Source organism: Brevundimonas sp. FG8 (assembly GCF_057808845.1).
On the sequence record NZ_JBMDIU010000003.1, the window covers coordinates 446,789 to 499,008 of the forward strand.

66 protein-coding genes and 1 tRNA gene (2 of these 67 running past the window's edge) are annotated in these 52,220 nt (G+C 67.7%); 17 read left to right on the top strand and 50 right to left on the bottom strand.

Annotated features, from left to right (window positions below):
- A protein-coding gene (locus ACODRV_RS08470) for a DMT family protein (RefSeq protein ID WP_141626320.1) crosses the window boundary here: on the bottom strand, positions 1-332 show its 5' portion. The gene continues 22 nt to the left of window position 1, outside the view; 332 of the gene's 354 nt are visible here — the first part of the coding sequence; the start codon lies at positions 330-332; its stop codon lies beyond the left edge, outside the window.
- Between the two features lie 61 nt (positions 333-393).
- Here ACODRV_RS08470 and ACODRV_RS08475 point away from each other — a divergent pair.
- Positions 394-468 (top strand) — tRNA-Thr (locus tag ACODRV_RS08475).
- A gap of 13 nt (positions 469-481) precedes the next feature.
- Here the strand turns inward: ACODRV_RS08475 and ACODRV_RS08480 are convergent.
- The 3 genes from ACODRV_RS08480 to ACODRV_RS08490 are packed head-to-tail and all read right to left on the bottom strand — an operon-like array spanning position 482 to position 3,181.
- Positions 482-973, bottom strand: a complete 492-nt coding sequence (locus tag ACODRV_RS08480) for a hypothetical protein (RefSeq protein WP_488908027.1) — start codon at positions 971-973, stop codon at positions 482-484.
- Between the two features lie 58 nt (positions 974-1,031).
- Positions 1,032-2,915, bottom strand: coding sequence for a ferrous iron transporter B (feoB, locus tag ACODRV_RS08485; protein ID WP_141626318.1), 1,884 nt, complete (start codon positions 2,913-2,915; stop codon positions 1,032-1,034).
- Positions 2,915-3,181 (bottom strand): FeoA family protein, encoded by a 267-nt coding sequence (locus ACODRV_RS08490; RefSeq protein WP_141626317.1) that lies wholly within the window; start codon positions 3,179-3,181, stop codon positions 2,915-2,917. The genes feoB and ACODRV_RS08490 overlap by 1 nt, the downstream gene beginning before the upstream one ends.
- Before the next feature lie 155 nt (positions 3,182-3,336).
- Between ACODRV_RS08490 and ACODRV_RS08495 the strand changes: the two genes are divergently transcribed.
- From ACODRV_RS08495 to ACODRV_RS08505, 3 genes are all read left to right on the top strand, one after another.
- On the top strand, positions 3,337-3,870 hold the full coding sequence (locus tag ACODRV_RS08495) for a c-type cytochrome (protein WP_488908028.1): 534 nt from the start codon (positions 3,337-3,339) through the stop codon (positions 3,868-3,870).
- Between the two features lie 176 nt (positions 3,871-4,046).
- Positions 4,047-4,874: a hypothetical protein gene (locus tag ACODRV_RS08500; RefSeq protein WP_488908029.1), complete on the top strand. Its 828-nt coding sequence runs from the start codon at positions 4,047-4,049 to the stop codon at positions 4,872-4,874.
- A gap of 243 nt (positions 4,875-5,117) precedes the next feature.
- Positions 5,118-5,486, top strand: a complete 369-nt coding sequence (locus tag ACODRV_RS08505; protein ID WP_488908030.1) for an endonuclease domain-containing protein — start codon at positions 5,118-5,120, stop codon at positions 5,484-5,486.
- A gap of 127 nt (positions 5,487-5,613) precedes the next feature.
- On the opposite strand, the gene ACODRV_RS08510 is transcribed toward ACODRV_RS08505, so the two are convergent.
- From ACODRV_RS08510 to ACODRV_RS08525, 4 genes are all read right to left on the bottom strand, one after another.
- Positions 5,614-8,838 (bottom strand): efflux RND transporter permease subunit, encoded by a 3,225-nt coding sequence (locus tag ACODRV_RS08510; RefSeq protein ID WP_488908073.1) that lies wholly within the window; start codon positions 8,836-8,838, stop codon positions 5,614-5,616.
- Positions 8,838-9,950, bottom strand: a complete 1,113-nt coding sequence (locus ACODRV_RS08515) for an efflux RND transporter periplasmic adaptor subunit (protein WP_488908031.1) — start codon at positions 9,948-9,950, stop codon at positions 8,838-8,840. Before ACODRV_RS08515 ends, ACODRV_RS08510 begins: the two co-directional genes overlap by 1 nt.
- A 124-nt stretch (positions 9,951-10,074) precedes the next feature.
- On the bottom strand, positions 10,075-10,857 hold the full coding sequence (locus ACODRV_RS08520; RefSeq protein ID WP_488908032.1) for a hypothetical protein: 783 nt from the start codon (positions 10,855-10,857) through the stop codon (positions 10,075-10,077).
- On the bottom strand, positions 10,854-11,618 hold the full coding sequence (locus ACODRV_RS08525; RefSeq protein ID WP_488908033.1) for a class II aldolase/adducin family protein: 765 nt from the start codon (positions 11,616-11,618) through the stop codon (positions 10,854-10,856). Before ACODRV_RS08525 ends, ACODRV_RS08520 begins: the two co-directional genes overlap by 4 nt.
- 162 nt (positions 11,619-11,780) lie before the next feature.
- Between ACODRV_RS08525 and ACODRV_RS08530 the strand changes: the two genes are divergently transcribed.
- The 3 genes from ACODRV_RS08530 (at position 11,781) to ACODRV_RS08540 (ending at position 14,293) form a co-directional block, all read left to right on the top strand.
- A complete protein-coding gene (locus ACODRV_RS08530) occupies positions 11,781-12,923 on the top strand; it encodes a DUF2336 domain-containing protein (protein ID WP_488908034.1) in 1,143 nt (380 codons plus the stop codon).
- Between the two features lie 31 nt (positions 12,924-12,954).
- Positions 12,955-13,737, top strand: coding sequence for an NAD kinase (locus tag ACODRV_RS08535; protein WP_141626310.1), 783 nt, complete (start codon positions 12,955-12,957; stop codon positions 13,735-13,737).
- A 79-nt stretch (positions 13,738-13,816) separates the two neighbouring features.
- On the top strand, positions 13,817-14,293 hold the full coding sequence (locus ACODRV_RS08540; protein WP_168196800.1) for an Hpt domain-containing protein: 477 nt from the start codon (positions 13,817-13,819) through the stop codon (positions 14,291-14,293).
- 176 nt (positions 14,294-14,469) lie between these two features.
- Here ACODRV_RS08540 and spbR read toward each other — a convergent pair whose 3' ends face one another.
- Positions 14,470-15,612, bottom strand: a complete 1,143-nt coding sequence (gene spbR / locus ACODRV_RS08545) for a SpbR family protein (protein ID WP_141626308.1) — start codon at positions 15,610-15,612, stop codon at positions 14,470-14,472.
- Between the two features lie 78 nt (positions 15,613-15,690).
- Complete coding sequence (locus ACODRV_RS08550; RefSeq protein ID WP_141626307.1) at positions 15,691-16,491, bottom strand: transglycosylase SLT domain-containing protein; 801 nt, start codon at positions 16,489-16,491, stop codon at positions 15,691-15,693.
- A 168-nt stretch (positions 16,492-16,659) separates the two neighbouring features.
- Here ACODRV_RS08550 and ACODRV_RS08555 point away from each other — a divergent pair, with 168 nt between their 5' ends.
- Positions 16,660-17,406 (top strand): TonB family protein, encoded by a 747-nt coding sequence (locus tag ACODRV_RS08555; protein ID WP_488908035.1) that lies wholly within the window; start codon positions 16,660-16,662, stop codon positions 17,404-17,406.
- Here ACODRV_RS08555 and ACODRV_RS08560 read toward each other — a convergent pair.
- Both ACODRV_RS08560 and ACODRV_RS08565 read right to left on the bottom strand, forming a co-directional pair.
- On the bottom strand, positions 17,375-18,412 hold the full coding sequence (locus ACODRV_RS08560; RefSeq protein ID WP_488908036.1) for an NAD(P)/FAD-dependent oxidoreductase: 1,038 nt from the start codon (positions 18,410-18,412) through the stop codon (positions 17,375-17,377). The two genes, ACODRV_RS08555 and ACODRV_RS08560, sit on opposite strands and share 32 nt — an antisense overlap.
- Positions 18,413-18,554: 142 nt before the next feature.
- On the bottom strand, positions 18,555-20,399 hold the full coding sequence (locus tag ACODRV_RS08565) for a phosphoenolpyruvate carboxykinase (GTP) (RefSeq protein ID WP_141626305.1): 1,845 nt from the start codon (positions 20,397-20,399) through the stop codon (positions 18,555-18,557).
- 210 nt (positions 20,400-20,609) lie between these two features.
- Here ACODRV_RS08565 and ACODRV_RS08570 point away from each other — a divergent pair, with 210 nt between their 5' ends.
- Both ACODRV_RS08570 and ACODRV_RS08575 read left to right on the top strand, forming a co-directional pair.
- Positions 20,610-21,245, top strand: a complete 636-nt coding sequence (locus ACODRV_RS08570) for a DUF938 domain-containing protein (RefSeq protein WP_488908037.1) — start codon at positions 20,610-20,612, stop codon at positions 21,243-21,245.
- A 1-nt stretch (position 21,246) separates the two neighbouring features.
- Entirely contained in the window at positions 21,247-22,017 is a 771-nt protein-coding gene (locus tag ACODRV_RS08575) for a pseudouridine synthase (protein WP_488908038.1), read from the top strand.
- Here ACODRV_RS08575 and ACODRV_RS08580 read toward each other — a convergent pair.
- Both ACODRV_RS08580 and ACODRV_RS08585 read right to left on the bottom strand, forming a co-directional pair.
- Positions 22,002-22,532, bottom strand: coding sequence for a dihydrofolate reductase family protein (locus ACODRV_RS08580; protein WP_141626302.1), 531 nt, complete (start codon positions 22,530-22,532; stop codon positions 22,002-22,004). The two genes, ACODRV_RS08575 and ACODRV_RS08580, sit on opposite strands and share 16 nt — an antisense overlap.
- A 1-nt stretch (position 22,533) precedes the next feature.
- Positions 22,534-23,211: a glutathione S-transferase family protein gene (locus ACODRV_RS08585; RefSeq protein WP_488908039.1), complete on the bottom strand. Its 678-nt coding sequence runs from the start codon at positions 23,209-23,211 to the stop codon at positions 22,534-22,536.
- Between the two features lie 85 nt (positions 23,212-23,296).
- Between ACODRV_RS08585 and ACODRV_RS08590 the strand changes: the two genes are divergently transcribed.
- Positions 23,297-23,737, top strand: a complete 441-nt coding sequence (locus ACODRV_RS08590; protein ID WP_488908040.1) for a MarR family winged helix-turn-helix transcriptional regulator — start codon at positions 23,297-23,299, stop codon at positions 23,735-23,737.
- Here the strand turns inward: ACODRV_RS08590 and ACODRV_RS08595 are convergent, their stop codons facing one another.
- Complete coding sequence (locus tag ACODRV_RS08595) at positions 23,738-23,980, bottom strand: hypothetical protein (protein WP_488908041.1); 243 nt, start codon at positions 23,978-23,980, stop codon at positions 23,738-23,740. It abuts the gene before it with no gap.
- Between the two features lie 156 nt (positions 23,981-24,136).
- Here ACODRV_RS08595 and ACODRV_RS08600 point away from each other — a divergent pair, with 156 nt between their 5' ends.
- Positions 24,137-24,799 (top strand): hypothetical protein, encoded by a 663-nt coding sequence (locus ACODRV_RS08600; RefSeq protein ID WP_488908042.1) that lies wholly within the window; start codon positions 24,137-24,139, stop codon positions 24,797-24,799.
- Between the two features lie 39 nt (positions 24,800-24,838).
- Here the strand turns inward: ACODRV_RS08600 and ACODRV_RS08605 are convergent, their stop codons facing one another.
- The 8 genes from ACODRV_RS08605 to crcB form a co-directional block, all read right to left on the bottom strand.
- Positions 24,839-25,120, bottom strand: a complete 282-nt coding sequence (locus ACODRV_RS08605; RefSeq protein ID WP_488908043.1) for a hypothetical protein — start codon at positions 25,118-25,120, stop codon at positions 24,839-24,841.
- Positions 25,121-25,216: 96 nt separating this feature from the next.
- The gene (locus ACODRV_RS08610) at positions 25,217-25,546 is read right to left on the bottom strand and encodes a low molecular weight protein tyrosine phosphatase family protein (RefSeq protein ID WP_488908044.1); all 330 of its coding nucleotides are present in this window, start codon (positions 25,544-25,546) and stop codon (positions 25,217-25,219) included.
- Complete coding sequence (locus ACODRV_RS08615; protein ID WP_488908045.1) at positions 25,543-25,833, bottom strand: winged helix-turn-helix domain-containing protein; 291 nt, start codon at positions 25,831-25,833, stop codon at positions 25,543-25,545. Before ACODRV_RS08615 ends, ACODRV_RS08610 begins: the two co-directional genes overlap by 4 nt.
- A complete protein-coding gene (locus tag ACODRV_RS08620; protein WP_141626294.1) occupies positions 25,830-26,279 on the bottom strand; it encodes a hypothetical protein in 450 nt (149 codons plus the stop codon). Before ACODRV_RS08620 ends, ACODRV_RS08615 begins: the two co-directional genes overlap by 4 nt.
- Positions 26,280-26,426: 147 nt before the next feature.
- Complete coding sequence (locus ACODRV_RS08625) at positions 26,427-27,188, bottom strand: ATP12 family chaperone protein (protein ID WP_141626293.1); 762 nt, start codon at positions 27,186-27,188, stop codon at positions 26,427-26,429.
- A gap of 14 nt (positions 27,189-27,202) precedes the next feature.
- On the bottom strand, positions 27,203-27,871 hold the full coding sequence (locus ACODRV_RS08630; RefSeq protein ID WP_488908046.1) for an HAD-IA family hydrolase: 669 nt from the start codon (positions 27,869-27,871) through the stop codon (positions 27,203-27,205).
- Entirely contained in the window at positions 27,868-28,845 is a 978-nt protein-coding gene (locus tag ACODRV_RS08635; protein WP_488908074.1) for an RluA family pseudouridine synthase, read from the bottom strand. Before ACODRV_RS08635 ends, ACODRV_RS08630 begins: the two co-directional genes overlap by 4 nt.
- Before the next feature lie 77 nt (positions 28,846-28,922).
- Positions 28,923-29,309 carry a fluoride efflux transporter CrcB gene (gene crcB, locus ACODRV_RS08640; RefSeq protein ID WP_488908047.1) on the bottom strand — a complete coding sequence of 129 codons (387 nt, stop codon included), beginning with the start codon at positions 29,307-29,309 and terminating at the stop codon, positions 28,923-28,925.
- 45 nt (positions 29,310-29,354) lie between these two features.
- Between crcB and ACODRV_RS08645 the strand changes: the two genes are divergently transcribed.
- Both ACODRV_RS08645 and ACODRV_RS08650 read left to right on the top strand, forming a co-directional pair.
- On the top strand, positions 29,355-29,756 hold the full coding sequence (locus ACODRV_RS08645) for a hypothetical protein (RefSeq protein WP_488908048.1): 402 nt from the start codon (positions 29,355-29,357) through the stop codon (positions 29,754-29,756).
- A 141-nt stretch (positions 29,757-29,897) separates the two neighbouring features.
- Positions 29,898-31,136: a hypothetical protein gene (locus ACODRV_RS08650; protein WP_488908049.1), complete on the top strand. Its 1,239-nt coding sequence runs from the start codon at positions 29,898-29,900 to the stop codon at positions 31,134-31,136.
- 141 nt (positions 31,137-31,277) lie between these two features.
- On the opposite strand, the gene ACODRV_RS08655 is transcribed toward ACODRV_RS08650, so the two are convergent.
- The 5 genes from ACODRV_RS08655 to ACODRV_RS08675 form a co-directional block, all read right to left on the bottom strand.
- Positions 31,278-31,781, bottom strand: coding sequence for a CC0125/CC1285 family lipoprotein (locus ACODRV_RS08655; protein WP_141626288.1), 504 nt, complete (start codon positions 31,779-31,781; stop codon positions 31,278-31,280).
- A 258-nt stretch (positions 31,782-32,039) separates the two neighbouring features.
- Entirely contained in the window at positions 32,040-32,765 is a 726-nt protein-coding gene (locus tag ACODRV_RS08660; RefSeq protein WP_488908050.1) for an RluA family pseudouridine synthase, read from the bottom strand.
- Positions 32,762-33,181 (bottom strand): hypothetical protein, encoded by a 420-nt coding sequence (locus tag ACODRV_RS08665; protein ID WP_488908051.1) that lies wholly within the window; start codon positions 33,179-33,181, stop codon positions 32,762-32,764. Before ACODRV_RS08665 ends, ACODRV_RS08660 begins: the two co-directional genes overlap by 4 nt.
- Before the next feature lie 45 nt (positions 33,182-33,226).
- Positions 33,227-33,682 (bottom strand): hypothetical protein, encoded by a 456-nt coding sequence (locus tag ACODRV_RS08670; RefSeq protein ID WP_141626285.1) that lies wholly within the window; start codon positions 33,680-33,682, stop codon positions 33,227-33,229.
- 94 nt (positions 33,683-33,776) lie between these two features.
- Positions 33,777-35,081 (bottom strand): replication-associated recombination protein A, encoded by a 1,305-nt coding sequence (locus ACODRV_RS08675; protein ID WP_488908052.1) that lies wholly within the window; start codon positions 35,079-35,081, stop codon positions 33,777-33,779.
- A gap of 71 nt (positions 35,082-35,152) precedes the next feature.
- Between ACODRV_RS08675 and ACODRV_RS08680 the strand changes: the two genes are divergently transcribed.
- Positions 35,153-35,572 (top strand): VOC family protein, encoded by a 420-nt coding sequence (locus tag ACODRV_RS08680; protein ID WP_141626283.1) that lies wholly within the window; start codon positions 35,153-35,155, stop codon positions 35,570-35,572.
- A gap of 4 nt (positions 35,573-35,576) precedes the next feature.
- On the opposite strand, the gene ACODRV_RS08685 is transcribed toward ACODRV_RS08680, so the two are convergent.
- The 3 genes from ACODRV_RS08685 to ACODRV_RS08695 form a co-directional block, all read right to left on the bottom strand.
- Positions 35,577-36,950 (bottom strand): trypsin-like peptidase domain-containing protein, encoded by a 1,374-nt coding sequence (locus tag ACODRV_RS08685; RefSeq protein WP_488908053.1) that lies wholly within the window; start codon positions 36,948-36,950, stop codon positions 35,577-35,579.
- A gap of 75 nt (positions 36,951-37,025) precedes the next feature.
- A complete protein-coding gene (locus ACODRV_RS08690; protein ID WP_488908054.1) occupies positions 37,026-38,336 on the bottom strand; it encodes a TCR/Tet family MFS transporter in 1,311 nt (436 codons plus the stop codon).
- A gap of 26 nt (positions 38,337-38,362) precedes the next feature.
- Complete coding sequence (locus ACODRV_RS08695) at positions 38,363-39,616, bottom strand: alkaline phosphatase family protein (RefSeq protein WP_488908055.1); 1,254 nt, start codon at positions 39,614-39,616, stop codon at positions 38,363-38,365.
- 133 nt (positions 39,617-39,749) lie between these two features.
- On the opposite strand from ACODRV_RS08695, the gene ACODRV_RS08700 reads away from it, so the two are divergent.
- Positions 39,750-40,658: an ABC transporter ATP-binding protein gene (locus ACODRV_RS08700; protein ID WP_141626280.1), complete on the top strand. Its 909-nt coding sequence runs from the start codon at positions 39,750-39,752 to the stop codon at positions 40,656-40,658.
- On the top strand, positions 40,648-41,508 hold the full coding sequence (locus ACODRV_RS08705; RefSeq protein WP_141626279.1) for a hypothetical protein: 861 nt from the start codon (positions 40,648-40,650) through the stop codon (positions 41,506-41,508). The genes ACODRV_RS08700 and ACODRV_RS08705 overlap by 11 nt, the downstream gene beginning before the upstream one ends.
- Positions 41,509-41,511: 3 nt before the next feature.
- Here ACODRV_RS08705 and ACODRV_RS08710 read toward each other — a convergent pair whose 3' ends face one another.
- From ACODRV_RS08710 to rpsQ, 19 genes are all read right to left on the bottom strand, one after another.
- Positions 41,512-41,988 carry a GNAT family N-acetyltransferase gene (locus ACODRV_RS08710; RefSeq protein ID WP_488908056.1) on the bottom strand — a complete coding sequence of 159 codons (477 nt, stop codon included), beginning with the start codon at positions 41,986-41,988 and terminating at the stop codon, positions 41,512-41,514.
- Between the two features lie 113 nt (positions 41,989-42,101).
- Positions 42,102-42,521: a 50S ribosomal protein L17 gene (rplQ, locus tag ACODRV_RS08715; protein ID WP_141626277.1), complete on the bottom strand. Its 420-nt coding sequence runs from the start codon at positions 42,519-42,521 to the stop codon at positions 42,102-42,104.
- A 108-nt stretch (positions 42,522-42,629) separates the two neighbouring features.
- Positions 42,630-43,649, bottom strand: coding sequence for a DNA-directed RNA polymerase subunit alpha (locus tag ACODRV_RS08720; RefSeq protein ID WP_141626276.1), 1,020 nt, complete (start codon positions 43,647-43,649; stop codon positions 42,630-42,632).
- An 85-nt stretch (positions 43,650-43,734) separates the two neighbouring features.
- Entirely contained in the window at positions 43,735-44,124 is a 390-nt protein-coding gene (gene rpsK, locus ACODRV_RS08725; protein ID WP_141626275.1) for a 30S ribosomal protein S11, read from the bottom strand.
- A gap of 10 nt (positions 44,125-44,134) precedes the next feature.
- Positions 44,135-44,503: a 30S ribosomal protein S13 gene (gene rpsM / locus ACODRV_RS08730; RefSeq protein WP_141626274.1), complete on the bottom strand. Its 369-nt coding sequence runs from the start codon at positions 44,501-44,503 to the stop codon at positions 44,135-44,137.
- Between the two features lie 155 nt (positions 44,504-44,658).
- Positions 44,659-45,384 (bottom strand): energy transducer TonB, encoded by a 726-nt coding sequence (locus ACODRV_RS08735; protein WP_488908057.1) that lies wholly within the window; start codon positions 45,382-45,384, stop codon positions 44,659-44,661.
- A gap of 81 nt (positions 45,385-45,465) precedes the next feature.
- Positions 45,466-46,026 (bottom strand): adenylate kinase, encoded by a 561-nt coding sequence (locus ACODRV_RS08740; protein WP_141626272.1) that lies wholly within the window; start codon positions 46,024-46,026, stop codon positions 45,466-45,468.
- Between the two features lie 20 nt (positions 46,027-46,046).
- Positions 46,047-47,435 carry a preprotein translocase subunit SecY gene (gene secY, locus ACODRV_RS08745; protein ID WP_488908058.1) on the bottom strand — a complete coding sequence of 463 codons (1,389 nt, stop codon included), beginning with the start codon at positions 47,433-47,435 and terminating at the stop codon, positions 46,047-46,049.
- A 106-nt stretch (positions 47,436-47,541) separates the two neighbouring features.
- Positions 47,542-48,132, bottom strand: coding sequence for a 50S ribosomal protein L15 (rplO, locus tag ACODRV_RS08750; RefSeq protein ID WP_141626270.1), 591 nt, complete (start codon positions 48,130-48,132; stop codon positions 47,542-47,544).
- Between the two features lie 250 nt (positions 48,133-48,382).
- Positions 48,383-48,580, bottom strand: coding sequence for a 50S ribosomal protein L30 (gene rpmD / locus ACODRV_RS08755; protein WP_141626269.1), 198 nt, complete (start codon positions 48,578-48,580; stop codon positions 48,383-48,385).
- Between the two features lie 3 nt (positions 48,581-48,583).
- A complete protein-coding gene (gene rpsE / locus ACODRV_RS08760; protein WP_141626268.1) occupies positions 48,584-49,195 on the bottom strand; it encodes a 30S ribosomal protein S5 in 612 nt (203 codons plus the stop codon).
- Positions 49,196-49,207: 12 nt separating this feature from the next.
- On the bottom strand, positions 49,208-49,564 hold the full coding sequence (rplR, locus tag ACODRV_RS08765) for a 50S ribosomal protein L18 (protein ID WP_141626267.1): 357 nt from the start codon (positions 49,562-49,564) through the stop codon (positions 49,208-49,210).
- A 3-nt stretch (positions 49,565-49,567) separates the two neighbouring features.
- Entirely contained in the window at positions 49,568-50,101 is a 534-nt protein-coding gene (gene rplF / locus ACODRV_RS08770) for a 50S ribosomal protein L6 (protein WP_141626266.1), read from the bottom strand.
- Position 50,102: 1 nt separating this feature from the next.
- Positions 50,103-50,501: a 30S ribosomal protein S8 gene (gene rpsH / locus ACODRV_RS08775; RefSeq protein WP_141626265.1), complete on the bottom strand. Its 399-nt coding sequence runs from the start codon at positions 50,499-50,501 to the stop codon at positions 50,103-50,105.
- 15 nt (positions 50,502-50,516) lie between these two features.
- Positions 50,517-50,822 carry a 30S ribosomal protein S14 gene (gene rpsN, locus ACODRV_RS08780; RefSeq protein ID WP_141626264.1) on the bottom strand — a complete coding sequence of 102 codons (306 nt, stop codon included), beginning with the start codon at positions 50,820-50,822 and terminating at the stop codon, positions 50,517-50,519.
- 19 nt (positions 50,823-50,841) lie between these two features.
- Complete coding sequence (rplE, locus tag ACODRV_RS08785; RefSeq protein WP_141626263.1) at positions 50,842-51,399, bottom strand: 50S ribosomal protein L5; 558 nt, start codon at positions 51,397-51,399, stop codon at positions 50,842-50,844.
- On the bottom strand, positions 51,399-51,707 hold the full coding sequence (gene rplX / locus ACODRV_RS08790; protein WP_141626262.1) for a 50S ribosomal protein L24: 309 nt from the start codon (positions 51,705-51,707) through the stop codon (positions 51,399-51,401). The genes rplE and rplX overlap by 1 nt, the downstream gene beginning before the upstream one ends.
- 2 nt (positions 51,708-51,709) lie before the next feature.
- Positions 51,710-52,078 (bottom strand): 50S ribosomal protein L14, encoded by a 369-nt coding sequence (gene rplN / locus ACODRV_RS08795; RefSeq protein ID WP_055832151.1) that lies wholly within the window; start codon positions 52,076-52,078, stop codon positions 51,710-51,712.
- A gap of 18 nt (positions 52,079-52,096) precedes the next feature.
- Positions 52,097-52,220, bottom strand: partial view of a 30S ribosomal protein S17 gene (rpsQ, locus tag ACODRV_RS08800; RefSeq protein WP_141626261.1) — the end only. It continues 128 nt past the right edge of the window; 124 of the gene's 252 nt are visible here — the last part of the coding sequence; the start codon falls outside the window, past its right edge; the stop codon is at positions 52,097-52,099.

The window sequence follows — 52,220 nt, forward strand, 5'->3', positions numbered from 1 at the left end:
AACCACGCCCCGGCGATGATCAGGGTGAAGCCGACCGCGTGGTTCATCGTCAGCTTCTCGCCGAGGAAGGTGACGGAGAAGACGGCGAACACGATCAGGGTGATGACCTCCTGCATCGTCTTCAGCTCGGCGGCCGAATAGACCTGATGGCCGATGCGGTTGGCGGGCACGGCCAGGCAGTATTCGAAGAAGGCGATGCCCCAGCTGACGATCACCACGATCCACAGCGGCTTGGAGCCGAATTTCAGGTGCCCGTACCAGGCCAGCGTCATGAAGACGTTGGAGGCGACCAGCAGAAGCACCGGCGCGATATGGGGAATGGAGATCGGCACGTCGGCTCCCGCTTGCGTAACGCCTCTTGCGCCAGCATAAGGACCGCCCGTCAAGCGGGGCGCCGGATTAGCACAGCGGTAGTGCAGCGGTTTTGTAAACCGAAGGTCGGGGGTTCGATCCCCTCATCCGGCACCATCTTCTCCTCCCGTCAGAAGACCAGCTTCGTCCGGGCCTCATGCAGGCGGGCGAAATGGGCGGCGGCGTGCGGGCCGAACAGCAGGGGCTCGGCCGAGTGGGCGTCCTCGATCACCGCCAGAACAGCGTCCAGCGCCTCTTCACGGGACGGGGCGGCGGCGCTGTAGGCCAGCCGGTCTAGCAAGGTCATCAGGGCCTGACGCCGTTCCAGCGCCTGCGCCTTCAGCACCCTGTCCCCGGCGGCGGCGCGACGGGGCGGCAGGGGCTCGTGGAAGACCGGGATGTCGAGGAAGCCGTCCTCGACCGGCGGCCCCATCTCGGGCGCGGGCGGACGGGGGCGGACGACCTTTTTTGGATCCGCGAAGGGCGTCTGGACCGGGGCCTCGGGCACGACGGCGGCGACCGCCTCGTTCAGCCTGCCGCAGCGACGGCAGCGCTCGGCGCCGTCGGCGTCCGAACGGACATAGTCGTGCCTGCAGAGCAGCGGCTTGAGCGGCGACAGCATGATCCAACCCCCGGATGACCGGAGATCAACCCGCGCCGCCGCCTTGTCAATCGGCCCGTCAGCCGCCGCCCAGGGCCACCGCGACCCGATAGGTCACAAAGGACGCAAGATAGGCCAGACCGAACATGTAGACGATCATGATCCAGGTCCAGCGCAGCGAGTTGGTCTCGCGACGGACCACGCCCAGCGTCGGCAGGCACTGGGGCGCGAAGATATACCAGGCCAGGAAGGCCAGACCCGTCGCCAGCGACCAGTTGGCGGCCAGAACGCCGGCCATGGCGCTGGTGGCGTTCTCGGCGTCGGCGACCGAATAGACGGTGCCCAGGGCGGCCACGGCCACCTCGCGCGCGGCCATGCCGGGGACCAGCGCCACGACCATCTGCCAGTTGAAGCCGATGGGGGCGAACAGCGGCTCCAGCGCATGGCCGATCATGCCCGCGAAGGAGTAGTCGATAGCCGGGCCGGTCGCGCCCTCGGGCGGATAGGGGAAGGTCGACAGGAACCAGACGGCGATCATCAGCGGCAGGATGATGCGGGCGGCGCGGTTGATGAAGATCTTCGCCCGGAGCCACAGATTGAACAGGACATTCTTCAGGTCCGGCACCTTGTAGGCCGGAAGCTCCATCATGAAGGGCTCGGTCGAGCCTCTCCAGAAGATCTTGCGGATGACGAAGGAGACGGTCAGGGCGCTGACGATGCCCGCGGCGTACAGGCCGAACATGACCAGACCCTGCAGGTTCACGAAGCCCCAGACGGTCTCGTTCGGGATAAACGCGGCGATGATCAGGACATAGACCGGGATGCGCGCCGAACAGGTCATCAGCGGCGCGACGAGGATCGTGGTCAGGCGGTCGCGGCGGTTGTCGATCACCCGCGTCGCCATGATGCCGGGGATGGCGCAGGCGAAGCTGGAGAGCAGCGGGATGAAGGCGCGGCCGTGAAGGCCCGCCCCGCCCATGATCCTGTCCATCAGGAAGGCCGCGCGGGACATGTAGCCGAAGTCTTCCAGCGCGATGATGAAGGCGAAGATGATGAGGATCTGCGGCAGGAAGACCAGCACGCTGGCCACGCCGCCGATCAGGCCGTCGACCAGCAGGCTCTGGACCAGAGACCAGACGCCCTCGTCCGGAATGACGGCGGCGACGCCCTGCCCCAACAGGCCGATGCCCGCCTCGATGCCGTCCATGGCCGGGGCGGCCCAGGCGAAGACCGACTGGAACATCACGAACAGGATGCCCAGCAGGATCACCAGACCGGCGACCGGGTGCAGCAGGACGCTGTCGATCTTGCCGGTCAGGGTGTCCGGCCGCTCGGGCGGCAGGACGTAGGCCTTCATGATGCGCTCGGCCTCGCGGGCCTTGCCGCGCAGGGCCTCGGCGTCGGGGGCGACCCAGTCGCTGTCGCCGAAGGACGCGTTTGCGGCCAGGGTGTTCTCGACCTCGGCGACCAGATCATCGATGCCGCGACGGCGGGTGGCGACCGTGGTGATGATCGGCACGCCCAGTTCGGCGCGGAGCCCCTCGAGGTCGATGCGCAGGCCCTGACGCTGGGCGATGTCGAACATGTTGAGCGCCAGCACCATCGGACGTCCGATGGCCTTCAGCTCGAGGATCAGGCGCAGGACGAGGCGCAGGTTGGTGGCGTCGGCCACGGCGACGATGACGTCCGGCGGCGTCTCGCCCGCCAGCCTGCCCAGCACGGCGTCGCGGGTGACTTCCTCATCCGGGCTGCGGGCGCGCAGGGAGTAGGTGCCCGGCAGGTCGAGGACCGAGATCGAACGCCCGGAGGCCGAACGGATGAAGCCCTCCTTCCGCTCGACGGTGACGCCGGCGTAGTTGGCGACCTTCTGGTGCGACCCGGTCAGGGCGTTGAACAGGGCGGTCTTGCCGCTGTTCGGATTGCCGACGAGGGCGATGCGGGCGGTCTTGAGCGCGATGTCCATCAGGCGGCGTCCAGCTGGACGATCAGGCTGGCGGCCTCGTGGCGGCGCAGGGCGACGCGCATGTCATCGACCTTGATGGCGATGGGGTCGCGCCCGAACAGGCCCTCGTGCAGCAGCTCGACGCGCGCGCCCTCGACGAAGCCCAGCTCCAGCAGACGGCGTTCCAGTTCGACCGCATCGTTCTGGTGATGGCAGTGCTCGCCGACCTTGACGATGACGCCGCGTGCGCCCTTGCGGGCCTCGCTCAGTTTGAGGGTGTCGGACATGAAACTCGTATAGGACGCCGGCGCGGAAAGGGCGCGCCATTTCTGACAGTGATTATCAGGTGCGGCGCCCCAGCGTCCACCCTGCCGAAGCGTCGCAGGCAGTTGTCCCGACACGTCATTGGTCTATCACTGGCGCGGAAATCCGGAGCCCCGTCATGCGCCGCAACGCCCTCGCCTTCCCCCTCGTGGCCGCCCTGGTGAGCCTGTCCGCCTGTGGCGACGGCGGCGCCGCGAAGGCGCCCGCGACCCCGCCCAGACCGGCGATGACGCCGGAGCAGAAGGCGGTCCTGTTGGCCGCCCTGCCCGCCCCCTACAATCAGGGTGATCTGGAGAACGGCCGCCGGGTCTTCTCGCGCTGCCGCTCGTGCCACACGGTCGCCGAGGGCGGCGCCAACATGACCGGGCCGAACCTGTACGGCGTCTTCGGTCGCAAGGCGGGCGGCGTTGAGGGCTACACCTACTCAACCGCCGTGAAGAACGCCGGCTTCGTCTGGGACGCCGAGCATCTGGATCACTGGCTGGAGAACCCGCACACCTTCCTGAAGGGCACGAAGATGAGCTTCGCGGGTCTGGATAATCCGACCGACCGCCGGGATGTCATCGCCTGGTTGAAGGTCGAGACGGGGTATGTGGCGGAGGGGGCGGCAGCCGCTCTGGTGGCGGCGCCTGTTTCCGCGACGGCTCAATAGTCGGACGTCGTCGTTCCGGGCTTGAGCCCAACGATCAGAGGTGGATGCGTCCGTGGCTGAACGGCGGCCAGTTTGGCCGTCGTGTCTACAACGTCCGAATGTGGCTTGTGCTCCGGTAGGACGCTATAGCTGCACGATAGAGGCCGAAGTTTCAGGTATAAATTCTGATGTCACGCATGGCTGAGTACCTGCGCCCGGTCGAGTTGAAACTCTGGAGAGCCTGCGCCCAGATTGAAGAGTTAAAAGCTACGCTTGGCACCTGGAGCTCCGAGAACCCGATTGTCGGGCGCGGCGAGCTCTCCGAAGATCGGATGACATTCCGCCTCATCGCGGAAACTGGGGATTTCACACCCAACTTAGAATGCTTTGGATTGGTGATCGGCGAAACCGTCCACAACCTCCGGTCGGCACTTGATAACCTTGCCTTTGCGCTGGCCCGACTGCGCGCCGATCCCCCGGCTAACCCACGTAAAATCGCCTTTCCGATTTTCACAGACGCCACTCGCTATCGTTGTTCGCCTGCCGTCGCGTCTCTTGACCAACTACCAATTGAGGCTGCGGCCTTGATTGAGCGACTGCAACCCTATCACCGACAGAAAGCAGATATTGAAGGAAACCCGGAGTCGGACCCTCTCGTGCTCCTGCAGGAGTTGAGCAACGATGACAAACATCGAATTCCTTCGGTTGCACTTCTGCTTCCTCATGAAATTCAGGTTCATCATAGCATCGAGTTTTACAGCGATGCGGACGCGGAGGATAATGTCCCGCCCGTCATTAGCGTATGGGGCGATGAAATACGAAATGGTGTGCCGTTAATTCAACAACGCACTACCAAACCAATTCAGCGTGCTTCTGGTACAGCAAGCTACAATGCGATTGTTGCGGTCAGGGTGGGCAGTTTAATCTATCCAGTCGATGAGCTCATGATCAAACTTCACTTTTACGTGGGCTTGGTGGTTGAGCAGTTTGCGCCACTATTCGAAGCGTCCGCCTCAAAAACCTAATGCCCAACCCACGGACACTCCCAAGGTCCGCGTTCAGCAGGCCCGGAGCCCACACAAGCTGTCGTCATCCCGGCGAAGGCCGGAATGACGATAACAGCAAAGGTCAGCCTCTTTGGGCGGGGGCCAGTTCGGCTCACAGGCGGGTGACTGCCCGCGACCCACTGCGGACTTCCGACCGTGAGTTGGCGCTGTCTTGACGTCTCCTCCCCGTTGCGGAGCAATGGGGAGGGGGACCGCGAAGCGGTGGAGGGGCTTTTGAGTTCCGAAGGTTCTGTCTCGCGAGCGCGCATCCACCGTCGAGCCCTGACGCCGCGGGAGGCCCGACTATGGGTTTGCTTGCGGCGTCGCGCTCTGGCCGGCCTGAAGTTCCGCCGCCAGCATCCCATTGGCCCCTATGTGCTCGACTTCTACTGCGCCGAAGCGAAGCTGGCGGGTGAGGTCGATGGCCAAAGCCATTCCCACCCCGACCGCATCAACCACGATCGTCGCAGGACCGCGTGGCTGGAACGGCAGGGACTGGCCGTTTTGAGGATCGCCGCCGAAGAGGTGCGGACAAACCTTGACGGTGTTCTGTTGTCGCTACGGATGGTCGCCGAGCGGCGCTTGGGGTGAAGCCCCCCTCCACCGCTTCGCGGTCCCCCTCCCCATCGCGGCGCGACGGGGAGGAGACGCAGGGCCAGCGTCAGGTGCAGGCGCAGAGGGACCGCTCAAGCCCTCTCCCATCGGGAGAGGGAAGAACCTACTCCACCCGCTTCGTTTCGGCGCTCGCTTCCTGGGCTTCCCATTCCTCGATCTTGCGGGCGGTCCACTCCGGCGACTTCGTGAAGCGCGCCAGAACGCCGTAGATCACCGGCACCACGAACAGCGTCAGGATCGTCGCGAACATCGCGCCCGAGAAGATCACCACGCCGATGGTCTGACGGCTGCCGGCGCCCGCGCCTTGCCACAGCATCAGCGGCAGGGCGCCGAAGGCGGTGGCGATCGAGGTCATGATGATCGGCCGCAGACGCAGGGTCGAGGACTCGATGATCGCGTCCCGGATCGAGCGCCCCTGATCGCGCAGTTGGTTGGCGAACTCGACGATCAGGATGCCGTTCTTGGCCGCCACGCCGATCAGGATGATCAGACCGATCTGGGAGTAGATGTTCAGGCTGGAGCCCGCCATCACCAGACCGAACAGACCGCCCGCCGCCGCCAGAGGCACGGTCAGCATGATGACCGCCGGGGTGATCCAGCTTTCGAACTGGGCCGCCAGCACCAGGAAGACCAGCAGCAGGGCCAGGGCGAAGGCCCAGACCACGGCGCCGCCCGCTTCCTGCTGATCCCGCGCCGCGCCGCCCCACTGGGTGGTGGCCACGCCCTGCGGCTGTTGGGCCGCGACGCCGTTCAGGAACTGGATCGCATCGGCGATTGTGTAGCCGGGGTTCAGGTCCGCCGAGAGGCTGATGGAGCGCTGGCGGTCCAGACGACGGCGATCCGGCGTGTCACCCGAGGTCTGGGTGGTGACCACCGCCGACAGGGGCACCAGCGCGCCGGCGCCGGTGTTGACGTACAGGGCCTCCAGATCGCTGACGTTGCGACGGTTCTCGCGATCCGTCTGCAGGATGACGTCATACTCCTGACCGCCGCGCAGATAGGTGGTCGCCCTGCGTGAACCGAACATGGTCTCCAGCGTGCGGCCGATGGCCTGGGAGGACACGCCGAGAACCGCCGCCTTCTCCGGATCGACATCGACCAGCAGGCGCGGCGAGTTCGGCTCATAGTTCAGGCGCGGACGAGAGAAGCCGGGGTTCTCCAGCGCCGCGGCCAGCACGGGCTGAAGCCAGTTGTAAATTTCCTCGTACTCGGACCCGGTGACGACCATCTCGATGGAGTTCGAGTTGCCGCCGCCGCGCTGGAAGGCGCCGGGGGTCGAGGCGTTGACCTGGGCGTCGGTCTGGCCGCGCAGCTTGCGGTTCAGGTCCTGCGCGATCTCGTCGGCCGAACGGGAGCGCTCGGACCAGTCCTTCAGGGTCAGGGTGGCGTTGCCGGAGTTGTAGCTGCCGCCGCCGAAGCCGGGGGCGGAGATCAGATAGCTCTCGACCTCGCCGCCCGCCTTGTACTCGGCGAGGATCGGCTCGAGGCCGAGCATGATGCGGCGGGTGTAGTCGAAGCCCGCGCCTTCGGGGCCCTGGACGCGCACGGTGACGCGGCCGCGATCCTCGGGCGGGACCAGTTCGTCGGGCAGGGTCATGAACATGACCGTCGCCCCCGCCGCGACCAGAACGATGACGCCGATCACCCCCGCCAGCGCGACCCTCGAGCCCAGCAGGGCGCCGAGGGAGGCGCCGTAAGAGTTTTTCAGCCGGTCCATCGCCCAGTCGACCCGCTTGGCGACAAAGCCGCCGGTCTGGGCCGGCTTGAGGATCTTGGACGCCAGCATCGGCGACAGGCTGAGCGCCAGGAAGGCCGAGAAGGCCACGGCCGCGGCGATGGCCGCCGCCAGCTCGACGAACAGGCGACCGACGTATCCCGGCAGGAAGAGCAGCGGCGCGAAAACCGACAGAAGCACGACGGTGGTGGCGACGACGGCGAAGAAGACCTGACGCGCACCGCGCTCGGCGGCGACCAGCGGCGGCTCGCCGTGATCCAGACGACGCTGGATGTTCTCGACCACCACGATGGCGTCATCGACCACCAGACCGATGGCCAGAACCAGGGCCAGCAGGGTCAGCAGGTTCAGCGAGAAGCCCAGCGGGGCCAGCACGATGAAGGTCGCGAGCAGGCAGATCGGCGCCACGATGGACGGGATCAGGGCGGCCCGCAGCGAGCCCAGGAAGATGAAGTTGACCAGGGCCACCAGCGCCATCGAGATGCCGATGGTGATCCACACCTCGTCGATGGCGTGTTTGGTGAAGACCGAGTTGTCCGAGCCGACAACCAGTTCGGTGCCTTGCGGCAGACTGGGACGGATGTCCTCGATCATCCGGTTCACGCCCTCGGAGATTTCGAGGTCGTTGGACTGGGCCTGACGGGTGACGGCCAGACCGATCTGGTCCAGCCCGTTGCCGCGGAACAGGCGACGGTCTTCCTCGGGCGCTTCCTCGACGCGGGCGATGTCGCCCAGACGGGTCACATAGCCGGCCTGCCCCTGAATGGCGCCGGACGCGCCGCTGGGCAGGGCCGCGTTGTTCGAGGCCTGACCGCTGGTGTTGTTCGAGGCGGCGGCGTTCGAGGCCGAGCCGCGCGTGCCGATGGGCAGCTGGCGGAAGTCGTCGGCGCGGGCGTAGGTGCGGGCCACGCGGACGGTGTAGTTCTTCTCGCCCGACTCCAGCGTACCGGCCGGAAGCTCGATGTTCTGGCTGGTGAGGGCGGTCTCGACGTCGGTGACGGTCAGGCCGCGCGCGGCCATGGCCGCCGGGTCCAGCCAGACGCGCATGGAGTAGCGCTGCTCGCCGTAGATCTGCACCTGGGCGGCGCCGGGCACGGTGGCCAGACGGTCGATCAGATAGCGGTCGGCGTAGTCCGTCAGCTCGAGCCGGTTCAGGCTGCTGGAGCGCAGGAACAGGATGATGATGGGCTGGCTGTCGCTGTCGGCCTTGGCCACTTCGGGCGGATCGGCCTGATCCGGCAGGCGGCCGACCACGCGCGAGACGCGGTCGCGCACGTCGTTGGCGGCGTCGTCGATGTTGCGGTCGAGCGAGAACTCGATGCTGACGCTGGAGCGACCGTCACGGCTGGTCGAGGTGATGCGCTCGACGCCCTGGATGCCCGCGATCTGCTGCTCGATGGGTTCAGTGATCCGGCTTTCGATGACCTCTGCGGAGGCCCCGGCGTAGCTGGTGTTCACCGACACGATGGGCGGGTCCACGTCCGGCAGCTCGCGCACCGGCAGGAAGAAGAAGGCCGCGGCGCCGATCACGCAGAGCACGATCGCCGCCACCGCCGCCATGACGGGGCGGCGGACGGAAACGTCGGACAGCATCATTGGGCGGCGCCCCGCTGACCGGCTGCGCGCTGCCCGCCGCCGACCGTGACGGGGGCGTTCGGCTGGATGCGGTTCAGGCCCGAGCCGACGACGCGGTCGCCGTTGTTCAGACCGCTCAGGATTTCGACGTAGCCGTTCTCGACGGCCCCGGCCTCGACCTCGACGCGCTGGGCGATGGTCCCGCGTTCGCCGGTGGCGATGCGATAGACGAAGGCGCCCTCGCCCTCATACTGGATCGCCGCCTCGGGCACCGCGACGCTGGTGCGGCGGCCCTGCTGGACGGCCACACGCACGGCCATCCCGGGACGGATGCGGGCGCCGGGGTTGGGGATTTCGGCGCGGGCGGTGATCGAGCGGGTGGTTTCGTTGACGCGGGTGTCGATCAGGGCGATCCGGCCGGTGAAGACCTCGTCGCCATAGGCGTCGATGGTGGCCGTGATCGGCACGCCGGGGCGCAGGACCGACAGGTAACGCTCGGGGATCGGGAAATCGACGCGGACCACCGAGATGTCGTCCAGGGTGGTGATCACCGCGCCCGGGTTGACCAGGGTGCCCGCCGTGACGGTGCTGAGACCCAGCACGCCGGAGAAGGGCGCGCGGATGGTGCGGTCGCCGGCGCGGGCCTGCGAGGCCTCCAGCGAGGCGCGGGCCGATTCCAGCTCGGTCTCGTACTGCTCCAGCATGGCGGCGGAGGCGAAGCCGCGCTCGTTCAGGGTCTTGTAGCGCTCATACATGGTGCGAGCGCGGGCCACCTGGGCGCGGGCCTCGGCGATGGCGGCGTCTTCCTCGCGCGCCTGCAGCTGGACCAGCGGCGTCCCGGCGGCGACGGTCTGGCCGTCGGCGAACATCACGCGGGTGATCAGTTCACTGGTCGAGGAGGTGATGTTGACCGAGCGACGGCCGCGGGCGACGCCCAGAACGCGGATCTGGTCGCTGAACTCACGGGGTCCCACGACGGCTTCGGACACGGCCTGACCCCGGCCGCCGCCGCCCGGACCGCGCCCGCCGCCCTTTTCTTCCTCGGCGAAGGCCATGCGGAAGACAACGGCGACGACCATCAGGACCAGAACGGCCGCGGCGACGATGAGGAAGAAGTGACGCTTGATCACGCGGCTGGCGCTCCGAATCCAGGGACGAGCCGACTTAGCGGCTACCGCCGTCGACGCAACTAAAGTTCATGTAACGGGATCGGTTTCGTTTTCCGTCGCCGAAGACGTGCGACCAGTCGGCGGTTCAGAAGCGCCGCCACAGGCCCACGACCAGGCCCGACACGTCCGGAGCCTCGCGCCCGGAAAGCGTGGTCCGCCAGCCCAGCTGGGCGCTCCAGTTTCCCATGCGGCGGACGACCGAGCTTTCCATCTGGATCCAGCGCGGGCCGTCATTGTCCGCCTGACCGGCGTAGACCTGCGTCAGGGTCATCCAGTCCTGACCGAAATGGGCGCCGAGGGTGGCGTCGACGCGGGTTTCATGCGGCAGGCCGCTGCGCATCCGGCGGGCGACCTCCAGGGTCACGAAGCCGGAATCGGCGGTGTAGTTCAGCCATTTCATCTTGCCGTAGGAGCGGCCGAAGGCGGCGCGAACCTCGAAGTCCTGGTTGCCGGCGCCCGGCGTCGCATAGCCGGCGTTGCGCCCGGCCCCGGCCTGGGCCACGCCGCCGTACAGGGCGACGGCGGTGTTGGTGTTGCGCCAGACCTGCCAGTTGAGGCCGATCTCGAGCGGGCCGGTCCCCTCATAGTCGACGAAGGCGTCCCGCCCGGACTGCCAGTCGCCCTTGAACTGAACGCCGAGACGGGCGGTGAGGCCATATTCCGCGAAGACGGAGATGAAGGTCTCGCGCCGTTCGGCGGGCATGGGCATGGACACGCCATTGGGGTCGAAGCCCTCGGTGGCGCGCATGTCCTCGTACTTCAGGATGACCTGACCGTCGCCCTTGGGCATGACCCAGGGCCCCGCGGCGGCGGGAGCGGCGACCGCGAGGGCCGCCAGCGTCAGCAGCAGCCCCCCGGCCGGCTTCAAGTGTCGTAGCCGGGCGACTTCCTGTCGAGCATACGCAACGCGCCCGGCCAGGCGAGGGCCGAAATGAAACCGAGACCCTTGCCCTGCTCCTTTGTCTCGGCCTGGGCCGCATCGGGAGCGAACAGGACATGCTCACGACCGCCGGACAGGGCGGCGACCTGCTGCGCGCAGGCGCGCTCCAGGAAGAAGATGCCGATCCAGGCCTGAGCCGCCGTCTGGCCGGTGGCGAGAGTGCCGTGGTTGCGCAGGAGCATCAGCGGCCTGTCGCCGAGGTCCGCCACCAGACGCTCGCGCTCGTCGTGGTTCAGCGCCAGACCTTCATAGCCGTGGTAGGCGACCTGATGCTGGAGCAGGCAGGCGTTCTGGCCGATGGGCAGAAGGCCCTCCTGCTGCGCGGCCACTCCGACGCCGGCGACCGTGTGCAGATGGATGACGAAATGCGCGTCCTCGCGGGCGCCGTGGATCGCCGAGTGGATGGTGAAACCGGCCGGATTGATGAAGCTGTCGGTCTCCTGAACGATGTTGCCGTCCAGATCGACCTTGACGAGGCAGGAGGCCGTCATCTCCTCGAAATACCAGCCGTAGGGGTTGATCAGGAAGTGATGCTCGGCCCCCGGCACACGGGCCGAGATGTGGGTGAAGATCATGTCGTCCCACCCGTGCAGGGCGACCAGCCGGTACAGCGCCGCCAGTTCGACGCGCACCTTCCATTCCGCCTCCGAGACCTTCGACCGGATCGATGTGATCGCGCCGTCCGCCATAGCCGTGTTCCTCGCCTGATTTTTGTTATCGGCCTTTACATACCTCGCACGCTCGCGCGGACGTTGATCTGCGTCAAGATTCAGGTTCCGTTAACCGCGTCTTTAACTTGCGAGCGTTACGGTAAAGCCGCCTGAAACCATATCGGCTTTCCGGAGAGGTTTGTGACCGTCCTCGTCCAGCTCAACCCGTCGCGGGAACCGGAACGCGCGCCGCGCGCCGAAGACCTGCTGTCGCTGGCCCGGAACAACAGCCCGGACGCCCGCCAACGGCTGTTGCTCGGCGTGATGGCCCTGTGCGACGCCAGTCCGCCGGACGGGCAGCTGTCGCCGATCCTGGGCGAAATCTTCCTCTATCTGGCCCGTCAGGCCGAGCGCGACATCCGCAAGGTGCTGGCCGCCCGTCTGGCCCACGCCGACTGGGCCCCGCCCGCGCTGGTGAATGTACTGGCGCTGGACGAGATCGAAATCGCCGCCCCGTTACTGGCCTCCAGCCCCGTGCTGCGGGACGAAGACCTGCTGCAAATCCTGATCGAGGCGTCCCTGGACCACCAGATCGCCGTGGCTCGCCGTCCGCGCCTGAGCGGCCGGGTCGCCGACGCCGTCATTGAACAGGCCGTGCCCGCCGTTCTGGCCGCGCTGGCCACCAATCGCACCGCCCAGATCAGCGGCGAAGGCTTCCGCCGTCTGGTGGAGCACTCGCGCCGTGTCGCCGCCCTGCGCGGCCCGCTGTCACGCCACCCCGGCCTGAGTCAGGCGCTGGCCGAGCAGATGTATCACTGGGTCGGCGCCGCCCTGCGCGAGTCCATCGCCACCCGCTTCCAGGTCGATGAGCGCAAGTTCGGTTCGGCGGTCTATGACGCCATCGAGGGCGTGATCCGCAGGGACCCGAACGAGCCCGTTCCCGTCGATACGCCCGAGCGCGAGGAGATGGAGCGTCGGCTGGTGATGAAGCTTCAGGCCGCCGGCCAGCTGAAGCCCGCCATCCTGATCCGCGCCGCGCGCGAGCGTCGCCTGTCGCTGGTGGTGCACAGCCTGTCGGCGCTGGGCGGCTTCACGGTCAATCAGGTGCGGCAGGCGCTGAACGCCCCCACGCCCGAGCCGATGTACTACGCCTGCGCCGCCATCGGCATCGACCGGGCGGTTTTCCCCACCCTGCTGACGGAACTACGCAAGCTGAATCGTGGCCTGCCCGGCGATCAGGGCGATCCGATCTGGCAGCGCGGCGCCCTGTCACACGCCTCGGCCGCCCGCGCCTTCCGCGCGCTGGTGGCCCCGGACCCGACCGAACAGCGCATCGCCGTTTGACTTCATCCTCACGCTCGGCTTGCGTGTCCCGGTGACCTCGACATCCGATCCCGCCCCTCGCCTCGCCTTCGTCGCCTCGGATCGCCCCGAGGCGCAGGAGGCGCGTGAACGCCTGATCGCCCTGTACGGCGCGGTGCGCGAGGACGAGGCCGATGTGATCATCGCCCTGGGCGGCGACGGCTTCATGCTGGAGACACTGCATACGGTCATGGAGCGCCGGACGCCGGTGTTCGGGATGAACCGCGGCTCGGTCGGCTTCCTGATGAACGACTATGAGGAAGAGGGCCTGCTGGAACGTCTGTCGGACGCCGGGCGGGCCGTCATCCATCCGCTGCAGATGGACGCCTGGACCGAGACCGGGCAGGTCCACAGCGGTCTGGCGATCAATGAGGTCTCCCTGCTGCGCCAGACCCGCCAGAGCGCCAAGATCCGCATCAGCGTCGATGACCGGGTGAGGCTGGAAGAGCTGTCCTGCGACGGCTGTCTGGTGTCCACGGCGGCGGGCTCGACCGCCTACAACCTGTCGGCCCACGGACCGATCATCCCGCTGGACTCGCGGGTGCTGGCCCTGACCCCGATCAGCGCGTTCCGGCCCCGGCGCTGGCGCGGCGCCCTGCTGCCGCATCAGGCGAAGGTCTGTTTCGAAATCCTCGAGGCCGACAAACGCCCGGTCAGCGCCACAGCCGACAATTTCGAGGTCCGGCGGGTCACGCGGGTCGATGTGCGCGAGCGCCGGGACATCGCCCTGACCATGCTGTTCGACGCCGGACGGTCGTTCGAGGAACGTGTTCTGGCCGAACAATTCGCGTCCTGAACCTTTCCCAACCGCCGTGCACGGCTTCTTAAGCCCGTCCATGCGACCATGGTCGTCAGGTATTTTCGGGAGCGCGCCCTTGAGCAACTCGGCCCAGGTCATTCGTCCGCCCAACACCCTTCGCATGAAGGTCGGCGGAGCTTTCGGCGGCATCGACGCCAATGCGATCGCCAAGGCGGAAGAAGCCCTCAAGGCCATGTCGGCCCAGTTCGGCCAGTGGCTGCAGGACGAGATCGTCAAGCTGGACAAGGCCCAGTCGGACATCCGCGCCCAAGGCTATAACGCCCAGACCGCCGAAGCCCTGTATTTCCGCGCCCATGACCTGAAGGGTCTGGGGACCACCTACCAATACCCGCTGGTGACGCGTCTGGCCGGTTCGCTGTGCAAGATGATGGACGATCCGGCGAAGCGCATGGCCGCGCCGATGGTGCTGATCGACGCCCACATCGACGCCATCAAGGCCGTGGTCCGGGACCAGATCCAGACCGATGACCACCCGACCGGCAAGGTTCTGGCGGAGACGCTGGAAGCCAAGGTGGCCCAGCACTACGCCTGAGCCAGATTCAGGATTGAGAGATTGAAACGCCCGCCCTCACCGGCGGGCGTTTTGCTGTGTACGAGATGAAGCGCATGAGAGGAGCGCGGACCTCCAGGTCCGCAAGACTGTCGGCGATCAGTGACGGCATCCGTTTTGTTAAAGATGCGGACCGGAGGTCCGCGCTCCTTCACAGCCTATGCGGCGGCGCCGACAGCGCCACGCGCCGGGGTGGGGGCCTGATCCAGACGTTCCATCAGATAGGCGAGGTCTTCGCGCGGGGCGTTCGGGCGCTGGGTCAGGAAGCGCTCCAGCATCTGCTGGCGGAAGGCGTCGTCGGTAGTGTCCACGCCCTCGGCCTGAAGCGCGCGCCAGGTGTCGACCCCGGCGCGGAAGGCCTGGAACAGGCGCGGCGGCAGGCCGGCGCGGTCATAGATCGCCTTGAGACCCAGCGGCCCGGCATCGTGGATCATCAGCCATGCGCGCGAATGCGGCGCGCCGGCCAACTCGGCCAGACCATGCTCGAACAGCGCCATCTGTCCCCGCGCCAGCGCGCGCAGCAGCAGGGAGCCGGTCAGGGCGCGACGACCGTTCAGCGTGGCGACGAAGCGCGGCAGATCCGCCTGTGTCGAGGCCTGATCGACCAGATCGACCGTCGCCCGCTCACGCGCGAAGGAGGCCAGACGGATGGCGGTCTCGGGGGCCACGGCGTGGCGGGTGACCAGATGCTCGCGCACGGCGTCGGACGCCAGCTCGATCAAACGTTCGCTGACCGACAGGGGCAGGACCTGACGATAGGCCAGAGCCGCGATAATTTCAGGCGTATCGCCGAAGCGGTCGACGCAGCGGCCCAGCGCCGTCTCGGAGATGTCCGCGTTGTCGTTGGCGGCCAGCGTCCGCACGGCGGTCTCGCCCCCGACCTCGGCCACGGCGTCGGCGACGTCGCGGCTGACGCGGGGACGACCGGCCACGGCGGCCTGACGCACAGGCGAACCGGCGCGGACGATCTCGATCAGGTCCTCGTCCGTGAAGGCCGGAGAGAAGTTGATCAGCGGCAGGGCCACGCTGTCCACGTCCGCCGCCAGACGACGGGCCACGTCACGCGGGATCAGGTCCGAGGCCTTCAGCGTCACCGCCATGGCCCGACGCACCAGCTCGGCGGCGTCATTGGCCAGCAGGCGAAGGATTTTCCGGGCCGCCTCGCGCTCCTGATCGTCCAGCCTGGCCCGGTCCATGTTGCGGCACAGCTTGTGGGCGGCGGCGGCGCGTTCGTCCTCGTCGGCCGAATGGATCAGACGGCGGATGTCGATCTCGGTGAGGCGGGCGCGAAAGGCGGTCATGAAACGCTCAGGGTCTGACTTTGCGACAGCATCAGCCCGTCATCGTTAACGGGCGGTTCACCATGGCCGGATTCGGCCCTACGCGTTCGTACTATCGCCCGGGCCGAAGGCGCCGCCGAAGCCGCCGCCCTTGCCCTCGCCGTCCTGCCCCAGCAGCAGGGCCAGCAGGCTTTGATCCTGCTTCAGGCGATCCAGCCGCGCGGCCAGCATCTGGTCCCGCTCGGACAGCGGCGGCGCGGCGGGCTCGATATTGCCTGAACCGGCGGCGGGCGCGCCGTCGCCGGCCGAGCGTTGCAGATTGGCGTGAACCTCGGCCACGGTCGCCGGACGGCCGTTGCGGTAGAAGATCGAGCGGTTCGCCGCCGCCGCCTCGGGGAAGATGGACGCCGCGCTGGAGCCGGGCCTGCGGTCCATGGCCTCCATCAGCTGGGCCGCGCCCGCCGGGCCGAGGAAGTGGGCCGCGTAAAGATCGCCCGCCCCCGGCTCGCGCCCTGTGCGGCCGCGCAGATAGGCGGCGTTCTGGGCCGTCAGCTCGGCGGCCATGGTCGAGGCCGCCTGCGGGTCGAAGCGCAGGTCGAGCACCACATTGCGCGCCGACCCCTCGACCCGCCATCGCCCGTCCGACCCGCGATAGATCAGGTCCGCGTACTGGCCGTACCCATGCTTGGCGCCGTGCTGCTTCACCGTCGCCAGCCAGGTCTGCTCAATGAACTGGAACAGCCCCGCCGCCGACGAGGTCGGGGCGCGCGCGGACGGGTTCATCGCGCTTTCGCGACGCGCCGTGCGCACGAGGAAGTCGGCGTCCACACCCGTCGCGCTCGACGCACGCCGGATGGCCGCCTCTACCCCGCCTGACGATGGAATCGCCCTGATGGTCATAATCGTTAACGCTGGAGAACTCTGGTTAACGAGCCCTTAACGTGACGGAAAAGCCACGTTCTCCGAGCCGCCCAATTCCGCCTGCCCCTCGCCGCAAACCCGCCCCAACGGCAGCGCTCCACTTTCATCCGGGAGTGCTGCGGGGGCAGCAGAACAGGGATGAAGGCCATGATGATCAGAACCGCAGGCGGCCCCGGACTGGTGAGCCCCATCGACTTCCACGAGCGCAAGACTCCGCGCCTGTCACGCTCGGCCTGGGCGGCGATCGGCCTCGTGGCCGCGGCCCACGTCGGGGTGGGGATTGCGCTGTATTATCAGCGCTTTGAGATGCCGGAACCGGTCGTGGCGGAGCCCCCGAGCTCGGGCCTCTTCTTCGAACTGCAGCGGCCGCCGGTGATCCCGCCGGACGAGGTCGAACGCAAGCCGGTGGCGCCCAACCCACCGCTGAATCCGACCGCCCCGCCGACCACGCCGACGGACGTGATCCATGCCGAGACCAGCCCGGACGCCACCGCCACGGACAGCACCACCCTGACCTTCACAACGCCGGTCTCTGATTCTGTGGATGACGCCAAACCGGCGGTCGAACCCCAGCCGCCGCAGCCGCCCGCGACTCGCGTGATCCGCAATCCGACCTGGATCAGCCAGCCGACCGGCGACCAGCTGATGCGGGCCTATCCGGACCGGGCCCTGCAACGGGGGCTGGCCGGTTCGGTGACACTGAACTGCATGGTCGAGGCCAATGGGCGGGTCTCGGCCTGCGCGGTCAGCAGCGAGACGCCCGGCGGCAACGGCTTCGGCACAGCGGCCCAACGGCTGGCGCGCTACTTCCAGATCAATCCGCGCACCGTCGACGGGGCCGCGGAAGGGTCGCGGGTCGCCATCAACCTGCGCTTCGTGCCGCCGGCTGACTGACGAACCGCAGGGGCGAGAGGGCCGACGCGTCCGCAAGAGGCGCGCGGTCCTTGATCCCGTCGGCGACGATCGCGCCGACCATCGGCCCCAGCAGCCAGCCGTTGCGGCGCGGGGCGAGGGCCAGGAACAGGCCCGGCGTTCCGGTCACGCCCGCGATGGGCAGACCGTCCGGCGACGCGCCGCGCACGCCGACGCGCGGCTCGCCTGCCTGCCCCTCCCCGCCGACCAGCGACAACCCGTTGGCGGCCTGTTTTGCGGCGATCTCCGTATCCGGCTCAAGACTGCGGTCGCCCGACTGCATGGTGGCGCCGCACAGGGCCCCGTCCGCGGTCGGCGTCGCATAGCCGCCCGGCCCGCGGATCACCTGAGCCGGGACCGCGCAGCGGATCGGCGTCAACTGGCCCCGGATCGGCTCGATGGCTTTCACCACCGCCGTCACATCATCGGGCAAGCCGTCCAGAGCCGCCGCCGCGCCGGTCGCCAGCACCAGCGAGGGCGCTGACCATTCGCGGCCGTCGTCGGCGGTCGCCGTCCAGACGCCGTCCGCCTGCGAAAGCCGTGTGACCGTAGCCTCGATGCGGGTGACGCCGGGGATGGCGGACAGCTGACCCAGCGCGGCCTGCGCCTCGATCCGCCAGTCGTCGGGAGTGAACAGCCCCTCCCCCGCCCGCCCGGCGGCGAAGCCGAGGGCGTGCAGGCGGGCGACGGCGGCGTCCGGATCAGCCCCGCGCCACTCCGCGCCGTCCAGGTACAGGGTCAGGCCGTGTCGGCTCGCGAAGGCGGGCCACAGGTCGCGCCCGCGCTTCAGCAGGGCGGCATGGTCCGGCGACAGGCCGTCGATCAGGCTTTCCATGGCCGGAGCGATCATCCCCGCCGCCGCCGAAGAGGCGTTGGAGCCGCCGGGATCCAGCACGGTCACCGCATGACCGCGCGCGGCCAATTCGGCGGCGCTGGACAGACCCAGCACCCCCGCGCCGATGACGATCACATCCGGGGAAGAAGACACGGCGGGTCACATCGACCCGCCGCGCTTGTTTTGCAAGGGCGCTATCGCTCGCGACGCGGTCGCTCGCTGCTTGAGCGAAGGTTTGGCGCTAACGCTCGAGACGCGGTCGCTCGCTGCTTGAGCGGCGACCGCGCCTGATTTGCTACTCCGCCGCGATGGCGGCGGCGCGGCGGGCGTCGATGCGGGCGGTCAGGGCCGCGTGCTGGTCCCACAGGGCCTTGGGCAGGCGGTCGCCGAAGGTGGCGTAGAACTCGGGGATCAGGGCGGCTTCCTCGGCCCAGACCTCGGCGTCCACGTCCAGCAGGGTCGACAGGTCGGCGTCCGACAGCTCAAGGCCCGACAGGTCCAGCGCCTCGACCGACGGCACGCGACCGACCGGGGTGTCCACGGCCTCGGCCTTGCCGTCCAGACGTTCGGCGATCCACTTCAGCACGCGGGCGTTGTCGCCGAAGCCCGGCCAGATGAACTTGCCGTCCTCGTTCTTGCGGAACCAGTTGACGAAGTAGAGGCGCGGCAGTTTGGAGGCGTCCGTCCGGCCGCCCATCGACAGCCAGTGGGCGAAGTAGTCGCCCATGTTGTAGCCACAGAAGGGCAGCATCGCGAACGGGTCGCGGCGCAGCTCGCCGACCTTGTTCTCGGCGGCGGCGGTGCCTTCCGAGGCGACCGTCGAGCCCATGAAGACGCCGTGCTCCCAGTCGAAGGCCTCGGTGACCAGCGGCACGGCGCTGGCGCGGCGGCCGCCGAACAGGATGGCGTCGATGGGCACGCCCTTCGGGTCTTCCCATTCGGGCGCGATGGTCGGGCACTGATGCGCAGGGGCGGCGAAGCGGGCGTTGGGATGCGCGGCGGGCTGGCCCGAGGCCGGATCGTGGGCCGCGCCCTTCCAGTTGGTCAGCCGGGCGGGGGCCTCCTTCGTCAGACCTTCCCACCAGACATCGCCGTCCTCCGTCAGGCCGGTGTTGGTGAAGACGGTGTTCGAGGCCAGCGTCGCCAGCGCGTTCTGGTTGGTGTTGCGGCTGGTGCCGGGCGCCACACCGAAGAAGCCCGCTTCCGGGTTCACAGCGTAGAGGCGGCCGTCGTCGCCGAAGCGCATCCAGGCGATGTCGTCGCCCACCGTCTCGGCCTTCCAGCCGGGAATGGCGGGCTGGAGCATGGCGAGGTTGGTCTTGCCGCAGGCCGACGGGAAGGCGGCGGCGATGTATTTCGCCTGCCCTTCCGGATTGGTCAGCTTGAGGATCAGCATGTGCTCGGCCAGCCAGCCCTCATCGCGGGCCATGACCGAGGCGATGCGCAGGGCGTAGCATTTTTTGCCCAACAGGGCGTTGCCGCCGTAGCCCGAACCGTAGGACCAGATCTCGCGGGTCTCGGGATAGTGGACGATCCACTTGTCGTCGTTGCAGGGCCACGGCACGTCGGCCTGACCCTCCGCCAGCGGCGCGCCGAGGGTGTGGACGGCGGGCACGAAGACACCGTCGTCGCCCAGCACATCCAGCGCCGGCTGACCCATGCGGGTCATGATGCCCATGGAGACGGCGACATAGCCGCTGTCGGTGATCTCGACGCCCAGCGCGCTGATCTTCGAGCCAAGCGGCCCCATCGAGAAGGGCACGACATACATGGTCCGGCCGGCCATGCAGCCGTCGAACAGGCCCGCCATTCGGGCGCGCATCTCGACCGGGTCGGCCCAGTTGTTGGTCGGACCGGCGTCGATCTCATTGGCCGAGCAGATGAAGGTGCGGCTCTCGACGCGGGCGACGTCCCGGGGGTCCGAAGCGGCGTAATAGCTGCCCGGACGCTTGACCGGGTCCAGCGCCTTCAGCGTGCCCTTGCCGATCAGGTCGGCGACGATGGCGTCCTTCTCGGCCTGCGAACCGTCGCACCAGTGGACGCGGGCGGGCCTGGTCAGCGCCGCGATCTCCTGAACCCAGGCGATGAGCCCGGCGTGACGGGTCGGGGCCGGCAGAAGGCCGGGGATCGAGTGGGGCATGGTGGTCTCCTGAACCGTCTGGCCCGGAGGTCTTTGCCGCCCCCGTGACCGCTCCCTTGTGCGCGGTGTTCACGCAGTGTTTCAGCCGGAATGACACCGAACCCGGACCATCGTCAACCGGTGCAACTTTGTGCCTGTGGGACCGGTTCGCCGAAGCCCGTCCCGCACTTTCCGGTCGCGAACCGGGCGCGGTCGGGGTATCCGGCGGCCATGCAGACGATGGACGACCTGACCGCGACGCCCGAAGGCGGACTGAACTCGCCCGCCTCGATCCGCAACGCCGGGCCGATCCTGGAGGTTCTGAAGGCGCACATGCCCGCGCGCGGCCGGGTGCTGGAGATCGCGGGCGGCAGCGGCCAGCACTCCGTCGCCTTCGCGGCCGGACTGCCGGGACTGGACTGGACGCCCAGCGATCCGTCCGCGGAGGCCCGAGCCAGCATGGCCGCCTGGGCCGCGCAGGCGCAACTGCCCAACCTGAACCCGCCCGTCGCGCTGGACATGCTGGACGAGACCGGCTGGCCGACCGCCAGTGTCGAGGCGATGGTCTGCATCAACATGATCCACATCAGCCCCTGGGCGGCGACCGAAGGGCTGATGCGACTGGCGGGGCGGACCCTGCGGCGCCCGGGCGGCCTGCTGGCGGTCTATGGCCCCTATCGTGAGGCGGAGGTCGACCTGGCCCCGTCCAACGCCGACTTCGACGTCAGCCTGAAGACCCGTAACGCCGAGTGGGGCCTGCGCGACCGGGATGACGTGATCGCCGAGGCGAAGACGGCCGGGCTGTCGTTCACCCGAAGGATCGCCATGCCGGCCAACAACATCATGCTTCTGTTCCGGGCGGTCTGAGATGGCGTGGACGAAAACCTATGACGGCGCCGAGCCCGTCCGGATCAACAAATGGCTGGGCCAGTCGGGCGTCTGTTCCCGGCGCGAGGCCGACGCCCTGATCGCCGACGGGCTGGTGTCCATCGACGGCGAGGTGGTGCGCGACGCGGGCCGCAAGCTGGAGACGGGTCAGACCCTCACGCTGAGCGATGCGGCGACGGCCCAGCTGGCCGAGGGCATCACCGTCGTGATCCACAAGCCGGTCGGCTATGTCTCCGGTCAGCCCGAGCCCGACAAGCTGCCGGCCATCCGCCTGATCAGCGCGGGCACCCAGGTCGGACCCGGCGAGGTTCCGGGCGACGTCTCCCTGCCCCCCATCGGGCGGCTGGACGAGGACTCTCGCGGCCTCCTGATGCTGTCGTCCGACGGGGTGGTGGCCAAGGCGGTGATCGGGCCGGAGTCCGATCTGGACAAGGAATATCTGGTCCGCGTCACCGGCGACATCACCGAGAAGAAGCTGAAGATGCTGCGTCACGGCCTGATGCTGGACGGCCGCCAGCTTCGCCCTGCCTACGTCAGTCGGATGGAGTCCCACCGGCTGAAATTCATCCTGCGCGAGGGCCGGAATCGTCAGATCCGCCGGATGTGCGAGATGGTCGGGCTGGAGGTCACCGACCTGCTCCGCGTCCGCATCGGCCCGCTGAAGCTGGACAACCTGCCCGAGGGCAAATGGCGGATGCTGACGGCGGAAGAACGGGACGCACTGATCCGGGGCGGTCAGGCCGGCTCGTAGGTCAGCAGGATGGCTTCCGCGCCGATGCGCTCGCTGCTGACCAGATGCAGCGGCGGGCGCGGCCCGGCGAAATAGGGCGCGCCGCCGCCGGTTACATAGGGGTGCAGATAGATGCGGTACGCGTCGATCAGGCCCATCTGGCCGAGACTGTGCGCCAGTTTCGGGCCGCCGACCTCGATCTCGCCCTCGACTTCCGTCTTCAGTTCGCGGATCGCCGCCTCGACGTCGCCGGAGATCAGGGTGGCGTTGGGGCCGACCGATTTCAGCGAGTTCGACACCACCCATTTCGGATGCGCGCGCCAGCCTTCCGCGAACTCACGCTCATCAGCCGTCCATTCGGGGCGGTCCTCATCCCAGTAGGCCATGATCTCGTAGAGGCGACGGCCGTAGAGACTGCCCGCCTGCCCCCGCACCTGCTCGATGAAGTGGCGGAACAGGACGGCGTCGGGGGCGAAGGCGTCGTGGTCGACGTAGCCGTCCAGCGACTGGTTCATGCCGAAGACGAGACGGGCCACGTCAGGCGGCCCCCCCGGTCAGGGCCGGATTCTTCGCCTCGGCGGCGCGGAAGGGCTTCATCTGGTCCTCAAGCGCGCGCCTGAAGGCGGGACGAGCCTCGCAACGGGCGACATAGGCGGCCAGAGCCGGGAAGTCGGCGACGATGTCGGTGTGGCGCAGGTCGCGCAGGACGTGGGTCATCAGGATGTCGGCGGCGCTGAACCGGTCGTCGGCGAACCAGCGGCGGTCCCCCAGCGCGGTCTGCAGATCGCCCAACCGCCTGCGCAGGAAGGCCTCGACCTCCGGGCGGCGAGCCTTGGCCCAGTCCTTGTCGGCGTTGAACAGGTCGATGCCCGCCAGCTCGGCCACGAAGGGCTCGACGCTGTTCATGGCGGCGAACAGCCAGGTCATGACCATGGCCCGGCCCGCGGGATCGGCGGGCATCAGCTGGTCCGAGGTCTGGGCGATCCAGAGAACGATGGCCCCGCTCTCGAACATCTCGACCGTGCCGTCGCGATAAGTCGGAACCTGACCGAAGGGCTGCAGCGCGCGATAGTCAGGCGTCGCCTGATCCTCGAACCCGATCAGGTGGTCATCATAGCCCAGCCCGGCCTCTTCCAGCGCCCAGCGCACACGCAGATCGCGCACCGACCCCTGGGCGAAGGGCGGCACCCATTTGAACGCGGAGACCTGGATCATGGGACATTTCCTCTTGTCGGGCCCTGAGGCCGGGTCAGTTCTTGACGTTTGAGTTGATATCAACCTATCTCGGAGCATGTCAAACGTGACCGAGCCCTTCGCGACCACCCTGCACATCCGGGATCACTGTCTGTGCCTGCATGCGCAGCAGGCGGCGCGGGCGCTGTCGCGGCGGTTCGACGAGGTGTTCCGGCCGCTCGGCCTGACCAGCGGGCAGTTCTCGTTGTTGAACAGCCTGAACCGCCCTGCCCCGCCGACCATCGGTCAGGTGGCGGAGACCCTGGCCATGGATCGCTCCACGGTGACGGCCAATCTGAAACCGCTGGAGCGCGCCGGCGCGGTGCTCTCCACGGTGGATCCCGATGACCGGCGCGGACGCCGGGTCGGCCTGACGGCGGCGGGGAAAGACCTGCTGTCGCGGGCCACGCCGATCTGGGTCGAGACCCACAAGGAGGTTGAAGCGGAACTGGAGGACGGCGGCGGCGACCGCGTCCGCGCCGATCTGCGCCGTCTTCTCAAGCCCTGATCAGACCACCGCCCCGTCTTCACCATTCCGGCGACGGAATATTCCACCGACGCGGCGGCCGACGGAGCGCAGGCGGGCGGCGCAGCCCTCCTTGAGCCCCTGCGCGGGCAAGGGTTTGGGGCTTCGGCACAGACACATGTAGCAGATGAACGGGCGGTCGCTCTCCAGCTCGATCCGGGTGCGCCAGTCGGCCTCGCAACACTCCGGACAACGCACCCGGACCGCGCCTTCCAATCCTCGCATCCACATGGCCCTGACCTCCTTTCGGGGTCTGGAGAAATCGCGATTACTCTCTATACGTGCATCACGGTTGGGCCGATTCGCGGCTGTCGTCACGTCAACACGAGAAACCGTCAGGGTTTCGTGCCAGGGTGGTCGGCCCACAAGGGGAGACCGCCCATGTTCCTGACCATCCTGCGCTCGGTGGAAGAGCTGCTCTATGAGGTCATGTCGTGGCTGCTGTTCTATCCGCGCACCCTGCTGATGACGCTGCGCCATCCGCTGAAGACCATGCGGTATTCGGACGCCGAGCAGCGCGACAAGCCGGAAAAGCAGTATCTGGAAACCCTGAGCCCGCCGATGTTCCTGGTGCTCAGCATCCTGCTGGCGCACGGGATCGAGCTGATCGCCGGCTTCGGGGTCGAGGGGCGCCATACCGGGCTGGGTGCGATGATCACCGCCAGCGACCAGAACCTGCTGATCTTCCGCGCCCTGATGTTCGCCCTGCACCCGCTGGTCTTCGCCTGGGCGTGGCTGCACCTGTCTGGCCGCAAGATCGAGCGCGACACCCTGCGCCCGCCCTTCTTCGCCCAGTGCTACCTGTCCGGCGCGACGTCCATTCTGGTCAGCCTCGGCTCGATGGGCGTGCGGGACGACGCCCTGTGGACGACGCTGCTGGGCGCCCTGGTCATTCTCGTCGCCACCATCTGGTACATCGCCATCCAGCGCCGCTGGCTGATGTCGGTCGAGGGCATGACCGGCCGGCGGGCGGGACTGTGGGCGTTCGGACTGTTCGCGGCGACGACCGGCGTGGTGATCGCGGCGAATGCTCTGGTGGAGTGAGGACAGTCCTTCTCCCCCGAAGGAGAGAAGGACACGCTCCTAGATCGGCTCCATGCCGTAAGGCCCGCAGTAGAAGGCCACATAGGTGTCATAGTAGCCGGACGGCACATACGCCCGCTGGACCCAGCGGTTCTCGCCCCAGCCGCCGCAACCGGAATCGGATACGGTGCCGCCGTACTGGGTTTTCGCGGCGTCATGGTACCAGTCGTAGATGTAGCCGGTGTGCTCCGGCGGATAGTCGAGCGCGGTCGCTCCCGTGAGGCCGACAGCCGCGAAGGCCACGGCGGAGACGACGGCGAGGCTTCTGATCCTGTTGAACATACGATCCTCCCTGATTGCGCTTTTTGCGCAAATGGATGGGACGCGCCGGGACACTGGATCACAACTCAAAGTTTGGTGAAGTTAACACACATCAATCTATAGGCGACGAAGGTGCGGTTCCACCTTCTTCTCCAGAAGGGCCACCAACTCGGGCTGCATGAAGGCGTAGTCGTCGGGGATGTCGAGGCAGATCACCCGGGCGCGCTTCAGGTGTTTGCCGAAGCGGCGCTGCAACTTCGACCGGTGCGCCTTCTCCATCACGAAGATGATGTCGGCCCGTTCAACAAGTTCGACCGAACACTCCTCCTCCGCATCCGGCGCCAGCCCGGCGGAGGCGGTCTCGACGCCGGGGTGGCGCGCGAACACCTGCTCGGCGGTGGGCGAGCGCAGACGGTTTCGGGAGCAGAGGAAGAGGAGGTTTTTCAAGCCCCCGCCAACCTCTGCAACTCCGCCACATGGGCCTTGAAGGCCAGTTTGCCGGTCATGGTGAAGTTGATCCAGGTGCGTTGCCGACCGTCCTGCGCGGCCTTGGTCAGCTTGATGTAGCCGGCGTCTTCCAGCTGTTTCAGGTGTTTGGACAGGACCGAGTCCGAGACCTTGATGGCATCGCGGATCATGGCGAACTCGGCCTCGTCGACGCGGGACAGGATGGCGCCGATCTGCAGGCGGCCGGGGGCGTGCAAGAGGGGGTCGAAGACAGGCACGTCGCTCATGCGTCGGCCCCGGCCAGTTCCTTGCGATAGACCTTCATCCAGACGCGGCTGCCGATGGACATGATGACCCAGGCGATGACCGCGTTGACCAGCGGCAGCCACCAGGGGCCGTCCCACAAGCTGGTCCACAGACCCGAGACCATCAGCGGCAGGATCAGGGCGACCAGGGCGTAGGAAACCCAGCGGGCCTTCCTGGGGCTGTAGCCGTTCACCCACCAGCCGTAGCGGGCCTTCCACGCGTTCATCATCCAGACGACGCCGAGGATGCCGAACACGACCGTCAGGGTGCTCCACGGCGGCGGCAGGCCCTGCCCGCCGACCATAACGGCCACGGGGATGCCGCCGACCACATCCCAGATCGGGTGATAGTCCAGCGACCGTCCCACCTCGCCCCGCGCGGCCCTGATGGCGGCGAGGGCTTCCTCGGGGGTTTGGTTCTCCGTCATGGCGACCTCCTCACTTTCCATGTTGGAAAGCTAGACGTCACTTTCCATGATGGCAAGTGATAATTTTCCGGATTGGAAAGTGAGATCGGACAACCCCTCCACGCAGTGGGGAGGTGGCTCGACGGCGAAGCCGGAGAGACGGAGGGGTCAGGCTTCGAGACTGCGGAACCACCGGTCGAACAGCACGGCCTCGGCGCGGCGGGCGGCGGTGCGCAGGGCGTTCTCCTCGTCCACGCCCCAGCGGGATTCCTGGAAGGCCTCGTCGATGCGGGACAGGTCGAAGGCCAATTCGCCGCCCAGAACGCCGCGCTGGACCGCCAGACCCAGCACGGCCGAGCCCAGCAGGGGCGTGACGGCGGCCAGACCGGTCAGGGCGAAGTCGTCCAGCTCCAGCGCCAGTTCGCGCACGCGGGCGACGGCGGCGGGGTCCTGCGGCTTGTGGGTGATGCCCTCGGCCAGCGCCAGCGGCACGCCCAGTTCCCGCGCCCAGTCGCGCCACGGCCCCCACTCGCGCGCCTGCTGCTCGACCAGCGAGCCGGGCGCCTCGGCGGGGTAGCAGAGCAGGTCAGACCCGGCATAGGCGGCGACCTCGTCGGCCACGGCCTCGCGCACCTGACTGACCCGGTCGATGGCGGTCGAGGCCAGACGGGTGGCGGGCATGGTGGCGGGGTCGATGAACTCGCCCTGCGCGGCCCATTCGTCGGCGACCAGACGCGCGGAGGCCCCGGTCGGCAGGGTCAGCTTCGCATGGGCGGGCGTCTTCGGCGCGCGGCCATCGAGCAGGACGGTCCAGCCGCCCTCGCCTTCCGACAAGTCCACGACCTTCCAGAAGCGCTTCAGTCGCTCCTCGGACTCGCGAAAGCCCTTCTTCGCGGCGACCATGGGATCAAGCGGGGGGATATGCGACATCGAAACTCTCGAAATCAGGCGGCGGCGCGGGCGAAGCCGTCCAGCACCACGTTCAGTTCGCCGAAGCTTTTCGCCACATGGCGGGCGCCGCCAGCGATCTGTTCCTCGGCCGTATGGAAGCCCCAGCCGACGCCCAGCGGCAGGACGCCCGCGTTGACGGCCATGGCGGCGTCATGCGCGGTGTCGCCGATCATCACGGTCGAGGCCGCATCCGCGCCGCAGGCGGCCATGGCGGCGTGCAGCATGGCTGGGTCCGGCTTGCCGGGGCCGTCCTCGGCGCAGTGCGAGGACAGGAAGATTTCGCCCCAACCCTGACGCGCCAGATTGCGGGCCACGCCGCGGCGGTTCTGGCCGGTGGCCAGCGCCAGACGCCAGCCGTCCCGGTGCAGGCGGCGCAGATGGTCCATGGCGCCGTCGTATAGCGGCTCCTCGTGCCCGGCCTCGTACATCCGGCGGAAGCTGCGCTGGAAGCCGGCCACGAAGTCGGCCAGTTCGGCGTCGGTCAGCTGGGGCTCCAGCGTATGCAGGGCCTTGTGCAGGCTCAGGCCCACGATCATGCGGACGCGGTCGTACTCAGGTTCCGGCAGGCCCATGTCGCGCGCCGCCTCCACCGCCGCGCGGTGGATGGAGGCCCGGCTGTCCACCAGGGTGCCGTCGATATCGAAAACTGCGAGGGGTCTCATCGCTGGCGGCGGACTCCCTCGAACGGGTCTTCCCCATCCGCCTCGTGCGGGTCGAAGCCGAAGTGGGCGAAGCCGGCCTTCATCTCGGGGCCCATCGGCGCCTCGACGATCAGCTTGCCGCCCGCGGGATGGTCCAGCTCGATGCGGCGGGCATGCAGTTGCAGCTTCAGGCCACCGGACAGGTCGCGCGACTTGTCGTCACCGTATTTGGGATCGCCCAGGATCGGGTGGCCGATGGCGGCCATGTGGGCGCGCAGCTGGTGGGTGCGGCCGGTGAAGGGGCGCAGGGCCATCCACGCGGCGCGGTGGGCGGCGCGGCTGATGGTGGTGAAGGCCGTTTCGGCGGGTTCGGCGCGCGGATCCTTGCGCTCGGCCGGGCGCATCATCTCGAAGTCGTTGATGCCGGTCTTCTTCAGCGGCATGTCGATCTGGCCCGCCGACGGCTTGGGGTTGCCGATGACGATGGCCCAGTAGGTCTTCTTGGCCTGACGGCGGGCGAAGGCGCCGGCGAGGCGCTTGGCCGCCTCCGGTCCCTTGCCGAGCAGCAGCACGCCCGAGGTGTCGCGGTCGAGGCGGTGCACCAGACGCGGACGGTCCATCCCCTCGCCCCAAGCGCCCAGCAGGCGATCGACGTGACGACTGGTCTTGGTGCCGCCCTGCACGGCCAGACCGTGCGGCTTGTTCAGGGCGATGACCATGTCGTCTTCGTAGATGACCAGCGACTTGGCGAAGGCGATGTCCTTCTCGGACAGGGTATGGGCGTCGCCCGCCTGCCGCGAGGTGTCGTCCGGGATCGGCGGCACACGCACGGCGGCGCCGGCGGTCAGGCGGCCCTCAGGCTTGATGCGGGCGCCGTCGACGCGGATCTGGCCGCTGCGGGCCATCTTCTGCACCTGGATATTCGACAGGTGCGGCCAGCGGCGACGGAACCAGCGGTCCAGCCGGATGCCGTCCTCGGCCTCGGCCACATAGATCGTCTGGACCTCGCGTTTGGGGGCGTCCGGGGTCGCATCGGCGGGCTCGCCGTCAGCGGGATTGTACGTCTCGTCGGTCAAAGTGCGGCTCCGAAAGCGCGGCGGGCCAGCATCAGGCCGATAAACAGGGCGGTGATCGACACGACCACCGAAACGGCGACATAGCCCGAAGCCATGGCGAACTGACGGCGCTCGATCATCAGGGCCGTCTCCAGCGAGAAGGCCGAGAAGGTGGTGAAGCCGCCCAGCACGCCGACGGCGACGAACAGGCGGATGTTCTCGCCGTGCGTCCCGCCCCTGAAGGCCAACCAGCCGGTCAGCACGCCCATCAGCAGCCCGCCGACCACATTGGCCGTCAGCGTCGGCCAAGGCCAGCCCGCCGTCACGGGCAGCAGTCGCCCCAGCCCGTAGCGGGCCATGGCGCCGAGCGCGCCCCCGGCTGCAACGATGAGAAAACGTGTCATGGTGCGGCTTATAGCGCCGATTGCGGCATTGCGAAGGGATCGCGCGTGGCGGGCGTTGCACAGATCGTTGGCCTGACCGCGGGCCTCTGGCTCATCGGCCTCGGCGTCTGGATGGGGCTCAGGCCGCGTCAGGCGCTGGGCGTTCTCGGCGCCATGGGAAGCAGCCCCGCCATCCATTTCGGCGAGATGGCCGTCCGGGCCCTGATCGGCGCGGCGATCATCGGCGCAGCCGAGCTCTCGCACGCGCCTTTGATCCTGACCGTATTCGGCGGCTTCCTGATCGTGTCGGCGCTGGTTCTGGCGGTTCTGCCTCGGCGTTGGCACTCGACCTATTCGACCTGGTGGGCGGCGCGCATCCCGGTGACTGCCGTGCGGCTGATCGCGCCATTCTCGGTCGTCGGAGGGGCGGCCCTGATCTGGGCGCTGCAGCCCACATGGCCCTCCTGACCGAAACTTCACTTGCCCCCGGGCAAGGTTAACAGCGATAGCTGAACAGCGGCGCTTCGCGTCGTGAGAGAACACCGTCCGCCGGGCGGCGTGATCTGCCATAGTCGCGTCCATCGAGACTCAAGGGACCGCCGAAGCGCCATGTCGCACGACGATCACAACCACGCCCCGAACCCCAACGCGCATCCGCACAATGCGCCGGAGCCCGAGCCGTTCGGCGCACTGAACGACGGCGGCCACGGCGGCAATGGCGCCGACGAGCGCCTGCAGGCCGCGCCGAACCCGCCGCCGCCGGGCGCGCAGGAGGCCCCGAACCGCGAGGCGCCGCAGCCGACCTCGCACACCTCGGCGCCGCCGCTGCGCAGCGCCGACGGCATCCTGCGCCCCATTCAGGACAGCGAGTATTTCTCCTACGATCCGGCCTCGGTGGCCGCGGTGTCGAGCCATATCGACGAGTATTTCAACCAGCCGCTGGACCTGTTCCCCTTCTGGGAGACCGAGGGCAAGCCGGACCGCTTCCACGTCCTGTTCAGCCGCCAGATCGAGGAACGTTTCCCGGTCGACAGCGACATCCGCAAGCTGATCCACGACTACGGCCGCCGGGTGTTCAGGGCGCTGATGGTGCACGTCTCGGTCAAGCGGGGCAGCCAGCTGGCCGCCCTGATCGGCTTCACCCTGCTGGCCACGCTGGGGCCGACCTGGTTCTCGGCCTGGACCGGTTCGCCGCCCATGGGGCTCGGTCTCGCCGTCGCCGCCATGCTGGCCGTGGTCGGGATTTTCTGGGCCGCGCAGGCGATCCTGTTCATCCAGTACCGGTTCCAGCTGGAGAACGACTCCTACGAGCTGTCGCGCGAGATCGTGACCCGGACGCGCGAGCTGCAGAACCTGTTCACCAGCGCCCGCGCCATGGCCGATCAGGCCGAGACCCAGTACCAGATGGACGGCAAGGGCTGGGGCCGCCGCGCCCTCTATCTGACCCGCCTGACCATGTGGATCGGGGCGCGGATGGAGTACCTCGAAAAGTACGTTCAGATGGAGCTGTGGCGTGTCCGGCGCGAGCGCTACTGGATGCGCTGGGCGCAGCGGATCATGACGCCGCTGGTGTTTATCGTCTGGCTGGCGATCTTCCTGCTGGAGCCCGCCCCGACCGACGCCGTCGCCTTCCGCGCCCTGCAGGCGCTGGCGGTGGTGCTGGGCCTCGGGGTCAGCTGGCTGTCCTACTTCCGCTGGCGCACGCCGGTGGCGGCGGTTCAGGAGAAGCTCGGCGTCGACGGCTGGGTCCGCTACGCCTCGCTGGACGTCGACAACGCCGTCGCCGATCAGGTCCGCCGCGACAAGGAACGGCTGGTGGAGTACCGGGCGCTGACGCGGGGGCGCTGACGCAGGCGCCGGCGCTGACCGGCTGGCGTCGTGCCGGGAAGTGATTGGTGATTAGTGATTAGTGGGTGGCGGCGTCACGAGCCGAGCCCGCTTCGCCGGATATCGGCGGCGGCGATCCACTAACCACTAGCCACTATTCACTTACCGCCGCAGCGCATCCTGCACCCCCCGGGCGTCATACACCTCCGGGCGATCCGGTTTCGCGCCACGGCCCATGACGACTTCCAGCGAGGTCGAGGTCGGGGACGGGCCGCTGAAGTTCAGGCCGACGCCTACGCCCACGCCGGAGGTGGAGTACCGGCTGCCATAGGGCCCGCGATAGCTGCCGCCGCCGTAGCCGACGCCCACGCTGGGGCGCACGCCGCCGGCGCTGTCGGGGCTGCCGTCGATCCAGCGCTGGGTGACCTCGAACCAGTCATAGCCCTGCGCGGTGGTCAGTTCCGCGGCGCGCAGCAGGGCGTAGTCGGCCACCGGCCCGGGCGCGCCGACGCCGTTGTAGGTGACGCGGTAGCGGTTGTTCTCGATCCGCTGCTCGGAATAGCCCTGCCCGCGCGCGGACTGCTGGGCGCCGTAGGGGGCCAGGCTGGCGCAGGCCGACAGGCCGAGACCGGCGGCGAGGATCACAGGCAGGACAAGGCGCTTCATGACGGTGCTCCGTATTGGGGAGGTAACCGTAGCGGCGGACGGTGGTTCCGGCCAGCGGCGGCGGCTTCACCCCTCCACCATGCTTCGCCTCCGGCTCGCATGATCCCCCTCCCCAGCTTCGCTGGAGAGGTGAGGCTGGAATTCACCTCTCCACGCAGTGGGGAGGTGGCGCGGCGCGGCTTCGCGCCGTGACGGAGGGGTTTAACCTCTCCACGCAGTGGGGAGGTGGCTCGACGGCGAAGCCGGAGAGACGGAGGGTTAAAGCCCCCCCGCCGCCTTCAGCGCCAGGAAGTCCTCCGGCAACGGCGCCTCGACGGTGACGTAGCCGCCGGACGGGTGCGGGAAGACCAGCTTCGACGCGTGGAGCATCAGCCTCGGCGCCGCGCGACCGGCGAAGGTCAGCGCGCCGCCGTAGCGGACGTCGCCCACCATCGGACGGCCGATGGAGGCCATGTGGACGCGCAGCTGGTGCATCCGGCCGGTGGCGGGGTCCAGCTCGACCAGAGCCCCCTCCTCCGACGACGACAGGGTGCGATAGCGGCTCAGCGCGGCCTGGGCGCCCGGCGTGTCGGCGGTGACGGCGCGGGTGTAGCTCTCGCGCCCGATCTCCTGCCGCATCAGGGGGGTGTCGATGGTCCCGGCGCGCGGCTCGGGCGCCGCCGACAGCAGGGCCTGATAGGTCTTCCTGAACCGTCGCGCCTGCATCGCCTTGCCGAGAAAGCCCGCCGCGGGCTTGGTCCGGGCGGCGATGATGACGCCGGAGGTGTCGCGATCCAGCCGATGCACCAGCTCGGGCCGCTTGCCGTTCGAGCGCATGAAGGCCCACAGCAGGTCGTCCAGCGTATGCGCCTGAATCCGCCCGCCCTGACTGGACAGGCCGGACGGCTTGTTGAACGCCAGAACATGCTCGTCCTCGTGGATCACCCACGAGCGAACGGCGGCGATCTCTTCAGGCGTCAGGACGACGGGGGCGCGAGTGCTCACGAAGCCGCCTTGGGCGTAAAGCGGATGCGGCCGGCGCGGACCAGCAGGCCGCAGATGACGCCGACGATCAGGCCGGCGAACGGCGCCGCGAACAGGGTGGCCAGAAGGATGCGGTGGGCGCCGATGACGTCGCCGCCCGCCTCGGTCTCGAGGAAGACGGACAGGCGGGCGTTCAGATGAACCGCCCAGCACATCAGGATGAAGCCCAGACCGGCGCCCATCAGCGGCCGTCCCCGCGCCTGCGGAGCCACCATCAGGATGATGGCCGCGCCGCACAGGACCAGCGCCACGATCTCGACCAGCGGCGCCGAGCCCGGATTGAGCCGATAGCCCAGCAGCCACTGGATCAGCACCCCCACCCCGATCAGGCAGGCGGCGGCGAGGGTCAGGGTGCGGCGGGGAGCGACGATCTGCATGCCCGACCGCTTAGCACGATCCGCACCCGACCCAAGCCGTTCCTGTCAGCGCAGAACGCCCTTCTTCGCCATGCTCCAGGCGTACCAGAGCAGGAAGGCGGCGATGGCGAGGATGACGAACGGCATCCACTGCATCATCTCCATGCCCGGCGGCGGCGGAGGCGGCGCATCGATGAACTTGCCGTAGATCAGGCTCACCAGCGCGCCGAGGAACGACAGGGCGAAGGCGTGCACCGCCCATCTGCGCCGGACCAGCAGCAGGATCGTGCCGATCACCGCGCCCCAGACGCCAAGCACCCACGGGACATACATCCAGGTCGGCATGGCGTTGAAATAGTCGATCATCGGCTGATCGAAGCCGGACTCGCGGAAATAGGCCTCGCCCCGCGTGGTGGTGCTGATGAAGTCAAAGGCGCCGAAGCCGTTCCACAGCAGAGACAGCACCCCGACCACCCAAAGGTGCCAGGGCGTGCGGACAGTCATCGTGTTGGTATCAGTCATGGTCCCCTCCCAAGGTCATGTGATGGAGGGACGATGCGCCGGAAACAGGGTTACGGCAACGGTGGGAAACCGCGCGTTTCCGGCATGGTCGATACTACTGTCCCGACTTCCGCGCCCGCAACTCGGCCCAGCGTTCCAGCCGTTCCCTGACCTTGGCTTCGTGCCCCTCGCCCTTGGGCTTGTAGAAGGTGCGGCGCTCCATCCCCTCGGGGAAGAAGTCAGCGCCCGAAAAGCCGTCCTCGGTGTCGGGATCGTACTGATAACCCTCGCCGTAGCCGAGCGACTTCATCAGCTTGGTCGGCGCGTTGCGAATGTGGGCGGGCGGCATCAGGGAGCCGGTTTCGGCCGCCGCGCGCCTGGCCGCCTTGTAGGCCTCGTACACCCCGACCGACTTGGGCGCGGTGGCGAGGTGGACCACCGCCTGCGCCAACGCCAGCTCGCCCTCGGGGCTGCCGAGGAAGTCGTAGGTGTCCTTGGCCGCATTGGCGACGAGGATGGACAGGGGGTCGGCCTGACCGATGTCCTCGACCGCCATCCGCACGATCCGGCGCGCCAGATACAGGGGATCCTCGCCCCCGTTCAGCATCCGCGCCAGCCAGTAGAGGGCCGCATCCGGGTCCGACCCGCGAACCGATTTATGCAGCGCGGATATGAGGTTGTAGTGCTCTTCTCTGCTCTTGTCATAAGCCGGTGCGCGCTTCTGGAGGATGCCCGCCAACGCCTGCACGTCCAGAGGCTCGGTCGCCGTCAGATCGAACAGCACCTCCGACATGGTCAGCAGGTAACGCCCGTCGCCGTCGGCCAGAGCCAGCAGGGCGTGGCGGGATTCCGGCGTCAGGGGCAGGCTTTTGCCCTCCATCGCCTCGGCCCTGATCAACAGTTGATCCAGCGCCGCGTCGTCCAGCCGCTTCAGCACATAGACCTGCGAGCGCGACAGCAGGGCCCCGTTCAGCTCGAACGACGGGTTCTCGGTCGTGGCCCCCACGAGGGTGACGATCCCCTCCTCCACGAACGGCAGGAAGCCGTCCTGCTGGGCGCGGTTGAAGCGGTGGATTTCGTCGACGAAGAGCAGGGTCGACTGACCGGCGGCGCGGCGCATCCGCGCCTGCTCGAACGCCTTCTTCAGATCGGCCACGCCCGAGAAGACGGCGCTGATCTGCTGGTACTGATAGCCCGCCGCCCTGGCCAGCAGGCGGGCGATGGTGGTCTTGCCCGTGCCGGGCGGTCCCCACAGGATCATCGAGCCCAGACGGCCCGCCTCGATCATGCGCCGGATCGGCCCGCCCTCCCCCAGCAGGTGATCCTGCCCGACCACCTCCTGTAGCGTCTGCGGCCGCAGGCGGTCGGCCAGAGGAGCGTCGGGGGGATGGATGCCGGAGGCTTCGAACAGATCGGTCATTGCCCGTCACAGATAGGCGTAACCGCTCGGTTTTTCACGCGTTACTGTGCCCAGGGTCCGAGGAGAACGAGATGGCCGACGACAACAAGCCCATGGGCCCGATCACCGGCGTCTCGCCTCACCTGACCATCCCCTCGCGCGGCGGACAGGCGGCCATCGAATTCTATCAGCGCGCCTTCGGAGCCGAGGAGGTGCGCCGCATGCCCGCCGAGGACGGCGAGCGGCTGATGCACGCCCACCTGCTGATCAACGGCGCCAGCGTGCTGCTGGCCGACGAGTTTCCCGAGTTCAACGGCCAACAGGATATCGTGCCGACCGGCGTGGTCCTGCATCTTCAGGTCGACGACGCCGACGAGTGGTGGAACCGCGCCATTCTGGCCGGCGGCGTGCCGCTGTATCCCTTGGAAGACCAGTTCTGGGGCGACCGCTACGGCCAGTTGAAGGATCCGTTCGGCCACACCTGGTCGATCGGATCCCCCATCCGGAAATAGGCGATCAGCGCATCACGCCGGTGATGGTCCGGCCGCGGCGATTGATGCTGACCTCGGCCCCGCGCCCGACATTGGCCAGTTGGCCCACGCTGGTCACCGGACGGCCGTTGACGGCCACGACCACGTCGCCCCCCTGGAAACCGGCGCGGTTGGCGTAGCTGCCGCGCTGCACCCCGCCGATGATGACCCCGCTGGAGAACGGATCGCCGCCCAGCGCATCCGCCAGCGCCGGGTTCAGGGCCAGGACCCGGGCGCCGGACAGGGCGCCGGTCTGGATGGTGGTGGCCTTGTCGACATCCGGATCGCCCGGAAGGCTGCTGATGCGGGCGTTGACCGTCTGACGGCGGCCGTCACGCAGATAGGTGACCTCCACCGTCTCGTTGGGGTCATGCAGGCCGACGCGGAAATTGAGCCCCCCCTGATCGTTGATCTCGGCGCCGTCGACGGCGGTGATCAGGTCGCCTTCGCGCAGGCCCGCTCGGTCGCCCGGCCCGTTGTTCCAGACCTGGGTGATGACGATGCCCTGCGGCCGTTCGAGGCCGAGGCTGCGGGCGATGTCGGCGCTGACCGTCTCGCCCTTCACGCCCAACCAGGGGCGCACGACGATGGTGGCGCCGCCGACGGCGTTGTCGACCACCCGCTTCACCATCGAGGCCGGGATGGCGAAGCCGACGCCGGACGAGGTGCCCGAGCGCGAGAAGATGGCCGAGTTGATGCCGATCAGGTCGCCGTCCATGTCGACCAGCGCCCCGCCCGAGTTGCCGGGGTTGATGGCCGCGTCGGTCTGGATGAAGGAGCCGCTGTCGGAAATGTTCGTCTCGGTCCGGTTGAGGGCCGAGATGATGCCGTTGGTCACGGTCTGGCCGACGCCGAACGGATTGCCGATGGCCAGCACCAGATCGCCAACCTGCTGTTCCTCGCGATCATCGATGTTCAGGGTCGGCAGGCGCTCGTTGACGCCCTGCAGCTGAAGCACCGCCAGATCGGAGCGCTCATCGCCCAGAACCACACGGGCGTCGAACTCGCGCCGGTCGTTCAGGATGACGCGGATCGAACTCATGCCGTTGACGACGTGGTAGTTGGTCACCACGACCCCGTTCTCACGCACGATGACGCCCGAGCCGACCGAGCCGGTCTCACGCTGTCCCGGCATGCCGAAGAAGGGATCGCGGACCTGCTGCACGCCGCGGGCGGAGATGTTGACCACGGCCGGGGCGGCGGTGCGGACAACCGGCGCGAAGCTGGACTTCATCGCCATGGCGTCGCCGGGCACGACCCGGTTGTCGGAGAAGACGCCGTCCTGCGCCTTGGAGTTCGAGGGTTGTCCGCAGGCGGCGAGCGTGAGGGCGAGTGCGATCGCGAGAGAGCCGGTCTTCATCATCATCCGTAAGGCAAAGGCGGGAGAGACGTTCCCATACGGCTACGGATTTCGGGCCGGATCAAGGCGACGCGATCAGGCGCCCGACGCCTCGGCCCGGGACGCCTGCCGTCCCACGACCCAGCCGATCACCGCCGCCAGCAGCAGCACGCCCGCCGCGACGTAGAAGGCCAATCCCGGATCATAAAGGCCGCCGACCAGAAGGCGCGAGGCCGGCCCCTGCCCCGCCCAGCCCTCGATCCAGCGCGCGACGCTCTGGAACTGACCGCCGGTCGAATGGGTGTAGAGCCAGCCGAAGAACAGGGGCGAAAGCACGCCGGCGATGGCCCCGACGCTGTTGTTCGCGCCCTGAAGCTGGCCCTGCTCATCCTCGCCGACGCGGCGGGTCATCAGGGCCTGAATCGTCGGCATGGCGAGGCCCCACAGGGCGTTGGGCAGCATGGCGGCGATGAAGGCCCAGCCGGTCGGCGCCCAGCCCATCAGGGCGATGCCGACGGTGCCGCCGATCAGGCCCAGCACCAGCGTCCTTCGCTGGCCGAAGCGTTTGGAGACCGGCCCCACCAGCAGGCCCTGCACGATCATGTCCAGCACGCCCACGAGGGCCAGTAGCATCCCGACCTGCAACGGCCCCCAGCCGTAGCGCAGGCCCGCGTACAGCACGAACACCGCCGAGAAGACGTGGTGGGCGAAGTAGAGCAGGAAGTTCACGACCGCGAGGCCGCTGAGCTCCGCATGGCGTTTCAGCAGGATCAGGGCGCCGACGGGGTTCGCCCGCTTCCAGCTGAAAGGCATCCGCTTCTCGGGCACGAGGCTCTCGGGCAGGACGAACAGGCCGTACAGGAAGGCCACGCCCGACAGGACGGCGGCGAACCAGAAGGGGGCGCGCGGCCCCAGCTCGCCCAGGAAGCCGCCCAGCACCGGCCCAAGCACAAAGCCGCCCGAGAAGGCCGCGCCGATCAGCCCATAGGCCTTGGCCCGCTTCTCCGGCGCGGTGATGTCGGCCATGTAGGCGAAGACGGTGGTGAAGCTGGACGAAGTGATCCCGGCGATGATCCGCCCGGCCGCCAGCCACCACAGGTTCGGCGCCAGCGCCATCAGCACATAGTCCAGCGCCAGACCGGCGCAGCTGATCAGGATGACCGGACGGCGGCCGTACTTGTCCGACAGCGAGCCGATGATGGGCGAGCAGATGAACTGCATCCCCGCCCAGAGGGCCACGAAGACGCCATTGATCCAGCCAGCCTGGGCATTTGACCCGACGAACTCCTCGATCAGGTGTGGCAGCACGGGGATGATGATCCCCATGGCGATGATGTCGAGCACCGCCGTCACCAGAATGAAGGCGATGGCCGCGCGGCGGACTTTCAGATCATTCAGGGCGTTCATCGGCGGCGGTTCTAGCCCGCCGGGCGTCAGCGCGCCATCGCCGGCAGGGTGTCCTCGGGTCGTCCGTCGACGGCGGGGCCGGTGACGCCCAGCAGCCGGACCAGCAGGGGCTCGACGTCGATGCTGTCCATCTCGGTCAGGCGCACGCCCGATGCGAAAGCCGGGCCGTGGGCGATGAACAGGGCGCGCATCTCGGGCGCCTGGTTGTCGAAGCCGTGCCCCCCGCCCCGGATCCTAGACGGATCGACGCGCCCGCGCAGGGCGACGGTCCAACCGGTCTGCACCAGACAGACGATGGCCGGGATGCGCGGGTGGGTTCCATAGGCCAGACGCGCGGGGATGTCGCCCTTGCGCCAGCACTCCATGTGCGGCTTCACACCCAGCAGGGCCGCCTCGACCTCGGCCTCGCGGCCCGGGACAGAATCCAGCGACACGACCGCCCCCCACGCCGTCACATTGACCGCCGCCGGGTCGATCAGGTCATCGAGGAAGGCCACTCGCTCGCCCGACAGGGCCGCCATGCCGTGATCGGCCACGATGACCAGATCGGCGTCGAGGTTCAGCTTCTCCAGTCCCTCGACCAGAGCCTTGATCGCGGTGTCGACGTCAGCGACGGCTTGCAGGGTTTCCGGCGCGTCCGGGCCGAACGTGTGCCCCTGGGTGTCGACGATGTCGAAATACAGGGTCGAGATGGCCGGGCGTTCCTCCGGAGGCAGGCTCATCCAGCCCAGCAGAATGTTGACCCGCGACAGCGACGGCACGCCCTTCTCATAGGGGACCCAGTAATCCGGGCGCACGCCGCGCACCGGCGCTTCCGAGCCCGGCCAGAACATGGCGGCGCTGCGCAGACCCGCCTTATGAGCCGTCACCCAGATCGGCTCGCCGGCGTCGTACCAGACCCGGTCCATCACCTCGGTCCGGTTGCCCAGCGAGAACCGGCGTCCCGGCAGGTCCGGATCGTTCATGGTGTTGTAGACCAGACCGTGGTGGTCGGGGTGCAGGCCGGTCACCAGCGTATAGAAGTTCGGGAAGGTCACGCTGGGCCAGGACGGGCGCATGCCGTCCACGGTCTGCACGCCCTCAGCGGCCAGTCGCGACAGGGTCGGGGTCCGCGCCGCGTCCAGATAATCGGCCCGGAAGCCGTCGATGCCGATCAGGATCACCGGCCGCTCGCGCTGCACCGCCGGAGCCGGGGCCGGAGCCTGCGCCTCCGCGGTCGTCGGGGCCATCGCCAGAGCCGATACGGCGGCGACGGTCAGGGACAGGGCGCGAAGGAACATGGCGGACTCCGTACAGAAGCCGGCTGCCTAGTCGGTCTCGGCGACAGGCGCACGACGACCGGACGTCGCGGTTGCAAAAGCTTAATGCGAAGCGCCTTGCCAGCGGACCCGACACACGTTCAACCTGCGCTTTATGAGCGCTGTTATCGAAACTCGCGGCCTGACCAAGATCTATGGCGACGTGCGCGCCCTGGACGGGCTTGATCTGACCATTCCCAAGGGCGGGGTCTATGGCGTGCTGGGGCCGAACGGGGCGGGCAAGTCCACGCTGTTCCGCATCCTGCTGGGCCTGATCCGTCCGACGGACGGATCCGCGACCGTCATGGGCGGCGCCATCGGCGATCCGGCCGCCATGCGCCGCATGGGCTCGATGATCGAGACGCCGCGCTTCCCGCCCTACATGACCGCCCGGATGGTGCTGCGCTGGCTGGCGCTGGAGCATGGGACGGCCAGGGACGCCGACATCCCCTACTGGCTGGAGCGCGTCGGCCTCACCCGGGCGGCGGACCGCAAGGTGCGCGGCTTCTCGGTCGGCATGATGCAGCGTCTCGGCATCGCCGCCTCGCTGATGACCCGGCCCGATCTGGTCATTCTGGATGAGCCGACCAGCGGCATGGACCCGCCCGGCATTCAGGAGATGCGCGGCCTGATCCGCTCGCTGGCCGCCGACGACGGCGTGACCGTCATTCTGGCCAGCCACCAGCTCAGCGAGGTCCAGCGTATCTGCGACCGCGTGGCGATCATGAACAAGGGCAAGCTGGTGCTGGAGGGCGCGGTCAGCGACCTGACCGCGGCCGGCGGCGAACGCCTGCGCCTGATCGGCACGCCGGTCGAGAAGGTGCTGGGCGCCCTCAGCGTCCGCGCCACCCGCGACGGCGAGGCCGTGCTGGCCGAGATCAAGCGCCCGGACGCCCCGGCCCTGATCCGGGCCCTGGTCGAACAGGGCGTCGACATTCACGAAGCCAAATGGGTCGGCGCCGACCTTGAAAGCATCTTCTTCACCGAGACGGGCGCCGTGCAGGAGGCCGACGATGCTCGTTGATGCGCTGAAAGCCGAGAGCTACCGCTTCTCCCTGAACCGGGTGCTGGTCTTCATCTCCGTCCTGCTGACGCCCCTGCTGTTCGCGATCGGCGGCGTGCTGTTCCACTGGGTCAGCAAGATCAACGGCGACAAGGCCGCCCAGGCCGCCAAACTGAACGTCGCCGCCCCGAGCGAGGCGGTGAATCTGGGCGATGTCTTCGGCTTCGCCGCCGCCGGCTGCGCCAACGGCTTTGTGCTGATCTGCGTGCTGATCGCCGCCGCCACCCTCTACGCCGGGGACTATCGCTGGGAGACCTGGCGACTGATCAGCGCCCGCAATGACCGCACATCCCTGCTCCTGGCCAAGGTCGGGGTGGTCAAGCTGATCGCCATCATCAGCAGCCTGTTCTTCCTCGCGGCCAGCCTGATCTTCTTCCTCGCCCAGGCCATGGTCTATCAGCGCGGGCTGAGCTTCTCGGTCCCGGCGGGCGACATCGGCGGCATCGCCCTGACCTGGCTGCTATCCTATGTCCGCATCGTCCAGTTCACCCTGATCGGCTTGCTGGCGGCGGTGATGACGCGCTCCCTGCTGGCCGCCCTGATCGTGCCGTGGGCGCTGGGCTTCATCCAGAGCCTGGCCGGTCAGCTCGGCCCGGCGCTGTTCGGCATGGATCCCGGCGGCTGGACGCTGCAACTGCTGCTCCCGGGGCTGGCCTATGACACGCTGAAGGCCGCCGTCGAAGGCCCTCTGGACGCGCCCCTGACCGGGGCGGTGGTGTGGAAGGCCCTGACCGGTCTGACCCTGTGGACCATCCTCCCCCTCGCCGGCGCCCTGGCGTGGTTCAGGAAGCAGGACCTGTCGAAGGAGTAGCGGTCAGAACCGCTTCTCCATCCACGTATCCGCCCGCGCATAGGGGCTGGGGCGTGGCGGCAGGTCGGTGAAGCCGAAGCGGCGGTACAGGGCGATGGCGTGGGTCTGGGCCCTGTTGGTCTCGAGATACAGGCGCGGGGCTCCGGCGGCGCGTGCGGTGGCCTCGCAGGCCTCCAGCAGTTGATACCCGAGGTTCAGCCCGCGCGCCGCCGCCAGCACGGCCATCTTGCCGACCTCATAGCCGCCGTCATCCATCGCCATCAGCGAGCAGCAGCCGACCGGCGCCCCGTCCCGCTCGGCGATGAAGATGTGGCCGCCCTTGCTCAGGATCGCCCCCTCGGGGTCGCCCAGCACCAGCTGGTCCTTGGCTTCCAGCGCATAGCCGCCCGCCACCAGCCAGTCCTCGTTCAGCGACCGCCAAGCGGAAGCGTGGTCGGGCCGGTACGGCGCGATGATGATGACAGGGTCAGGTGTCGGCATGGGCCCTCCGGAGCCTCCATCTGGGGAAGCGAGCCCGACGGCGGAAGACCACGAACGAGAAAGGGGCGGCAGGCTTTCGCCCGCCGCCCCTTCTTTGCCCCAACGAACGAAGCTTAGGCTTCGTCGTCGCCCTCGATCTCATAGACCGGACCCGAGTCCTGGCCCTTGGCGTCGACGTCGCGGTCGACGAACTCGATCACGGCCATGGCGGCGTTGTCGCCATGGCGGAAGCCGGCCTTCATGATGCGGATGTAGCCGCCGTTACGTTCGGCGTAACGCGGGCCGATCGTTTCAAACAGCTTGCCGACTTGCGGCACGTCACGGACCTGGCTGATGGCCTGACGACGAGCGTGCAGGTCGCCCTTCTTGGCGAGGGTGACCAGCTTCTCGACGAAGGGACGCAGTTCCTTCGCCTTCGGCAGGGTGGTCGTGATCTGCTCGTGCTTGATCAGCGAAGCAGCCATGTTGGCGAACATGGCCTGGCGGTGGCTGACCGTACGGCCGAGCTTGCGATAGGCGGCGCCGTGGCGCATCGGGGTCTCTCCTACTCAACCCTGGTATCCACGCTACGTGTGGACCTGGGGCTCTATCATTCTAACCGCTCCGCGATCCCCGAAAGGGTCATGGGCGGAGGGTTGAAACTAGATCTGGTCGTCGAACTTCTTGGCCAGGTCTTCGATGTTTTCGGGCGGCCAGTTCGGCACATCCATGCCGAGGCTGAGGCCCATCGTCGCGAGAACTTCCTTGATCTCGTTCAGCGACTTGCGGCCGAAGTTCGGGGTGCGAAGCATTTCGCCCTCGGTCTTCTGGATCAGGTCGCCGATGTAGACGATGTTGTCGTTCTTCAGGCAGTTGGCCGAACGGACGGACAGCTCCAGCTCGTCCACCTTCTTCAGCAGGGCCGGGTTGAAGGGCAGGTCGGGCTTGCCGTCCGACTGCTCAACAGCCTTCTTCGGCTCGTCGAAGGTGATGAAGATCTGCAGCTGGTCTTGCAGGATGCGCGAGGCGTAGGCCACAGCGTCAACCGGCGAGACGGCGCCGTTGGTTTCGACTTCCAGCACCAGCTTGTCGTAGTCCAGCGACTGGCCCTGACGGGTCGGTTCGACGCGATAGGCGACGCGCTTAACCGGCGAGTACAGGGCGTCGACGGCGATCAGGCCGATCGGGGCGTCTTCCGGACGGTTGAACTCCGAAGCCACATAGCCCTTGCCGTTCTGGACGGTCAGTTCCATGCGGATCGAAGCGCCGTCATCCAGGGTGCAGATGACGTGATCCGGGTTCAGCACCTCGATGTCCGCAGGGACTTCGATCTGGCCGGCCGTGACGACACCGGGGCCCGTGGCGCGCAGGGTCATGCGCTTCGGACCTTCGGCGTGCATGCGCAGCGCCAGTTGCTTGATGTTCAGCACGATGTCGACGACGTCTTCCCGCACGCCTTCCAGCGACGAGAATTCGTGCACGACGCCGTCGATTTGAATCGCGGTCACCGCGGCGCCTTGCAGCGACGACAGGAGAACGCGACGCAGGGCATTGCCGAGCGTCACGCCGAAACCGCGTTCCAGGGGCTCAGCGACCAGGCGCGCCTTGCGCTGGGGGTCGGAGCTCGCCTCGATCTGCGGCTTCTCGGGACGGATCAGCTCTTGCCAGTTTCGTTCGATCATGGATGTCCCTCGAGTCGGAGTTCGCCGCTCCCCGCCTCGTCAGGCGTATGGGGAGCGACGGAGAATAGAGTCGGCGGCGGTTCGCTTAGACGCGGCGGCGCTTGGGCGGACGGCAGCCGTTGTGCGGCATCGGGGTGACGTCGCGGATGGTCGTGATGGTCATGCCCACGGCCTGCAGGGCGCGCAGGGCCGACTCGCGGCCGGAACCCGGACCCGAGACGTTGACTTCCAGCGTCTTCACGCCGTGCTCTGCCGCCTTCTTGCCGGCGTCTTCAGCAGCCATCTGGGCGGCGTAGGGGGTCGACTTGCGCGAACCCTTGAAGCCCATGTGACCGGCCGACGACCAGGAAATCGCGTTCCCTTGCGCGTCGGTGATGGTCACCATCGTGTTGTTGAACGACGCATTCACGTGAGCGACGCCCGAGGTGATGTTCTTGCGCTCGCGCTTCTTAACGCGACCCGGTTCCTTGGCCATGTGTCAGCTCTTACTTCTTCTTGCCGGCGATCGGCTTGGCGGGACCCTTGCGGGTGCGGGCGTTGGTGTGGGTGCGCTGGCCGCGGACCGGCAGGCCCTTGCGGTGACGCAGGCCGCGGTAGCAGGCCAGATCCATCAAACGCTTGATGTTCATCGACGTCTCACGACGCAGGTCGCCCTCGACGGTATGGTCGCGGTCGATCGTTTCGCGGATCGACAGGACTTCAGCGTCCGTCAGCTGGTTCACGCGGCGGGCGGGCTCGATGCCCACCTTGGCGGCGATATCCTTGGCGGCGGCGGGGCCGATGCCATGGATGTACTGAAGCGCGATTTCAACGCGCTTGTTGGTCGGGATGTTGACGCCAGCAATACGGGCCACGAAGCTCTCCAGATACGCGTGTGCGGACGCAATAAACGCTCCGGTCAACAGACCAGGAGCGTGCGCGCCCTTCGCGGAAGCGGGCCTTATACAGGGGATTCAGTTTCCGTCAACAGGTCGCGAACGCCGTATCGGCACTTCGGTCCGTCAACCGCTCAGGGCCAGATCACCCCGATGGTGATACGGCCGCCCGGGATCGGGCGACCGGAGGCCGTCATCGGCGGGCGGACGCGGAAGCGGGTTTCGGCGACGCGCACGGCGACCGGACCGAATCCCTGCCCGGCGGGCCGCTCCCTGACGACCCGGCAGCCGGTCAGGCGCTCCTCCAGCGTGATCTCGCAGCTGACGGTGATGTCCACGTTGCGGGCGCGGCCGCGCAACTCGCGCGGCGTGTCCTGAAAGATCTCCCGCCCGTTGGCGCCGCGCAGGATCAGGGCGCCGGAGCCCGAGCCGGGACCGTCGCCGTCCCCGAGGCCGGTTCCCCGTCCCTCCCCCTCCCCGCCCGGACCGAATCCCGGCTCCGGAGAGGCGGTGGGAGCCAGGCCGACCGTGATCGCGGGCTCGGGGGCCTGAACGACCGGCGCGGGCGGGCTGTCCGGCGGAGGAGCGGGCGGCGGGGGCGGCGTATGGATGCGCGACGGAGCGGCGGGCGCCCCTCCCCCGGCCACGGGCGAGGGGTTCGGCGGCGGCGGTGGAGGTGGCGGCGGCACGGGCGGCCGGAACAGCACCACCTCCAACGCCGGAGGCGGCGGGACGACCGCACCGCCGGGCGCGCCTGCGCCGATCACGGCGAAGACAGCCAGATGCGCCGCCACGATGCCGACGGCGAAGCCGGCGCTGCGCCACCGGCGACGGTTCAGGATGGAATGTCCCGTGCTCACGCGCTTCCCATGTCACACCGGACATGAACGCGGGCTGTCGGGGGGAAGGTCCGCCCGCCGGGTCGGCGGGCGGAAACCGGTTCAGTTCAGGGCGGCGTCGATGTCGGCCGAGACGGCCTCGATGGAGTCCATGCCGTTGACCTCGGTCAGCAGGCCCTTGTCCGCATAGTAGGGCAGCAGAGGCGCCGTGTTGCGGTTGTAGGCGTCCAGACGGACCTTGAAGCTGTCGGGGTTGTCGTCCGGACGGCCCTGGTCGGAGAACCGCTTGGCCACGCGGGCCAGCAGGGCCTCATCGTCCACCTTCAGGCGCACGACGTGGTCGATTTTCTTGCCCAGCTTGGCCAGCATGGCGTCCAGCGCCTCGGCCTGGGCCAGGGTGCGCGGGAAGCCGTCGAAGATGGCGCCGCCAGCGTCTTCCGCCGCCTTCAGCTGGGCTTCGATCAGGGCGATCACGACCGCGTCGGGAACCAGATCCCCGCGCGACATGATGGCCTGACACTCCTTGCCCAACTCAGAGCCCGAAGCGATCGCCTCGCGCAGCATGTCGCCGGTCGAGAGCTGGATCATGCCCCGAGTCTCGACCAGACGCTTGGCCTGGGTGCCCTTGCCGGCCGCGGGCGGCCCAAACAGGATCAGGTTCATCGCTTCCCCCTCTGGTCGGCTTAGCGGCGGGCGGGCGCGGTGACGCCCTTGCCCCTGGTCTGTCCACGGCCGCGCAGCTTGGCCTTCTTGATCAGGCCTTCATACTGGTGCGCCAGCAGGTGCGACTGGATCTGCGCCACGGTGTCCATGGTCACCGAGACCACGATCAGCACCGAGGTGCCGCCGAAGTAGAAGCTCTGGCCCAGATTGGCGACCATGATCTCCGGCAGGATACAGACAGCGGTGATGTAGGCCGCGCCGATCACCGTCAGACGGGTCAGGACGTGGTCCAGATACTCGGCCGTGCGCTTGCCCGGACGGATGCCCGGCAGGAAGCCGCCGTACTTGCGCAGGTTTTCGGCCGTGTCCTCGGGGTTGAAGGTGATCGAGGTGTAGAAGAAGCAGAAGAAGATGATCAGGACGGCGTACAGCACGGTGAACACCGGCTGGCCGTGCTGCATCTGGGCGGTGAAGGCCGGCAGCCACGACATCCACGCCGGGAGCTTCGACGGATCGGTGAACTGGGCCACCGTCGACGGCAGCATCAGCAGCGACGAGGCGAAGATCGGCGGGATGACGCCCGCGGTGTTGACCTTCAGCGGCAGGAACGAACGCTCGCCCCCGGCCATGCGGTTGCCTTCCTGACGCTTCGGATACTGGATCAGAAGGCGGCGCTGGGCGCGCTCCATGAAGACGATGAAGACGACCACGCCCACGGCCATCGCGACGATGGCGATCAGGGCGAAGGCCGACATCTGGCCTTGCTGGGCCAGGCCGAACATGCGGCCGATGGTGCCCGGCAGAACCGCGACGATACCGGCGAAGATGATCAGCGAGATGCCGTTGCCGACGCCGCGCGCCGTCACCTGCTCACCCAGCCACATCAGGAACATGGTCCCGGCGGTCAGGCAGGTCGTGGTGGTGATGATGAAGAACAGGCCCGGTTCGTCGATCAGACCCGGCTGACCGTTCAGCTGGGTGGCGATGCCGAAGGCCTGGGCGACGGCCAGAACGACCGTCAGGTAACGGGTGTACTGGTTCAGCTGCTTGCGGCCGCTCTCGCCGCCTTCCTTGCGCAGCTTCTCCCAGGGCGGGTACACCGCGCCCAGTAGCTGCACGATGATCGAGGCCGAGATGTACGGCATCACGTTCAGCGCGAAGACGGCCATGTTCTGAACGGCGCCGCCGGAGAACATGTTGAGCATGTCCAGAATGCCGCGCTGGCCGTCCGGATCCTGGAAGAACGCGAGGAACTGGGCGTTGTTGATGCCGGGGATCGGAATATAGCAGCCCAGGCGGAACACGATCAGCGCCATTGCCGTGAAAAGCAGGCGCTTGTGCAGCTCGGTCGCCTTGGCGAACGAGCCCATGTTCATGTTTGCTGCGAGTTGTTCGGCGGCCGAAGCCATAAGTGTCACCCCGACTGATCAGAACGCGGCGCATCGGACGACGAGTCCGCGCCTGCGTCCAGATAGGAGAAGGGCGCCCTCATGGCGAGGGCGCCCGACAGTCTTTTTACTTCGCGGCCGTGCGCTTGGCGCGGGCCGAGACCTTGTTGGCGTCGCCCTTCGGCGCCTTGGGGGCCGGAACCTTGCCCTTGGCGGCGTTGCGCTTCTCGACGCGAGCCGCGGCCTTGGCCTCGGCTTCGATGCGTTGTTCGACGACCGAACCGCCGGCCGCTTCGATGGCCGACTTGGCGCCGGCCGAGGCCGACCAGACGACCAGGCTCAGCTTGGCCTTCAGTTCACCGGTGCCCAGAACGCGGACACCGTCCTTGACGCGGCGGATCACGCCGGCGGCCACCAGGGCCTCGCCGTTGATTTCCGACTTGGCGTCCAGCTTGCCGGCGTCGATGGCGTCCTGCAGGCGCCACAGGTTCACTTCGGCCAGCTTCAGCGCGTTCGGGTTGTTGAAGCCGCGCTTCGGCATACGCATGTACAGCGGCATCTGGCCGCCTTCGAAGCCGCCGATGGCGACGCCCGAACGCGACTTCTGACCCTTGACGCCGCGACCGGCGGTCTTGCCCTTGCCCGAGCCCGGGCCACGGCCGACGCGCATGCGCTTCTTGTGTGCGCCTTCGTTGTCGCGGATTTCGTTCAGTTTCATATGCCTGATCCTTTCGGGTTCTAGCGCCCGGAGACACTCCGGACTCGGCGTTTTCAATGTCCCTCCCGTTCAGGGAGGATGGCTGCGACGCAGCCGGAAGGGGATGGCGAACCGCCCTCCCCCAAACCTCAAGGTCGCGCGCTATAGCCGCTCCCCGGATAGCAGTAAAGGCGGCTCTTGCGGAGCCGCCCCTTGCTGGACCGCCTTGCGGCGATCCGCCCTCCCCCGAAAGGGAGGGAGACCTGCAGTCTTACTTCTCGACCACTTCCACCATGTGGTGGACCTTGGCGATCATGCCGCGGACCGAGGCGGTGTCCTCGAGGGTCGATTCACGACCCACGCGGTTCAGGCCCAGGCCGATCAGGGTGGCGCGCTGGTCCGACTTGCGGCGGATCGGCGAACCGGTCTGGCGGATGGTGACGGTGGCTTTCGATTCAGTCTTGGCCATGTCTTAGCCCTCGATGGCTTCAGGCGCCGAGGCGCCGTCGTTGCGGCGGCCCATCAGGTCAGCGACCTTCTTGCCACGCTTCGAAGCAACCTGACGCGGCGACGACTGGACCTTGAGGGCCTCGAACGTCGCACGGATCATGTTGTAGGGGTTCGACGAACCGGTCGACTTGCCGACGACGTCCTGGACGCCGAGGGTTTCGAGCACGGCGCGCATCGGACCACCCGCGATCACGCCGGTCCCGGGAGGGGCAGCGCGCATCATGATCTTGCCGGCGCCCCAACGGCCGTTGCCGTCGTGGTGCAGGGTGCGGTTCTCGCGAAGCGGAACCTTGATCATGGTCTTCTTGGCTTCTTCGGTCGCCTTGCGGATGGCTTCCGGCACTTCACGCGCCTTGCCATGACCGAAGCCGACGCGGCCCTTGCCGTCACCGACGACCATCAGGGCAGCGAAGCTGAAGCGTCGGCCGCCCTTCACGGTGGCGGCGACGCGGTTGATGTGCACCAGCTTCTCGACGATGTCCGAGTCCGGACCATCGACAGCGGGAGCGTTACGGTTGTCACGACGGTTGCGGTCGTTGCCGCCCTGTCCGCCGCGCTGGGGTTGTTGCGCCATCTGTCGCGTCCCTTAGAAGTTCAGGCCGGCTTCACGCGCGGCTTCCGCCAGCGCCTTCACCCGTCCGTGATAGATGTAGGCGCCGCGGTCGAAGACGACGTCCTTGACGCCCTTCTCGATGGCGCGTTCGGCGATCAGCTTGCCGATGGCGGCAGCCGCGGCGACGTCCGAGCCCTTCGAACCCTTGCCGCCTTCCAGCGACGAGGCGGCGACCACGGTGACGCCCTGGGCGTCGTCGATGATCTGGGCCGAGATGTTCTTGTCCGAACGGCTGACCGACAGGCGCAGGCGACCGTTGGCGACAGCCTTCAGGCGGCGACGATTGCGCTCGGCGCGGCGCTTGGCTTGCTGTTGAAGAGAAAGAGCCATGACTTACTTCTTCTTGCCTTCCTTGCGACGCACGGTCTCACCGGCGTAGCGGACACCCTTGCCCTTGTAGGGCTCCGGCGGACGCAGCTTGCGGATGACGGCGGCGATCTGACCGACGGCCTGCTTGTCCGAACCCGAGATCTTGATCTCGGTCTGCTTCGGAACAGCGAACGAAACGCCGGCCGGCGGATCGATGTCGACGTCGTGCGAGAAGCCGAGCTGCAGCGACAGCTGGTTGCCCTTCATCGCGGCGCGGTAACCCACGCCGACCAGTTCGAGCGTCTTGTCGAAGCCGGTGGTGACCCCGGTGACCATGTTGTCGACCAGGGTGCGCGACAGGCCCCACATCGCGCGAGCGCGCTGGGTGTCCGAACGCGGGGTCAGCGACAGTTCGTCGCCTTCCTGCTTGACCTCGATCTCTTCCGCCACGGTCCAGGCGCGTTCGCCCTTCGGACCCTTCACGGTGATGTTCTGGCCGTCGAGCGTGACAGTCACGCCCTTCGGCACAGCAATGGTTTTCTTGCCGATACGGGACATCTTAGTAGACCCTGCAGAGGACTTCGCCGCCGACATTGGCGTCGCGGGCGGCAGCGTCCGACATGACGCCCTTGGACGTCGAAAGGATCGAGATGCCCAGGCCGTTCTTGATCGGCTTCAGGTCGCTGATAGCCGAATAGACGCGGCGGCCGGGCTTCGACACGCGGGCGATCTCGGCGATCACCGGCTGGCCGTCGAAGTACTTCAGCTCGATCTCGAACTGCGGGAACTCACCCGGGTTTTGCACCAGGTTGTAGCCGCGGATGTAGCCTTCGTCCTGCAGCACGTCGAGGACGCGTTGGCGCAGGCGCGAGGCCGGGGTCAGCACCTTCGAACGCTTGCGGGTCGCAGCGTTCTTGATGCGGGCGATCATGTCGCTCAGGGGATCGTTGATCATCATGACTTTATGCTCCCCTTACCAGCTCGACTTCGTCAGGCCGGGGATTTGCCCCAGGTTGCCCAGCTCACGCAGGGCGATCCGGCTCATCTTCAGCTTGCGATAGTAGGCGCGCGGACGACCCGTCACCTCGCAGCGGTTGCGGATGCGGTTCGGCGCCGAGTTGCGCGGCAGTTCCGCCAGCTTCAGGCGCGCCTCGAAGCGCTCCTCCAGCGGCAGGGACTCGTCATTCGCGGTGGCCTTGAGGGCAGCGCGCTTGTCGGCGTACTTCGCGACGAGGGCCTTGACCTTCTCGTTACGGTTTACAGCGGACTTCTTTGCCATTGTCTGTTTCCCTTCCCGCTCAGTTCACGAACGGGAACTTGAACTCGGCGAGGAGAGCCTTGGCTTCCTCGTCGGTCTTGGCCGTGGTGCAGACGATGATGTCCATGCCCCACATCTGGTCGATCTGGTCGTAGTTGATCTCCGGGAACACGATGTGCTCCTTCAGACCGGTGGCGTAGTTGCCGCGACCGTCAAACGAAGTGCCCTTGAGGCCGCGGAAATCCTTCACGCGCGGCAGCGCGATCGTGATGAACCGGTCCAGGAACTCGTACATCTGGTCGCCGCGCAGCGTGACCTTGCCGCCGACAACCATGCCTTCGCGCAGCTTGAAGCCGGCGATGGAGTTGCGGGCCTTGGTCGGCACAGCCTTCTGACCGGCGATGGCGGTCAGATCCTTGAGGGCCGCGGTGGCCTTCTTGGAGTCAGCGACAGCTTCACCGATACCCATGTTCAGGACGATCTTGTCCAGCTTGGGGATCTGCATCTCGTTCGTGTAGCCGAACTTGGTCTTCATCTCGCCGCGGATGCGCGAGTTGTATTCCGTCTTCAGCCGCGGGGTGTACTTGGTGTCGGCCATTAGATGACGTCTCCCGTCGTCTTGGCGAAGCGGACCTTCTTGCCCTCTTCAACCTTGAAGCCGACGCGGGTCGCCTTGCCGTTGGCGTCGGCGATCGCGACGTTCGACAGGTGAAGCGAGGCTTCCTTGTTCTTGATACCGCCCTGGGGGTCGCCCTGGGTCGGACGCGTGTGACGCTGCACCATGTTGATGCCTTGCACGACGACGCGGTTCTCGGTCGGAAGGACCTTCAGGACCTGGCCGGTACGGCCCTTGTCCTTGCCGGTCAGGATGACGACGTTGTCGCCCTTCTTGATCTTGGCGGCCATGGTTACAGGACCTCCGGAGCCAGCGAGATGATCTTCATGTGGTTCTTGGCGCGCAGTTCGCGCGGAACCGGCCCGAAGATACGGGTGCCGACAGGCTCGTTTTGCTTGTTGACGATGACGGCGGCCGACTTGTCGAAACGAATGACAGAGCCGTCCTTGCGCATGATGTCCTTGGCGGTGCGCACGACGATGGCGCGAACGACGTCGCCCTTCTTCACGCGGCCGCGCGGAATCGCTTCCTTCACCGAGGCGACAATGGTGTCGCCCACCGAGGCGTAGCGGCGCTTCGAGCCGCCAAGCACCTTGATGCACATGACCCGGCGAGCGCCCGAATTGTCGGCCACCTCCAGGTTAGTTTGCATCTGGATCATGGGATCCGATCCTTCTTCTTACGAGGCCGAGGCGGCCGAGGCGTCCGACAGGACTTCCCAGCGCTTCAGCTTGGACTTCGGGGCGCACTCGACGATGCGGGCCAGGTCACCGACCTTGAGGGCATTCGCTTCGTCGTGAGCG

Bases quoted from the DNA above. Each gene is read 5' to 3' on its own strand.
- ACODRV_RS08480 (WP_488908027.1), bottom strand. From the start codon at position 973: ATGCTGTCGCCGCTCAAGCCGCTGCTCTGCAGGCACGACTATGTCCGT.
- feoB (WP_141626318.1), bottom strand. From the start codon at position 2,915: ATGGACATCGCGCTCAAGACCGCCCGCATCGCCCTCGTCGGCAATCCG.
- ACODRV_RS08490 (WP_141626317.1), bottom strand. From the start codon at position 3,181: ATGTCCGACACCCTCAAACTGAGCGAGGCCCGCAAGGGCGCACGCGGC.
- ACODRV_RS08495 (WP_488908028.1), top strand. From the start codon at position 3,337: ATGCGCCGCAACGCCCTCGCCTTCCCCCTCGTGGCCGCCCTGGTGAGC.
- ACODRV_RS08500 (WP_488908029.1), top strand. From the start codon at position 4,047: ATGGCTGAGTACCTGCGCCCGGTCGAGTTGAAACTCTGGAGAGCCTGC.
- ACODRV_RS08510 (WP_488908073.1), bottom strand. From the start codon at position 8,838: ATGCTGTCCGACGTTTCCGTCCGCCGCCCCGTCATGGCGGCGGTGGCG.
- ACODRV_RS08525 (WP_488908033.1), bottom strand. From the start codon at position 11,618: ATGGCGGACGGCGCGATCACATCGATCCGGTCGAAGGTCTCGGAGGCG.
- spbR (WP_141626308.1), bottom strand. From the start codon at position 15,612: ATGACCGCCTTTCGCGCCCGCCTCACCGAGATCGACATCCGCCGTCTG.
- ACODRV_RS08550 (WP_141626307.1), bottom strand. From the start codon at position 16,491: ATGACCATCAGGGCGATTCCATCGTCAGGCGGGGTAGAGGCGGCCATC.
- ACODRV_RS08555 (WP_488908035.1), top strand. From the start codon at position 16,660: ATGATGATCAGAACCGCAGGCGGCCCCGGACTGGTGAGCCCCATCGAC.
- ACODRV_RS08565 (WP_141626305.1), bottom strand. From the start codon at position 20,399: ATGCCCCACTCGATCCCCGGCCTTCTGCCGGCCCCGACCCGTCACGCC.
- ACODRV_RS08570 (WP_488908037.1), top strand. From the start codon at position 20,610: ATGCAGACGATGGACGACCTGACCGCGACGCCCGAAGGCGGACTGAAC.
- ACODRV_RS08575 (WP_488908038.1), top strand. From the start codon at position 21,247: ATGGCGTGGACGAAAACCTATGACGGCGCCGAGCCCGTCCGGATCAAC.
- ACODRV_RS08585 (WP_488908039.1), bottom strand. From the start codon at position 23,211: ATGATCCAGGTCTCCGCGTTCAAATGGGTGCCGCCCTTCGCCCAGGGG.
- ACODRV_RS08595 (WP_488908041.1), bottom strand. From the start codon at position 23,980: ATGCGAGGATTGGAAGGCGCGGTCCGGGTGCGTTGTCCGGAGTGTTGC.
- ACODRV_RS08600 (WP_488908042.1), top strand. From the start codon at position 24,137: ATGTTCCTGACCATCCTGCGCTCGGTGGAAGAGCTGCTCTATGAGGTC.
- ACODRV_RS08605 (WP_488908043.1), bottom strand. From the start codon at position 25,120: ATGTTCAACAGGATCAGAAGCCTCGCCGTCGTCTCCGCCGTGGCCTTC.
- ACODRV_RS08615 (WP_488908045.1), bottom strand. From the start codon at position 25,833: ATGAGCGACGTGCCTGTCTTCGACCCCCTCTTGCACGCCCCCGGCCGC.
- ACODRV_RS08620 (WP_141626294.1), bottom strand. From the start codon at position 26,279: ATGACGGAGAACCAAACCCCCGAGGAAGCCCTCGCCGCCATCAGGGCC.
- ACODRV_RS08625 (WP_141626293.1), bottom strand. From the start codon at position 27,188: ATGTCGCATATCCCCCCGCTTGATCCCATGGTCGCCGCGAAGAAGGGC.
- ACODRV_RS08630 (WP_488908046.1), bottom strand. From the start codon at position 27,871: ATGAGACCCCTCGCAGTTTTCGATATCGACGGCACCCTGGTGGACAGC.
- crcB (WP_488908047.1), bottom strand. From the start codon at position 29,309: ATGACACGTTTTCTCATCGTTGCAGCCGGGGGCGCGCTCGGCGCCATG.
- ACODRV_RS08650 (WP_488908049.1), top strand. From the start codon at position 29,898: ATGTCGCACGACGATCACAACCACGCCCCGAACCCCAACGCGCATCCG.
- ACODRV_RS08655 (WP_141626288.1), bottom strand. From the start codon at position 31,781: ATGAAGCGCCTTGTCCTGCCTGTGATCCTCGCCGCCGGTCTCGGCCTG.
- ACODRV_RS08665 (WP_488908051.1), bottom strand. From the start codon at position 33,181: ATGCAGATCGTCGCTCCCCGCCGCACCCTGACCCTCGCCGCCGCCTGC.
- ACODRV_RS08670 (WP_141626285.1), bottom strand. From the start codon at position 33,682: ATGACTGATACCAACACGATGACTGTCCGCACGCCCTGGCACCTTTGG.
- ACODRV_RS08675 (WP_488908052.1), bottom strand. From the start codon at position 35,081: ATGACCGATCTGTTCGAAGCCTCCGGCATCCATCCCCCCGACGCTCCT.
- ACODRV_RS08680 (WP_141626283.1), top strand. From the start codon at position 35,153: ATGGCCGACGACAACAAGCCCATGGGCCCGATCACCGGCGTCTCGCCT.
- ACODRV_RS08685 (WP_488908053.1), bottom strand. From the start codon at position 36,950: ATGAAGACCGGCTCTCTCGCGATCGCACTCGCCCTCACGCTCGCCGCC.
- ACODRV_RS08690 (WP_488908054.1), bottom strand. From the start codon at position 38,336: ATGAACGCCCTGAATGATCTGAAAGTCCGCCGCGCGGCCATCGCCTTC.
- ACODRV_RS08695 (WP_488908055.1), bottom strand. From the start codon at position 39,616: ATGTTCCTTCGCGCCCTGTCCCTGACCGTCGCCGCCGTATCGGCTCTG.
- ACODRV_RS08700 (WP_141626280.1), top strand. From the start codon at position 39,750: ATGAGCGCTGTTATCGAAACTCGCGGCCTGACCAAGATCTATGGCGAC.
- ACODRV_RS08705 (WP_141626279.1), top strand. From the start codon at position 40,648: ATGCTCGTTGATGCGCTGAAAGCCGAGAGCTACCGCTTCTCCCTGAAC.
- ACODRV_RS08710 (WP_488908056.1), bottom strand. From the start codon at position 41,988: ATGCCGACACCTGACCCTGTCATCATCATCGCGCCGTACCGGCCCGAC.
- rplQ (WP_141626277.1), bottom strand. From the start codon at position 42,521: ATGCGCCACGGCGCCGCCTATCGCAAGCTCGGCCGTACGGTCAGCCAC.
- ACODRV_RS08720 (WP_141626276.1), bottom strand. From the start codon at position 43,649: ATGATCGAACGAAACTGGCAAGAGCTGATCCGTCCCGAGAAGCCGCAG.
- rpsK (WP_141626275.1), bottom strand. From the start codon at position 44,124: ATGGCCAAGGAACCGGGTCGCGTTAAGAAGCGCGAGCGCAAGAACATC.
- ACODRV_RS08740 (WP_141626272.1), bottom strand. From the start codon at position 46,026: ATGAACCTGATCCTGTTTGGGCCGCCCGCGGCCGGCAAGGGCACCCAG.
- secY (WP_488908058.1), bottom strand. From the start codon at position 47,435: ATGGCTTCGGCCGCCGAACAACTCGCAGCAAACATGAACATGGGCTCG.
- rplO (WP_141626270.1), bottom strand. From the start codon at position 48,132: ATGAAACTGAACGAAATCCGCGACAACGAAGGCGCACACAAGAAGCGC.
- rpmD (WP_141626269.1), bottom strand. From the start codon at position 48,580: ATGGCCAAGACTGAATCGAAAGCCACCGTCACCATCCGCCAGACCGGT.
- rpsE (WP_141626268.1), bottom strand. From the start codon at position 49,195: ATGGCGCAACAACCCCAGCGCGGCGGACAGGGCGGCAACGACCGCAAC.
- rplR (WP_141626267.1), bottom strand. From the start codon at position 49,564: ATGGCTCTTTCTCTTCAACAGCAAGCCAAGCGCCGCGCCGAGCGCAAT.
- rplF (WP_141626266.1), bottom strand. From the start codon at position 50,101: ATGTCCCGTATCGGCAAGAAAACCATTGCTGTGCCGAAGGGCGTGACT.
- rpsH (WP_141626265.1), bottom strand. From the start codon at position 50,501: ATGATGATCAACGATCCCCTGAGCGACATGATCGCCCGCATCAAGAAC.
- rpsN (WP_141626264.1), bottom strand. From the start codon at position 50,822: ATGGCAAAGAAGTCCGCTGTAAACCGTAACGAGAAGGTCAAGGCCCTC.
- rplE (WP_141626263.1), bottom strand. From the start codon at position 51,399: ATGGCCGACACCAAGTACACCCCGCGGCTGAAGACGGAATACAACTCG.
- rplX (WP_141626262.1), bottom strand. From the start codon at position 51,707: ATGGCCGCCAAGATCAAGAAGGGCGACAACGTCGTCATCCTGACCGGC.
- rplN (WP_055832151.1), bottom strand. From the start codon at position 52,078: ATGATCCAGATGCAAACTAACCTGGAGGTGGCCGACAATTCGGGCGCT.